Source organism: Chitinophagales bacterium, assembly GCA_040877935.1.
In the GTDB taxonomy this organism is placed as follows: Bacteria; Bacteroidota; Bacteroidia; order Chitinophagales; family CAIOSU01; genus JBBDNB01.
In genome coordinates, this window is record JBBDNB010000018.1 from 57,672 (window position 1) to 115,342 (window position 57,671).

Below are 57,671 nucleotides of genomic sequence, written 5' to 3' on the forward strand. Positions count from 1 at the left end.
TTGTGGATTTCACCTTGGTACTTACTTTACCAATTTTTTGAGCTTTACCCTCGGCAGATATAAAAAGAAAAAGAGCCAATAAAAATACGGATGCTGATGTTTTCATCTTTTTTGCATTATTTGTACTAATTAACCTATACAACGCTCAATTATTGTAATCAACAAAACCTAAAAGTAAATCCTTAAAAAAAGATGATTGTTTTGATGCACAATTATTCGTACGGCATTTTGCCCAATTGTTATAGAATGTTAAAAAACAAATAAGATCAATATAGCCTAAACTTTTTCTTTTCTCATTAGTTGTACTAACATTAATTGTAACAACATTAAAAACCAACAGAATTATGAAAACTTCAATTATTGCAGTATTAAGTTTTGCAATGAGTATGCTCATTGCTTCCCCCATTTTAGCTCAGGAAAATTTCAAGGTTGACACCAAAGCATCCACATTAGAGTGGATAGGTAAAAAAGTAACGGGCAAACACAATGGAACCATTCAGGTTAAATCAGGAAATGTAAGTTTTACGAAAGGAAAGTTGAGCGGAAATTTCACCATAGACATGACAACTATTGAAAACAATGACCTTGAGGGTGAATACAAAACAAAACTTGAAAATCACTTGAAAAGCGATGACTTTTTCTCTGTAGAAAAATTTCCTACATCAACATTTAAGATCACAAAAGCAGTAGATGAAGGAAATGGCAAGTATGAAATCACAGGGGATTTGACCATTAAAGGAATTACCAATCCAGTAACATTCCCTGCTACAATATCTGTTATTGACGGTGAGTTAAGAGCTGATGCAAACATCACTTTTGACCGTAGCAAATGGAAAGTAAAATACGGATCGGGCAGCTTTTTCGATGACCTTGGCGACAAAATGATCTATGATGATGTGTATTTATCATTAAGCCTGGTGGGTAAGTAATTTTAAACCACAAAGTGATAATATAGAGAGCAATCCCATAGATCGGGTTGCTCTTTTTTTGTTAATAATTTTGAAATATTAGGAATGAGTATAAGTTTCTGACATTGATTCTTTATATTCAAAACTCTATATTTTCTCAATTAAAAAGCTATTCAAATGATCTTAAAGTTGCACAATGAAAATCCCGATAGAAGAAAAATTGAAATGGCCGTTGAATGCCTAAAAAAAGGCGGAGTCATTATTTACCCTACAGATACTATATATACATTTGGCTGTGAACTGGGCAATAAAAAAGCTATGGAACGCATAGCTCAGATCAAGGGCAAAAACCTGAAACAATCGCATTTTTCCATTATTTGCCACGATTTAAGCCATATTTCAGAATATACCAATAACCTGAACAACGCTACTTTTAAGTTGATGAAGCAATACCTGCCCGGGCCATATACTTTTATTCTGAATGCCAGCAAGAAAGTACCCAAGCTCTATGATTTCAAAAAGAAAACTATAGGCATCAGGGTTCCCGACAACAACATTGCCAGAGCCCTGGTTCTCGCTTTGGGGTCTCCACTGATTGCTACATCTGTGCACCATGAGGATGACGATATTCTTGATTATATCACCGAACCCGAGGACATCTACGAAAAATATAAAAACCAGGTTGATATCATGTTAGATGGTGGAATTGGCGACAATACAGCCTCTACTATTATTGACGCAACAAATTCCGAGCCTTTTGTAGTAAGGGAAGGGAAAGGGGTTTTATAGGGCTTCTTAAATCAAAGCTTTACTATTATTTATAATCAAAAGGATCGTGAAAATTGCCGATTTCAATGCCTTTTGCTGCGAGGTATTTTTTTCTCCAGAAGAAATATCCCACAATTGCTATGCTAACTATAATATAAACCACCATAATAATCCAGGCTTCATAAAAAAGAAAAAGTACAAATGCCAGTGAACTTAGCACAGAAACACTGGCGAAAACATAAAGCAACCAGGGAGGCATTCTAAAATATGCAGCCGCATATTGCGCTTTATATTTTTGATTTAAAAACAAGGAAGAAAAGCTGGCGAAAACGGTAAGCAGCATAATGCCACATACAGTCATAATTCCATAAAAATCAATGGGGTTTCCTCCAAAGTATTTTTCTATCCACCCAACATTATCTGCTGTGTATCCGAAAAGCAACAATACTATTACCAATGAGAAGAATGCAATAATTGCATTAATAGGTGTTTCGGTTTTTGAATTGATTTTACCTAGAAATGCAGGCAAAGTTTTATCGCGAGCCTGGGCGAAAAGTTCTCTTGGCAAAGCAATAGCACCGGCATTGAAAGAAGTCAAACCTGCACTAACGGCTCCCAATCCAAGAAAATAAACCATCCATACGGGTAATTTACCCTCAGCACTTGTAATCAGGGGTGAATTGTTCTCGTGAAAATAAGCATCCAATATTGCAATATCAGAACCGATAGTTCCAACATAAACTACAGAGAGTCCAACATAAATCAAAAAAACAAAAAATGCACCGAGTAAAAGCGCCAGGGGTATGTTTTTGTGTGGTTCTTTCATCTCCTCTCCCATTTCGGTAATGATCTGAAATCCAAAACAGACATTAAACGCCAGCAATACGCCCATTGCAAAGCCATCTGGCATATCGAGACTCATTTGGGGTTGCACATCCTGAAAAAACCACATCCCCAGTACATAAAATACCAGTGCCAGAATCATCTGAATGCTGAGAACAATCTGTAAACCCAGTTGCAATCGTAAACCAAAGAGGTATAAAAAAAAGAAGGATCCGATCAGCAACATGGCCAACAAATGCACGGATATTTCAAATGGCAGAAAACCCTGCAAATAATCTGCAAGCCCAACAGAAACTACACAAACAGAGGAACTTCCGCCAAACAATGCAAAATTAGAGACCAAAGTACCCACCAGCGGATGCAGCAATCGACTGCACCAATTGTAGCCACCACCGGCTACCGGAAGCGCACTTGAGAGTTGTATCAATGGTATGACACCGATAATTGAGACACTCATTGCTATTAATATAGCCAGCCAGGTTGCACTGCCCGCTTTTCCTGCTATTGACGGTATCATAATATAAACACCCAAACCTATTACTCCGCCCATTACCAAACCTATTCCTCCGGGCAATCCTATCTTGCTGTTTAACTTCACATCCATATTTTGCCAATTAATATGGCGTGAAGATAAAGGGAATTTTAAAACAATGGGTTTTGATGATTAGACTACTTTGATAGGACTTCTCTCAAAATCCACACTTGAATATTCTTCCCCGATTGTTTATATTTAACATGTTTTAGCGCTTTTACACATTGCCAGTTAACAAACTACTTTTACAGTGTTTTCAATCACTTAAGATGAACCAATCGGCTTTAAAGACTTACCTGACCTTTATTTTATTATTTTATACGCTTATTTCATATTCACAGAATTATACGGTTTTGGGCGATGCCGTTCAACTTAGCGGATGTGATTGTTACCGCTTTACTCAAAATGCCAACAACCAGGGCGGGGCTATTTATCAAGTTCAAACCATCAACTTAAATAATTCTTTTGACTTTACTTTTTCTGTCTTTTTAGGTTGTAATAATGGCAGTGGTGCAGACGGATTGGTGTTTGTACTAACCAGCAACCCAAATGGACTCGGACAAAGAGGCGGAGGACTTGGTTATGCCGGAGGAAATCAGCCATTTTCACTGGGTGTGGAATTTGATACTTATTACAATTCACAAAATTCAGATCTGCAGCAACACCATATTGGCATAAACTCAGGAGGAAACATCAATCACAATGTAGCCGGACCGGTTCCCGCTGTTGCAGGTGGTGCTAATATAGATGATTGTCAAAATCATACTGTTCGAATAGTCTGGGATGTTAACACCAACACATACTCTATTTATTTTGACGGCAACCTAATGCTCACACAGGTATTTCCTAATCTGGTTGACGACTATTTTGATGGCAATCCAATTGTAAACTGGGGATGGTCGGGAGCTACAGGAGGGAGCACAAATGAACAAAGAGTTTGTGTGGAAAGCACTTCCAATTGGGTAGCCGGGGTCAACTACCAGTCCTGCTCACCAAGTATTCAGTTTACTGATGTTTCTACAAGTAATGTTGGAAACATCCAATCCTGGGCATGGGATTTTGGTGATGGCAACACTTCTACACAACAAAACCCAACACATACTTATTCCGGAAACGGTACATACAATGTAAACCTTACCATTACAAATATAAATGGTTGTGCCAATGATTTCAGTCATCCTGTAGTAATTGAGGACTCTATTGTACTCAGTGCAGTAATGAACGAACCTCCCTGTAACGGAGGCAGCAATGGAAGCATTGAAATTACTCCAAGTCAAGGTTTTGGTCCCTCGGCAGGATATGGTGGATATAGTTATGATTGGAGTAACGGATCCAGCCAAGGTAACAATATTGGTATTACTGCAGGAACTTATACCGTAACCGTAACTGATGGTGTCTGTAACACTGTGGGGCAATATACACTGGACCAACCTACTCCGCTTACTGCAAATACAAATGCAACAGACGCCAGTTGCGGAGCAAATGACGGATCTGTTTCAATAACAATTTCCGGAGGAACACCGCCCTATCAAAATATCTCTTGGGCTGGAGTTCCCGGAGCTACACGAACTGGACTTGGTCCCGGAATGTACATTGCTGATTTTGAAGATGCCAACGGTTGTTCTGCTCTATTGCAATATACCGCAACAGTTGGCGATCTTCCTTGTGGAATCAATACAAATATTAGCTCTACTGATGTAAGTTGCTTGGGCGGTAGTGATGGGACAATATCCATAAGCGTAACCGGAGGATCACCACCTGCAACTATGAGCTGGAATCATGGGCCTAATGGATTCAATATTAATGGTTTAGCTGCCGGTACTTACACCTATAATTACAGTGATGATGCAAGTCCAGCCAACGATTTTAGTGGTTCTGTAACCATTTCCGAACCTCCTGTAGCGCTACAAGGCAACTTAACAACTATAAATACTTCTTGTGAGGGAATAAATGACGGATCGGCAGTAGCTTCAGTTACATCCGGAGGAAACCCGCCCTATACCTATAATTGGAGCGGAGGATTGCCCAACAACCCTGTAGTCAATAACCTCTCTCCCGGTCCTGTTTCTGTAACTATTATTGACAACCTTGACTGTGAAGTTACATTAGATGACAGTATCACCGGACCTTCTGAGCTTTTGCTTGCAATTGATGCTGTAGATGATTCCTGTTATCAGGCAGGAACAGGCAGTGCAAATGCAAATGTCAGCGGTGGAAATCCACCTTATACCTACTTTTGGAACAATGTTTCTTCTGCACAAAATAACTTAGAACTCAGTGCCGGAACCTATACAGTAACAGTAACGGATAACAAAGGCTGTACTATTATAGACAGTACAGTGATTGGCGAGCCGGCAGATTTTAGTTACAATCTCGATATTGAAAATGTAACTTGTTCCGGTGATTCCAACGGAAGTATAGAGATCGCAAACCTTATTGGTGGAACAGCACCATATACTTATGCATGGACACCACCACAACTTTCAGGAAATAACCCAACAGGTCTTGGAGCTGGAACTTATAGCTTCACTGTAAATGATGCAAATAGCTGCAACTTCTCTGACAGCGTAGAAATTACTGAGCCAGATTCCGCTTTATTTGTAAGCCACACACATACCGATGTCTCTTGTTTTGGGGCAGATGACGGAAGCATTACACTTTATATAAGTGGTGGAACAGCACCCTATTCTTATATGAGCAACCTTATTCCAAATGACAGCATCACAATTGATAATCTTCCTCCCGGCTTCTTTTCTGGAAATATTGAAGATGCAAATGGCTGTACTTTTTTTGTGAGCCAGACTATTTCTGAACCAGCCCACATAGCCATTACAGAAACACATATAGATGCAAGCTGTTTTGGTATAAGCGATGGATCCATTGATATCACTGTATTTGGTGGTATTTCACCTTATAGTTTTGAATGGAGTGATACCGTATATACGGAAGACAGAAACAATCTTTCGGCAGGAACTTACAATCTCACTATTATTGATTCAAACTCATGTGAGGATTCTATAAGTATAGCAATAGATGAACCTGCTGAAGTACCACTCACAATTGATGTTACAGATGCAGATTGTTTTGGCGATTTAGGGAGTGCTACAGCCATACCATCTGAAGGTTCGGGGCCATACGATTTTCAATGGGACAATTCATCGGAGAATAGTGCTACAGTTGCATTGATAAATGGCAATCACAATGTTACAGCCACTTCTTCTGAAGGTTGTGAACAAACTGCAACTTTCACTATTAATTCTCAGCCACAAATCATTTTACAGGCAAGTACTTACAATCCAGATTGCTACGGAGACACAAGCGGAGCAATTACTTTGAATGTATCAGGGGGAGTTGGAGGATTTTCATACAACTGGACCCCGCCTGTAAGCAATGCTGAAAATGCTTCAAATCTCCCTGCAGGTGAATATCAGATTCAAATTACAGATCAAAACAACTGTAGTGAAGACACAACAATACACATAATAGCACCCGAAGAACTTGATGTTGTTTCTACAGCCGAAAATGAAACTTGTTTTGATGCGAATGACGGCAGCATTAACATAAACTCTAATGGCGGCACAGCTCCCTATACCTACAATTGGAATGACGGTACAAGTGAAACAATCCGCGAAAATTTAGCTCCGGGGGTTTATTCATTAACTATTACAGATGCCAGTGGCTGCAGCACAGTTATAATTGATTCCATTGAAGCTGCACTGCCTATATGGGTACGCACAGACAGCTCGGTATATACCATATATGAAGGACAACAAATTGAAATCAACAGCGAAAGTTTTACAGATGGGAAAAATATACTTGCTTATGATTGGCAACCCATTACGGGCTTAGATTGCCCCGACTGTGAGAGTGTTACAGCAGCACCTGTTGAAAGTGAAACTTACACATTGAGTATTGTTGATGAAGCAGGTTGTACTGCTGATACTACATTTGAAATCATAGTGCTCAATGAACAGGTATTTTATGCTCCTTCTGTTTTTACGCCCAATGGAGATGGGATAAATGATGGCTATGGAATTAAAGCGGAAGGTGTCATCAACTTTAAATTTCAAATATTCGACCGCTGGGGCACCTTGATTTTTGAAACCAATGACATCAATGAAGAATGGGACGGCACTTATAAAGGAAAATTGCTCCCTCCTGATGTATTTGTCTATAAAGCCTATGCAGATTTTCTAGATAAAAGCAGCCTGAGGAAAGAAGGCAGTTTGACCTTGATTCGGTAATAAACTTCCTTTCTTTTAACCTGATTTCGATAATTATTTAAGAGCTCAGGTTTTTATTATTGGCTCAGGAAGCCAAAGCCATTTCCCCTTCTTCTGTCAATCTCGCTTTACCTATTTCATCCAGGCTTTCCACACGCTTGTTCATTATCTTAAACCACAAAGGGGGAATCAGCGCCAACAAAATCGCTCCGGGATATCCGGTAGGCAATTGCGGTGCATCATCCATATGGCGCAGTACTTGGTATTTTCTACTGGCCAGGTAATGATGGTCGGAATGTCGGGTTAAGTCATATAGAAAAATGCGGCCCAGCGTATGGTTGGAATTCCAGGAATGCCAGGGCATTGTCTTTTCAAATCTGCCCGGTGAAAGTTCTTTTCTTCTCAATCCGTAATGCTCAATATAATTGACCGATTCCAATAGCAAATAACCTCCCAGTGCCACTGCAAGAAAAGCTACTCCCGCTTTTACACCCAGAAAAAGAAATATTCCAGTTACCAACCCACCTTCCCAGATATGATACCTTATCATTTCATTGCGAAGCGTAAATATTGACTTCCCGAGTTTTCTCAATCTTTCATTCTCAAGCTTGCAGGCATGCAAATAGCTGCCAATAATTGATCGGAAATAAAAAGTGTATATAGGTTCATTTTTCTTTGATGAAGCCGGATCCAAATCAGTAGATACATTGCGGTGATGCCCCCTGTTGTGCTCAATAAAGAAGTGCATATACAGAGAACTCAATAAAAGTATCTTAGCCATCCACTGTTCTGATTTTTTTCTTCTGTGCCCCAACTCATGTGCTACATTTATACCCAATACCCCACAACAAATTCCAACGGACAGAATCATTCCGGCAAATTCTAAATTGCTCAATGGAGTATAGGCTACACGATATAGAAAAAATGCTATAATTCCCCATTGTAGTGGAACATTTAGATATACTAAATAATCAAAAAACTTTTCTTTGCGCTTACGCTGCTCTATTTCTTTAGGGAAATTATAAGTGGTGCCTTTAGCAAACAACTCAAAAAAAGGCAAGAGTACAAAGGCAATAATAAAAGTGAGCGGTGACCAATATCCTCCAAAATAAATTGCCAGAAATGCCGATATTGGAACCAAATAGGACACAAAATATTTAAGGTCTTTCATAAGCTGCGTATTTTTGATAGTTATGAATTTAAGCATTTTTTTAGAAAAAATAAACTATAATCAAAAATATAGTTTAGCATGAAGCAATTTACAGAATGGGAAGAAAACCGATAAAGAAAGAGAGAATAGATGCACCTGAACTCAAAAAGGAATGGGTTAGAATTTTAACCCCTATTTATATGAGGAAAGGATTGCGCAGTATGAATATGCAGGTGGTTGCTAAAACAATAGGCGTTAGCAAGGCTACTTTGTACAAATATTTTTCTTCCCGTGAAGAGATTATAGAATATGCCCTGGAAACAAAACTGGAAGAAATAGGTGCTTTTAAGAACCAGCTTTTTGACAATTCACTTTCGTTTCAGGATCGCTATTTTCATGCAATTTTTGTCTTCTTCAATGGGATAGCAGGTGTTTCTAATGAGTTTTTGCGCGACCTTAAAAACATGTACCCCAATGTGTGGAAGAAAGTAGAATTTTTCAGGGAATATACAGTAAGCATGCTTCAGTTGTTTTATGAAAATGCCATTGAAGCCGGTATTTTTAAAGCAGTGAATCCACATATTTTGGTAATGAACGATAAGCAATTTTTCGATCTGATCTCCGACCCTGATTTTCTAAACGAACAAAACATTTCAATTCAGGAAGCTTTTAAAGATTATTTCACACTGCGCATTTCTGGTTTGTTCAATAGAAGTAGTGATTTTGACATTAATCTGGAAGAAAAAATAAAAGAACTGACATTAAACATCAGGATTTGAGTATTTTCACATGCATATGTTAATACAATATAAAATTTGTGCATAAGTATTATTTGAAGATTATATTTAACTTATTCTGTGTGTTGTTTTGCGCCATAAACAGTTTTGCCCAAACCGAGACAATTCGCTTCAAACACATCGGCATAGATAAAGGCTTGTCTCAAAATGCCGTGATGGACATTGCCCAGGACAAGAATGGTTTTTTATGGATAGCTACAAGTGATGGGCTGAACCGCTACAATGGCCATGAAATTAAAGTTTACCGCAGCGATTATCAGGATACAAGCAGTCTGATATCCAATATTTTGAAAAGGCTTTTTGTTGACAGCAAAGACCGGCTTTGGATTACATCAGAGAGAGGCGGCCTGGGTCTATTCCAGAAAAAAAGTGATGATTTTCGCTTTTTCCAAAATCATGAAAATGAAAGTGTCTATACAATCAGCACAAATATTGTTGAGGACAAAAACGGTATGCTTTGGTTTGCGATCGATCGTAGTGGATTGGTTCAATTTAATCCCAATGATTATTCTTTTAAGGTATTTCCTCTGAACAATCTTGAATTATCTCACTGTGTTTTCAATTCGGTGAATATTTATGAAGGGAATATCTGGGTAAGTTTAAGAGATCATGGTATTGCCTTTTTTGACATTTCCAGGCAAAAATTTTTAGAAGAAAATACCCCTGACATTAGTTCACTTGATCAGCACACCAGGAAAATCTGCATCAGCGACAACAATATATTTGTTGGTACTAAAAATGGAATATACTATTACCGGAAAGAATTGAATGATTTTAAATTCCTGGAAATAGAAGGTTTCAATAAATCTATTTCAGAAGTAAATTCCATTGTGTGTTCCGATTCAGTGCTATGGTTCAATTCACAAGACAGGGGGTTGTTTAAATATGATTTAAAAAGTAAAATCCTTAATATATATAAAGACAACAACAACTCTAAATTTGCCTTAAGCTACCCATCTGTGGTCTCTTTGTTAATCGACAGGCAAAACATATTGTGGATTGGGACATACGGTGGCGGGCTGAATAAAATGAGTTCAACTTTGCCTTTTAAACTTTGCACCTATGACAAATACGATCCTTACAGCCTGGCACATAACAGCAGCAGGGAAATACTAAAAGACCACTCTAACAGACTTATTGTTGCCTCTTACAATGGGGTCAGTATATTTGATGAGGATAAAAGAAACAGGTTTGATTTACCTTATGACGCTAAGTACGACAACACAAAAATACCTGTCGGAAAACACTTGTTATCAAAGGCAGTTTACTCTATTGAATTAGATGGAGAAGATAAACTATGGATAGGTCATGAAGGCTCTGGAATTCAATGCTACAACTTTAAAAGCAAAGAATTTAAAAATTATTGGATGACCAGCGAACAATCCATTTCAATAAAGTTGAATTTTATAAGTTCCATTAAAAAAGACCATGAAGGAAATATTTTAGCAGGAACAATGGAAGGATTATTTATTAAAAAGCCCACTAAAGATAAGTTTGAACCTTTTCCCTTATATGATTCCAATAATAATGAAAATCCTGAAATTCACGATATATTCCTAGATCCAGATAGTGCTGTTTTCCTGGCATCTGACAATGGATTGTATTTTTTGAAAAATGACAAATTAAAATTTATCAATTGTCTGGATTATGTGTCAGACACCGTTGCTTTTTGCAAGGTTCAGAATAAAATGAAGAGCATCTCTTCCATTAATGACAGCACATTATTAATTTCTACTTCTGGAAGCGGTATTTTAAAATTTGTGTATAAAATTGAAGATTCAAAGCTTATAGTTAAGGAATTTAGTCCTGTTAATAACAGCATTATCAAAACTCAAACTGTTTACGGGATTCTATGCGAAAATGACTCCACAATTTGGTTCAGTACCAATACTGGAATTTATCGTTACAATTTATATAGTAATTTGATATATCATTTCACATATTCAGATGGTCTACAGGGAAATGAATTCAACTCAACATCCTTTTATAAGGACAAAAAGGGCATAATGTATTTTGGCGGAATCAATGGGATTAATGCATTTAACCCCGGAAAAATTGACCTAAAGAAACAAGAAACAAAGCTGTTTTTTGAAAGTATTCAGTTTGGAGACAGCAGCATTACCAATCTGTTTAACCAAAATATATCAAAGGTCAATATCAATTACGGGGAAAATCCTGTTTCAATAAAGTATTTAGGCTTAAACTTAGATCGGCCAGACAATATCAACTACTTTGTTCAGCTTGTTGGAGTAGATCCAGAACCAAAATTCATGGGCAAACAAAGAGAAGTCAATTATTTTAATCTTTCCCCGGAAACTTATGAATTGCGTATTTGGGCAGGCAATTTAAACGCTATCAATCTATCGGAAAATTATGAATCCCTTAATATCAGTATCATTCCACCATTCTATTTATCCAATTGGTTTAAAGTCATTATGTTCCTTTTATTTGGCAACATTGTATATCTGATTATAAGACGCAGAACAAAGGATCTGCGCAGGGAAAAAGAGCGGCTGGAAAAACAGGTGCAATTGCGTCAAAAAGAAATTGAAAATCAAAAACTGGAAAATGAAATTGCCACCTCTAAGGCTGTCATTAAAGGACAAAATATTGAACAGAAAAGAATTTCAGAAGAATTACACGATGGTTTGGGGCATATTCTTACCTCTGTATCGCTGAATATATCAGCCATTCAAAACTATGTTCAAAAAGGACTTTGGGGTAACCTTCCAAATGAACTAAAAACACTCAAAGAATTGCAAAACCAAGCCATTACGGAAGTTCGAAATATCTCACACAATCTTATGCCCAATTTAATAATTGAAGAAGGCTTAGAAGAAGCCATCAATGAATTTTGTATAAGAATTGAACGCAATTGCAAAGTTGAAATAAATTTTATTTGCCAAAATTTACCGGATAATCCTGATAATGAAATTGTAATCGCTATTTATAGAATGACACAGGAAATAGTAAATAATAGTATTAAACATGCTGTGCCCAATCATATTGAAATTGCGCTGTACTGTGAAAACCAAATGATCCATCTGAATATAAAAGACAACGGCATTGGTTTCGATCAAAAATCGCTGAAAAACAAAAAAGGGCAGGGACTTAAAAACCTGCAAGCCCGAACTGAACTGAATCGCGGTGAGTTTCACATTTCGAGCAAAAAAGGTCAAGGAACTGAAATTCACATTAGTATTCCGCTTTGATAAAAGCTTCAAACCACATTTAAACGCCCGATCAATTCATTGCGGTAGGACTTGCCAATTGGAATCATTTTTCCATTGACTACACAGAATTCTTTGTCGAAATTGTCGAGTTTGCTAATATTTATGATATAAGATCTGTGCACTCTAACAAATTTGCTTAGCGGCAAATGCTGCTCTATTAATTTCATTGTAGAATGTATCATATGTGTATTATCATCACAAATAATACTTACGTAATCTCCTGAAGCTTCTATCCACTTAATTTTATCAAATAAAACTTTCATGTAAATGCCTTCCTTTTTTACAAAAAGGGCATTTGTCAACTTACACTTGTCTCTATTATTATCTAATAATACATTTACTTTTTTTATTGACAGTAAAAAACGGGAATAATCAATAGGTTTTATCAAATAATCAGCAATATCATACTCAAAGGCTTGTGCTGCATATTCAGATTTAGAAGTTGTAAGTACTACTTCATTTAAATTGTCCTTACAATGCTCCAAAAACTGAAACCCTGTCATTTCGGGCATTTCAATATCCAAAAAAATCAAATCAATATTATTGTCATCGATTATAGGCAAAGCATCTATAGCGCTATTGAATTCACCGCTAAGAAGAATACCTGAAGTTCGTTCAATAAAGGATTTAAGTACCTGTCTCGATACTTCATCATCATCTATAATTATAGATCTTACCATTAATTCGTTTTAAGCTTATTTAATTCTTCAGAAAGCTCATTTTTAATATGCATATGCAATTTTTGCAAGCTATGTATATACTGTGCTATAGCCTTTTCATTAATATGCAACAAATCCAGTTGATTAATTTCATTTATGAGCAAAGTAGCATCTGCCGCACCTATTATCGAAAAATTGGCTTTTATTTTATGGCAATAAAAGGCAACCCCATTACTATCTCTGCTTTTGAGTTTGCCTTGCAGCTCACTTATATAAACTGGTTCATTCTTTAAATAAGACTCAATGACTTCCTTTAAAAATGAAGGGTTACCGCCTGAATTGTTTTTAAGATAATTAAGGTCTAACTTAATTTCTTGCTTTTGCTCTCCTTTCACCATCATTCCTAAATTTAACGCTAAACAAAAACAATAAGTTTAATATTTAGGTCGCAAAAAAGTTAAAACCTGACAAAAGTCCTTACTTAAAATTTAAGAAGCAACATTTTTTATCCATTAAATGTGCACAAATTTTGCGGCAATTATTCATAAACAGATTTGATAATTATTTGCTGCTCAGATTGCTGCGATCATAATCACTTGATTGATTTCAGCCCATTTTTATATTCTTGATACACAAGATGTATTAACCCATCAGATACACCAAACTTGGGCACATAAACCAATTTTATATTTGCCCAGTCACTGAGTTGAAGAAAAATTTCTACAGCGGGGATAATCACATCTGCACGATCAGGACGTAGCCCCATGCTTTTTACACGCTCGTAAAAAGTGCTTCCAGTTAAATCTTCCAACGCACATATTAATTCTTCTTTTCTTATAAAACCGTTTTTGGTATCTCCATAAAGTTTATAGAGTTTATTGATGTTTCCTCCGGAACCAATTCCACTTATATTTTTGTGTTTTTTTAAAAAAGGGCTGAGCCAATTATTCATTTCTTCCCAATGTGCATCCTCTACCTGATTGTTCAATATTTTCAGCGTACCAATTGGAAAGGAACAAGAGTCGATCAATCGTTTTTTGTGAAATAGAGACAGTTCTGTACTGCCTCCACCAACGTCTATATATAGATAATTCTTCTCAGGATCCAAATATTCTACAATATTATTACCGTAGATAATTTCCGCTTCTTCTTTTCCGGTAACAATTTCTATGTCAATTTCAGCTTCTTCTTTTACGCGCTCAATCAGTTCATGTCCATTTTCAGCCTCGCGCATAGCAGCAGTGGCACAAGCTTTAAAATGTTTTACATCGTGTACGTCCATCAGAATACGAAAAGCCTTCATGGTATCAATAAATTTGGCAGATTTTTTTGGTGAAATTTTCTTGTCCAGAAAGGATTCTTCCCCAAGCCTCAATGCAACACGATACAATGCATCCTTTCGATACACTGGACCTTCATCACTTTCAAAAACATTCATTAACAAAAGTCTTATGGCATTAGAGCCTATATCTATTGCTGCAAATTTCAAAACTATTGATCTTTAGGTGAACTGTACTTATCTTTTATATAGGTATAAATTTCTTCTTGAGCACGAATTTTCTTTTGACCATCTGAGGAAACATATCTGTTGCTCAATTTACTGTCAATTATCCTTGCGCGTACATTGTCGCTAAACTGAATATTCAGGATATCAATTATTTCATGCTTTAATTTATCTTCAAAAATCGGGCAGGCCACTTCTATGCGATAATCTAGGTTTCGGATCATCAAATCTGCTGAAGAAATATAGAGCTCTTCATCTCCATCATTTTCAAAATAATAAATCCTGGAATGCTCCAAATATTTATCCACTATGCTAATGACTTCAATATTTTCACTCAAGCCCTTTATGCCCGGTTTCAGGCAGCAAATACTCCGGCAAATCAGGCGCACCTTCACTCCTGCCTGGCTGGCAATATACAACTCGTCAATTATACTTTGATCGGCCAGCCCATTGATTTTCAACATGATTCCGCTTGTTTTGCCGGCCTTTACATTTTCTATTTCCCTGCGAATCTTGCCAATGATCATTGTTCGTGTATCAAAAGGAGAAACCATCAGGTAATCAAAAGACACACGACTTAAAGGGTTTTCTATCAAATTAAACAACTTATTGACTTCATTGGTCAATCTTGTATCAGTAGTAAACAAACTTTCATCTGTATAAAGTGTAGCAGTAGCTTCATTGTAATTGCCCGTTCCAATATTCAGGTATTCTACGATCTCGCCTTTTTCTTTTCGTCCTATTATGCAAAGCTTGCTGTGAACTTTATAGCCTTTCACACCATAAATGATATTAGCCCCCTCACGATGCAGTCTCTTTGCCCAATATATATTGTGTTCTTCATCAAATCGCGCCTGAATTTCCACTACTACAGTAACACGTTTTCCATTACGGATTGCATTCATCAAAGCATTGATCACAGCCGACTGATCGGCTACGCGATACAGCGTCATTTTAATACTTGTTACTTTAGGATCGATAGCAGCTTCCCGCAAAAAATCAATAAAATGATGAAAGGAGTGATAGGGAAAATGAAGCATAAAATCCCCTTTTTTCATGGCTGCAAAAACACTTTTATTTTCACGCAAAACAGGATGTAAAAGTGGCGGCTGACTTCTGTAAACAATGGTTTTTCTCCCCAGGTCGGGGAAGTGCATAAATTCGCGATGATTGTGGTAACGCCCTCCAGGTTGTATATTATCACTCTGAGATAGATTGAGTTTACTGATCAAAAACTGATAGAGGTCATCGGGCATGTTTTCATCATAAACAAAACGTACTGGATTGGCCTTTGCACGTTTTTTCAAGCTTTTGCGCAATTGCTCTAGAAAGCTTTGTGCCACATCATTGTCAATATTCAATTCTGCATCTTTTGTCACCTTTATTACATAGGCTTCAATTTTGCTGTAATTAAATATGTAGAAAATATCATCTAGGTTGTGGCGAATTATATCGTCTAACTGAATGATATAGCGATCTTTACCCTGCTGTGGTAAAATCAAAAAACGATCTATCATATGTGTGGGAACAACTATAAGAAAATAGCGCACCTTTTTCGATTTTTTGGGAAATAGCTTTACTGCCAGATAAACCCTGCGTTCGTCCAGATTTGGAAATTCTGATACGCTGTCAATCATAAGAGGTGTAAGTGTAGGTCGTACTTTCTCCTGGAAATAAGACCTTACAAATTCACTTTGCTTTTCGTCAAGCTCTTTTTCATTGATCAGGTGTATGTTTTCTTTTTCCAGCTCATCCAGCAACTGATTATATACATTTTCAAACTTATCCCTTTGCTCAAATGCTATTTGTTTAATTTGCTTGAGAATCATTTCAGGCGTGCCGCCCAGCACTGATTTAATCTTGAATTTTGAATCCACTATACGCTTAATAGTAGCAAAACGCACTCTGAAAAATTCATCAAGATTATTGGAGAAAATACCGAGAAACTTCACTCTTTCCAATAAAGGATTGCTGGGATCCTTTGCCTCCTGCAATACGCGTTCGTTGAAAGACAGCCAACTGATCTCCCTGTTTACATAATGTCTTTTCGCCATAAATTTTAATAAGAAATTATCTGAAAAGCTAAAAATAAGAAGCAGAAGCAAGTTGCTGAAATTATTCGTGTTAAGCTTTAAAATGAAATAAAAACTTACTTAGCAGGAATAAATAAGTGATTATTCATACTTTTTCAATCTTTGGAGTAATTCTTTGTTTGAGATATCATCCTGTTCGCCTTTGTTGTATATTGAAAGTAGGATGACAGTAGTTTTGGTAACTTTAACAAAGGAAATTATCCTTGCTCCACCCGATTTACCTTTCCCTTTAGAAGCTACGGAAACTCTGATTTTATAGCAGGATTTACCAATTGGCGTTCCTTTTGTGGGATTACTTTCTAATTCTGTGAAGAGTCCTTTCAATTCCTGCTTTAATGAAGCATATTTTTTACTGAGTCTTTTTGCTTCCTTTTTAAAGTTTGGAGAAAGTTCAACTTTATAATTCATCCAGGAAATCTTTAGCCGGTGTAGTTTTCAATTTGTTCTCATTATACAATTTCATTTCTTTAAAACCTTGTTCTACATTTTTGATAACATCAGCTTTAGTATCTCCTTCAATGTCTTCTATTTGAACAAAATTCAATTTTTCAATTAAATTCATGAAAAATTTGAATTCACTATTCTTAATATTTAATACGACTCTTTTCATCTTCCGGTTTTTATAGATATTGACTTAACAGAAAACCACAAATATTTAGTTCACTCAAATTTATTGCATTTAGCTGACATTTATAAATATCAGCTTTATAAGTACCCATCATCCCAGTACAGATTTATAGGTTTTCAGTGCTCTAGCTCTTGCCATTTTATGCTCTACAATCGGACTTACATAATCACCCTCCCAAATCTCTGGCACCCATTTTTTAATGTATTTGCTCTGTGGGTCAAATTTTTTGGCTTGCGAACTGGGATTGAAAACCCTAAAATAGGGTGCCGCATCACAACCCGTTCCTGCAGCCCATTGCCACCCCCCATTATTCGATGACAATTCAAAATCCAAGAGTTTGTCAGCAAAATACTGTTCTCCCCAGCGCCAGTCAATCAGCAAGTGCTTGCACAAAAAACTCGCAGTCACCATGCGTACCCTATTGTGCATAAACCCAGTTTCGTTCAATTCGCGCATTCCCGCATCTACCAAAGGATAGCCAGTCTCTCCTTTTTGCCAGGCTTCAAATTCTTTTTCATTATTGCGCCAGGGAATCGCATCGTATTTTGGTCGAAAAGCACTCTTCACCACATGGGGGTTGTACCACAGAATCATCATGTAAAAGTCGCGCCAAATGAGTTCGTTCAGCCATTTTTCGTTCAACTCCAATCCCTTTTTTGCCAACTGACGAATACTTACTATTCCAAATCGCAAATGCACGCTCATTCTTGTTGTGCCTTGCTCTGCTGGCAAATCACGGGTATTGTGGTAATTTTCAATGATTTTTTTCGGTAAATCAGCATCGGGAATATGATCGCTTTTTTCCTCAAATCCCATTTCTTCCAAGGAAATTTCCGGTAAAACTTTGCTTTTCAAATAATGCCCAAAATATTTTTCATTGGGATAAGGCTTGAGGTCAGAATCCTGAAGTAAATCTTTCCAAACACGGGAATAGGGCGTAAACACCGAATACCAACCCCCATCTTTTTTTAGCACTTCATCTTTTTCGAAAATGCACTGATCCTTGAAAGAATGAAAAGCAATGCCCTTCTCTTTTAGGAGTTTTTCAATTTCCGAATCGCGCTGCCGTGCATAGGGTTCATAATCCCTATTGGTGTAAACCGCCTCAATATTGTATGAATTTAGCAATTGCTCAAAAGCCTTTTCGGGGCTGGAATAAAAGATTTTCAAAGAACTGTCCATCTCTTCCAATTCCTTTTTAATCCTACTTATTTCGCGATGAATAAAAGTCACCCTGCGATCAGCTTTTTCGGGCAATTGATCCAAAATGTTTTTATCGAAAATGAATATTGGTAGTACCCTTTCATGGTTTTTCAGCGCATGATACGCAGCCGCATTATCCTTTAGGCGCAAATCCCTTCTGTGCCATACAATGGCAATTGATTCTGACATCATGAATTTTTGAATTTAACAGAGCAATATAGAAATGGTTTTGGTTTTCATCTAAATTAAACAAGCAATATTTATATTTACCAAATGAAGCACTTTATTAAAATACTCATGGGAATTGCCCTGATCTTGCTTTTGCTGGTTCTAGGGATTCAATTAACTGGAAATGGCTATCTACTCAAAGCCGCGCGGGGCACATATTTGCACGGCAATAATTCCGCCACCATTGACGATGCACGATTTTTTGACACCAATACCGTAGGTACCGGTTCTGATAATTGGGAATGGCCGCTGCACCAAAATTACAACGAAACAGCATTGACAGATCGCCTAGAATCTACACTTCAGGAGACCAATAGCATCGCTTTTCTTGCTATAAAAAATGACAGCATCATCTTGGAACAATACTGGAATGGCTATTCTGATAGTTCGCGTACCAATTCCTTTTCCATGGCTAAAACCATCACTACTTTTTTGGCGCAAATTGCCATACAAAAGGGCATTTTCAAAAGTTGGGAACAAAAGGTAAAGGATTTCCTACCAGAGCTAAAAGGCCCCTACTCAGATGAATTGGAGCTGTGGCACCTTTCCACCATGTCTTCTGGGCTTCATTGGGATGAACACTACAAAAATCCGTTTAGCATTACAGCCAAAGCCTATTATGGATCAGATATCAAAGAATTGTTGCTTTCGCTGCCCATAGATGAGGAACCGGGTAAAAAATACAATTACCAAAGTGGTTCTCCCCAGTTGTTGGGATTGGCTTTAATTGAAGCCACGGGAAAATCTTTGAGTGAATTGACTAGCGAATGGCTGTGGAAACCTTTAAGTGCCAAACACAAAGCCACTTGGCATACCGATGACAATGGCATCGAAATGGCCTTTTGCTGCTTCAACTCCAATGCGAGGGACTTTGCCCGGTTTGGCAAATTGATGATCCACCACGGAAACTGGAACGGTCAACAGATCCTTGATTCTACATTTGCGAAAAAAGCTGGAAAATCAGCTCTTTCTCCCTACTACGGATACAGCTTTTGGGTTATAGAATCCAATGGAATTGAAGCGTTTTATCAAAGGGGAATTTTGGGTCAATACATCATCACAATTCCAGCACAGGACTTGGTGATTGTCCGCTTGGGACACAAACGCATGAAAGATCTTCCAGATCAACACACTGAGGATGTGCACATCATTATTGAAGAAGTTCTAAAAATGCAAAATGTTTAATTTCAAGACATTCACTATGAAAAAAAACGTTAAATAATAGGTGAGCGGATTTGAGATTCTTAACTTTGTGAAAACTTTTTAATAATTAAAATTAGAAGAGCTTATGTCTCAAGCAACAAAAGGAAGTAAAGTAAAGGTACATTATACCGGAAAATTAACTGATGAAACAGTATTTGATAGTTCAAGAGAAAGAGCACCTCTCGAATTTACTGTTGGTGCAGGACAAATGATAGAAGGCTTTGATGTCGCTGTTGATGGTATGAAAGTTGGAGAATCAAAAGAAGTAGCCATCCCTGCAGAAAAGGCTTATGGCCCCAGAAATGAAGAAGCCATTATTAATGTTCCTAAAACAAAATTACCTGAAGGCCTCGATGCTGAAGTAGGAATGCAATTGGAAGCCAGTCAACAAGACGGAAAAAAACAACTGCTAGTAATTACGGAAGTAAAAGATGAAGAAGTGGTATTGGATGCCAATCATCCCCTGGCAGGAAAAGACCTTGTTTTTGATATTGAATTAGTGGAGGTCGTTTAAGGCTTGCATTTTCAAATTGTTATTAAAGGCGAACCTAATAAGTTCGTCTTTTTTTATTTCTTTTATGAATCAGACAAGCACAAATCAGTTTTACCTGAGTTTAATAATTATTTCGAATAGTGTTTTTTATGCCTGAGACATATAAACCTATATACCAAACCGTCCTAAAAGATTAATTTTGCAATTAAATTGTTAATTCAAATCCTTGCTCGGCAAAATCTTCCATACCTTATTCACACGCAGTGCCACGCTGATCTTTAATTTTCTGATTGTAATCGGAATATCGCGTGTGCTTGGTGCTCAGGGAAAAGGCGAAAGCACACTGATTATTACCAGTATTTACCTGGTTGTGTTTCTTGCAAATATGAGCGGTGGTAAAACACTGATATATCTCAGCCCCCGTTTTTCAGCATTGCAACTTTTGCTTCAAAACTACAGCGGAGCGTTAATCAGCTCATTGCTTGCCGCTATTGTGCTTTTTACATTTCAGCTTGTTCCGCAACAATGGACCTATGCCATTCTTATACTTGCTTTTTTGGCAGCAATATTAGAGGCCAATGCTTCGCTTTTGGCAGGAAAGGGCGCAATAAAGAAGCACAATATTCTTCAGGGTATGCAGGTATTTCTTACTCTACTTGGGCTAAGCCTGGGGTTTTACCTGTTCCAGAGCAAAACCCTCGACAGCTATATTTATGCCTTGTATTTTTCCTACAGTACCACTCTTCTGCTATCCTTTTTATGGCTTTTGCCAAAGCTCAGCATTATTAATTTTGAATTTTCAATTGATGCCCTAAAAAGAAGCTTGAGCAAAAGTTTTGAATTCCAAATAGCAGATATGCTCCTGCTTTTAGTCTATCGCATCAATTTCTACTTAATGCTTTATTTTCACGGAGCAGCTTCCCTGGGACTTTTTTCTGTAGGTGTTTCAATTCTGGAAGTGGCCTGGTTGACAGGTCGTTCAATTTCATTCATTCAGTTCAGCCAGGTTTCAAATACTCCTGAACAAAAAATCGCAGCCAATCTCAGCCTCAGCCTTATAAAAGCAAGCCTGATCAGCAGCGGTATTTTTCTTGTATTGGTACTACTGATTCCCGGCAGTGTTTATGCAGCAATTTTCGGTTATGCCTTTGAACCCATTACGCTTTACATGAAATGGCTGGTCCCCGGTATCTGGCTGCACAATATCTACCTGATCACTTCCCATTATTTTGCAGGGCGAGGAGAAAACCGCATCAATATCTATATCTCGCTTAGCGGATTAATATGTACCTTTGCGCTGGGTTTGATCCTGATTCCAAACTACGCTATTAGCGGTGCTGGATTAGCTGGTACAACTGGATTCGGGTTGATGGCCATTTTTGCAGTTGCAAAATTTTTAAGAGAAAATAAATTGAATTACAAGGATTTAATACCCGGTGAAAAAGATAAAACTTTACTCCTGGAAAAAATCAGAAGTTTCATTTCAAAAAAGTAATCTATGTCAACAATTAAGGTCGATCTCAACGTAGCCAAGGAATTGGGATTAATTGAAGAAGAATATGAAAAAATCAAAAGCATAATGGGGCGCACTCCCAATTTTACCGAGCTCAGTATTTTTTCGGTAATGTGGTCGGAGCACTGTTCCTATAAAAACTCCATCAATTGGTTAAAAACACTGCCCAAAAAAGGCGATAAATTATTGGCGGAAGCCGGGGAAGAAAATGCCGGATTGATTGATATTGGAGATGGACTGGCCTGTGCTTTTAAAATTGAATCGCACAATCACCCTTCAGCTATTGAACCCTACCAGGGAGCTGCTACGGGTGTTGGTGGTATTCACCGTGATATTTTTACTATGGGCGCCCGGCCTGTTGCAGCATTGAATTCATTGCGGTTTGGCAAACTCACAAGTCCTAAAACACAACACTTACTAAGGGGAGTAGTGAAAGGTATTGGAGATTACGGCAATTCATTTGGCGTTCCCACTGTTGGCGGGGAGGTTTATTTTGACAATTGTTATGAAGTCAATCCCTTGGTCAATGCCATGTCAGTAGGAATTATGAAAGTTGGCAAAACCATTTCAGCTATTTCATTCGGAAAGGGCAACCCCGTGTATATTGTTGGTTCCGCTACCGGAAAAGACGGCATTCACGGTGCCACATTTGCTTCAGAGGATATTTCTGAAGATTCATCTGAAAAATTACCGGCAGTACAAGTAGGTGACCCATTTCAGGAAAAATTATTGTTGGAAGCCTCTCTTGAACTGGCCGAAACCGATGCTATAGTTGGTATGCAGGATATGGGAGCAGCAGGCATTACCTGTTCCACGTCTGAAATGTCGGCCAAAGGCAAACACGGTATGCGCATTGATTTAGATAAAGTACCTACAAGGCAAGACAATATGCTGCCATTTGAAATTCTGCTTTCAGAATCGCAGGAACGCATGTTGATTGTGGTGAAAAAAGGCAGGGAAAAAGAAGTTGAAGCCATTTTTGACAAATGGGATTTGAATTGTGCCGTAATAGGTGAAGTAACCGAAGGCAATACGCTGGAATATTATATGCACGGTAAAAAAGTAGCCGAAGTGCCTGCTGATGATCTTGTACTGGGTGGCGGAGCCCCGGTTTATGAAAGAGAATATTCTGAACCAGCTTATTACAAAGCCTACAAAAAATTCGATATTGAGCAAGTAAAAGAACCTGAAGATTATATGAAAGTATGCTCTATGCTGGCTTCTGAATGCAACATTGCATCTAAAAAATGGGTTTCAGAGCAATACGACTCAATGGTGGGTATCAATAATTTAACAACCAATGCTCCTGCTGATGCTGCTTTGATCAGAATTAAAGATAGCAATAAAGCCCTGGCCATGAGTGTTGATTGCAATGCGCGCTATGTAAAAGCTGATCCGTACAAAGGTGCTGCAATAGCCGTGTCAGAAGCTGCAAGAAATATTGTTTGTTCTGGTGGGCAGCCTGCTGCCATTACCAATTGTCTGAATTTTGGAAACCCATACAATCCTGAGGTTTACTGGCAGTTTGTAAATGCAATAAAAGGCATGGGCGATGCTTGTAAGAAATTCAAAACCCCTGTTACAGGTGGGAATGTTAGTTTTTACAACCAGTCCAATGATGGAGGTGCAGTATTTCCTACTCCTGTGATTGGAATGTTGGGAATTGTAGAAGATCGCAATCAGTGTATGAGCTTGGATTTTAAAACAGAAGATGATTTGATTTACCTTCTTGGTGCTCCAAAAAATGAAATCAATTCTTCCGAGTATTTAGTTCGCTATCATGAAATCAATGAAAGTACTACGCCACATTTTGATCTGGATGAAGAATTTCAATTGCAGAAAAATATTCAACAATTGATCAAAAAGCAATTGATCAATAGTGCGCATGATGTGTCCGAAGGCGGCATTTGGATCACTTTGTTGGAAAGTGCCATGTCGGGTGACAAAGGTTTTCAGATTCAATGCAGCGATAAAGTGAGAAAAGATGCTTTTCTTTTTTCTGAAAGTCAAAGTCGTGTAGTGGTAAGTGTTACGCCTTCACTAAAAGAGGAGTTTGAGGATTTTCTGAGAAATAACGCTCAGGGTTTTGAGCAAATTGGTTTGGTTACCGAAAATACAGTGATCATTGATTTAGAGCCTTATGGCTATACTAAAGACTGGAAATTGCTCTATGAAACAGCTATTCCTAGTCATTTGGGTGAAAGCTCTGCATTGGTGGAATAATACGAATATGGAGCCGGAAAATCTGAAAGAGGAAAGCAAATTAAATCCACTGCAAAAGGCCTGGGATTCATTCAGAAATTTTACTCAAACACATGTTGAAGATCACTGGTCAGTAAAACTTCTAAAACTCTTTTTACAGATAGTGGGAATTGCTATACTCATCATTCTATCTCCGGTAATTATTCTTGTATTGCTATTTGCTTTTTTACTTTCACTTTAATATGAAGGGCATTGGCAACATATTGTTCTGGATTTTTCTGATCTCCTTTACTGCCCATCAGGTAGGCCAAAAGCTAATGGGCATAGAATTGCCTATGCTCGATCGTTATGTCGATCCATTGCTTGGGATGCCGCTATTGCTATATGCCTTTTTGATGGAAAGGCGTTACCTCTGGAATCTGGGTGCTGACTATACGCTTTCAGTAATGGAAATTGTTATTGCCACTACAATTGTTTCTGTTATTAGCGAATTTCTTTTTCCGGCTTTATCAAGTGATTTCACTTTTGATCCATACGATTTCCCCGCATTTGGAATGGGTGCTGTACTTTTTTACTTTACCATGAACAAAAAACAGTAATTTTTAAAAGCGCAATTCATTTCAGTTGCTCAATATTTTAACCCAATGAAATTTCAAGACTACAAGATATCCGACACTTTAAAACAAAACCTTGAATCTATGGGCATTAAACGGCCTACAGATATTCAGTTTAAGTGTATTCCACCGATATTGAAAGGCGAAGATGTGTTGGCCATTGCCCAAACAGGAACTGGGAAAACCCTGGCTTTTGCCCTTCCACTGATTGATACAATTCACAAATCAAAAAAAAACAAAGCTGCTTCTGATATTCAAGCTGTTGTACTGGTTCCCACCCGAGAATTGGCTTTGCAAATCACAAGTGTTTTTAATCAATTGGAAAAACACACCCGCTGCAAAAGTCTTTGCATTTTTGGTGGTGTAGAACAGGACAAACAAATCAAAAGCCTGCTGAAAGGCAATGATATTTTAATCGCAACGCCAGGTCGCCTATTTGACTTAAATGCACAAGGATATGTTTCTCTAAAAAACACAAAAACGCTGGTGCTTGATGAGGCCGATCATATGCTGGATTTGGGATTTATTGACGACATCCGAGATTTGAGTGCTCGATTGCCCGCAAAGCGACAGACCTTGTTTTTTTCTGCTACGATCAACCCAAAAATAAAAAAACTGGCTTATTCACTGATTTCAAAAAATGCCATTCGCATTCAAATTTCTCCTGATAACCCGGTGAATAAAAATGTAAGTCATGCCCTTTGTTTCATTGGTATTGACGATAAGCGCTTTTTTCTAGAGCGCTTCATAAATGAAAATCCGGAAAGTAAAATTCTCGTATTTGTAAGAACGCGAGTTCGAGCAGAACGGGTTAAAAATGCAATGGAACGTGTAAATATCGCTTGTGAAACCCTGCACGGTGCAAAAGACCAAAAAGAGCGCATCAAAATCTTAGATGCTTTTAAAGAAAATGAGATCAATGTATTGATTGCTACTGATGTGAGTGCAAGAGGAATAGATGTGAGTAATGTAGAATTTGTAATCAATTACGATATGCCCGAAAAAGCAGAAAATTATGTACACCGAATAGGAAGAACAGGACGGGGCAATAAAAAAGGGCAGGCCCTCTCTTTTTGCAGCACTGAAGAAAAAGAATTACTGAAGGAAATTGAGGAATTGCTGGGCAAAAAAATAAAGGTTTTACCTGTCCATAAAAAAGATTATGAAGACACGATTGCTCTTAGTGATCAAATGCAGGAAGATTCAGGCGATAATTGGAAAGCATTAATTGAAGATGAAATGAATAACAAGCGAAAGAAAAGAAAGTAAGTTTGCTATAAAAACAGAGGGATGGAAAAATTTCTTCTTCCACCCCTCATTGACTATAGGCAACAGTCAATTATAGTTAGTAATAAAACAACCCTTATTTACTTCAGAACAGACACTTTTCGCATGCTTCTACTATTTTTACCGGCAATTTCCAGTAAATATATTCCCGCAGGCAAATTTTGTGTGTCCAATGTAGTTTTCAGCTCTCCGCTGATATTGTTTTGTGAAATTATCTTTCCGGTACTGTCAAAAAGTTTAATAGTTTCCAGGTCATTGTTTTCATGCCATTCAACTATTAACTGCCCTCTTGTAGGATTTGGATATACTTCAAGTCCAAATTGCCCTTCAAAATTTGGAGCAATACCTACAGATTTATTTTGAACAAACAATGAGTCACCGGCAGAACTAATATTCAATTCTGATTCATCGGCAGCAATAGCCACTACATTATCAAAGTTTAAGTTTAATGTAGCTGCTAAATCATTTTTACCATCTATATTGTCCTGAAGTACAAAACTCACAATAGCAAGTGCTCCATATCCTGTTTTGTTATTGTGGTCTATTCTGGCAATACCCATATCAACTTTAGAGGCACTGTAAATATCCTTATACAAGAAAACACTGCTGTCAATTGGAGCCAGCCACGAATTACTAAAATCAACTTGAAATGAATTGCTATCTATTATACTGGCATCATAAGCAATAGAAAAAGCAATACCATATATATCATCAATAGGATTGGACATTGTTCCAAGTTGAATTGTACCCTGAACTGTTTCTCCAAGCTGAAAGCTGTCTTTTTGAAAATTTAGAAACAAGTCAGGGTTCAACGCTTGTTGAGGTGAACCACTAGACTTAGCATGCGTAAGTCCATAATTCATTCCAATGGGTTGAACATCAAACAGGTCAATAATTCCATTGCCATCACAATCTGCATGTTTGTAATTCACACCAATTGAAAATGTGTCTGCCCAGTCTGAAGAAGCCTGACCTACCCAGTTGCTTGAAGCATTTGCACGAACAAGGCCGGCTGTATTGTACCCAACTGCAATCGGTAATATATCATAGACATTGGCAACTCCATCATCATTCGCGTCTCCTGGCCAAACCAAGTCTTGCGCTACTACACCAGTATCAGGTGAAAGTTTTACTACCCAATAGTCTCTCAAGCCTCTTTTAGCTTCAGATTTATCACCTGAAATTAGGGACTGGGAAGTGCCTGCTAAAAAATACCCCCCATCATTTGTTAAGCTTACTGAACTAAGATTATCCCAACTATTTCCGCCAATAACGCTTTGCCAAACAATATTTCCTGAAGTATCCAATTTTACAAGCCAGTAGTCATTGGAACCTTTTGTATTCATTGTTTTGCTACCTGACACCGGAGACCTGGATTTCCCCCCAATCAAAACATCACTGTTGTCACATTCATTGACAGTTGTTAAAGCATCAAAATCACTTCCTCCAATAGTTTTTTGCCATTGTATATTTCCTGAAATATCAAGTTTCACAACCCAATAATCAAATTGCCCTATATGGGCTTCTGTTTTATCTCCTGATATACCAGACTTGGAAGATCCCGCTATTATATATTCACCATTATTAGAAGATTCTTCTATAGCATGAATTCTATCAGATTGCGCTCCGCCAATGGTTTTTTGCCATTGTATATTTCCATTATTATCCAGTTTAATCACCCAATAATCAAATTCACCTTTAGAATTTTCTGTCTTATCTCCTGATATATCTGAATTTGAAGAACAACCTAAAAGGTAACCAGCATCACTTGTTTGAATTATAGGCGCACCACCTAAAGTATCTCCTTTGTCAGAATGTAAAATCTGATAAAAGGATTCATTACCAGTTCCTCCAATAGTCTTTTGCCATTGTATATTGCCCGAAATATCAAGTTTTAGAATCCATAAATCTATTCCCCCTTTTGAACTTTCAGTCTTATCTCCTGAAATTCCTGATTCAGACCAACCATTTACTATATACCCACCATCTATAGTTTGTGATATAGAATACAACCTTTCATCAGCATTTCCTCCATAGGTTTTTTGCCATTGTATATTACCAGTACTATCAGTTTTTAAAATCCAGTAGTCTAAGCCCCCTTTTGAAGTATCTGTTTTATCACCTGAAATGTCTGAGTTGGAAGTCCCTCCAAGTATATACCCTCCATCTGATGTTATATTTATCTGGTTAAGATCATCCCATCCAAGTCCTCCATAGGATTTTTGCCATAAAATCCCTCCCAATGAATTTACATTTATAACCCAAAAATCAAGATCACCTTTATGGGGTACTGTTTTATCTCCACTGATGCCTGAATTAGACCAGCCTCCCATTGTATATGTACCGTTAGGAAGTTGAATGGCATTTCTCAATTGTTGATGAGAATTACCTCCCAATGTCTTATCCCACTCAACAACAGGTTGTGCAAAAATACTAATGTTAAAAAATGAAGCGACTATTACAATTAGAGTTTTCATGATCATTGATTTTGGTGATATTATTATCATCGATTACAAAAATGCCTTTCATTCTACTCAAAAAAAAGGACATTTTATACAGATTGTTCATTCATAATTTAACATAAAAAATTTAAGGCTCAGTAATATCAGTAATTTACAATTTTAAGTGTTCATTTAAATGCGTACATTTACTGAAATCAAAACATTATTAAATTAAGCAATAAATATGTCAGATTCCAAACTTTATTTATTATTCAAAAGCCTTGACAAAACAGAGCTCAAGGATTTTAATAAATTTATTCAATCTCCCTATTTTAATACCAATGAAAAATTATCCACGCTTTTTCAATATTTAGTAAGTGAAAATGCAGCATTTAAAAACGGAAAACCGGACAAAAAAAATATTTATCAATATCTATTTCCAAATAAGCCATACAAAGACCTACACTGCCGCCAATACTTAACTACGCTATCTTCCATGATAGAAAAATTTCTTGAAACCGAACATTTACAAAAGGAAAAGCATCTACTGGATCATTCATTACTTGAAGAATTGATTGAACGAAATTCGGAAAAACTATTCAACCAAACTTACCAAAAAACAAATCCTGATACATCCATAAAAAACGGACAATTTTATCTCAATCAATTTAAGCGGGAAGACATACGAAACCGTTTTCTGACACATTTTGCACAACGCAAAAACCGTTTTATTGCACAGCCGGATTATACACAAACCATACAAGAACTCGATACATTTTATCTTATTTACAAACTGAAATACTGCTGTGAGTTGCTCAATTACAAAACTATTGGTGCAGTGGAGCAGGAAACCATTTTGCTGGACGAGATCCTTGAGTTGCTCAGCAAAAAAAATTATTCCGAGATTCCTGCAATAAATATATACTACAAGATACTTCTGACATTGACTCAGCCTGAAAATGAAAGCAATTTTCACGAATTAATGTCAGCACTTAAAGTAAGTGACCATAATTTTCCTCAACCCGAAACAAGGGAAATGTATATTTATGCCCAAAATTTCTGTATCCGGCAAATCAACAAAGGAAAAACAGCCTATCTCAATGAGCTCTTAAATATTTACAAAATATTGCTGGAGAGAAAAATCATACTCAAAAATGAAGAATTGTCGCCCTGGGATTATAAAAACATAGTTGTTACTGCATTGCGCAGCAAAGATTTTAACTGGGCCAATTCCTTTATAAACACATACAAAGCATATTTGCCTACAAAGGAAAGAGAAAATGCCTATTCCTATAATCTGGCGAAATATCATTTTTATTTAAATAATTACGACAGCGTATTGGATTTATTACAAAAAGTGGAATACAAAGATGTATTCTACAGTCTCGACTCCAAAGCTATGTTGATGAAAACCTATTATGAATTGAGGGAATTAGAATTGTTGTATGCCTTGATGGAAAGTTTCAAGACCTATCTCAACAGAAAGAAAAATCTTTCGGAGCACCACGTGAAAACGTACAAAAACCTGATCAAGATTACTAAAAAATTGACGAAACTGACAAATGGAGACAAAAAGAAAGCCGCACTTATAATTGAGCAAATCAACTCCACAAAGCCACTGGCAGACGCTGGATGGCTAAAAGAAAAAGCGAAAACATTTCTTGCTGTCAGTATTTCTGAATAAGGCAGGTACTAATTTTTATAAGAAAAAAAGTTTTTGGCATAAAAAAACCGGGCAAAGCCCGGTCTTGAATCCATTGTACTTCTATAAATGCCTGATGAACTTAAGCCAGTTTAACATTTACGGCATTCAATCCTTTTCGACCTTCTTGAAGTTCGAAACTCACTTCGTCATTTTCTTTGACCTCATCGATCAAACCTGATACATGTACAAAATACTCTTTGTCTTCTTCTACGTCTTTAATAAAGCCGTAGCCTTTTGATTCATTGAAGAACTTTACAATTCCGTTTCTCATTGTGTTAATTATAATTAAAAAATATGATCAAAGATAACAGAATTTTTTAGAAATAGTAGATCTGAATATATTTTTTTCTAAAAGGCAATCAAAAAGGCAAATTTTAAGCTCAATTGATTTGCTGAATTTTATAAGACATAAGACCAAAGCTGCTTTTATAAATAGCTTTGATCTAACTCTCCTGTTTCGTTTTCTTCAAAAACAATTCCTTTTTCTTCCAAGCCTCTTAATACAGGCTTATAAATTTCTTCCAATACGGGCAATTGCACTCCTTTGGATTCCACTGCATTACTCAAAAGCAATTTTGCAGCAAGTCCCAATGGCAAACCCACGCATTTGGCCATTGCAGTATTTCTTTGATTTTCACCAATACATACCATACTGGAATGCAATTCATGCATAGTATCCTTTAATTTATAAATAAACTTGTGCCACATCACTATCATATCTTTTTCATCCTCTTTTAAAGTCCACCTGTCCTCAAGAATTTTTTGCAGTATTTGAGCCGGGGTTCCTTTTTCAAGTCCCACTTTTTTATTTGAAAAAATACCGAGCCAGCGCAATTTGTACATCACTTCCGAATCGAGGTCAAGATTCAGGTAATGCGCCAGTTTTAATTCTACAGAATCTTTGGGACGGAAATACAAAAAGGAATTGATAAAATCTTTGTAGCTCATATTCTTGCAATCGATTTGATACGAATCGTCTGTTGCTCCCAGTTGAACAAAAACATTCCAAGTGCGACTAAAACCAGGTCTGCGTAAAGTTCCGCGATAAATGGTTCTTGCATTTTCCAATCCGTAAATACTTTGATATTTCAGCGAATCTCTGTTGGCATAGCCACCAAAATAGCCATAGGGCGGAATATGTATGATTTCTGTTCGATGAAATAAGCGGTGATAAGGAATATACTTCAGTTTGCCCTCGTGTAAAAATTTGGACACCCCCTGCCCTGCCAGCACCACATTGCGTGGATTCCATGTGAATTTATACTGCCAGGGGTTGTCTGCTTCGCTTTCTGGAGCAAGCAAGCCTCCAGTAAAACTCTCAAAGGTATCAATAGAAGCACCTTGCTTTTTAAGCCGGTGAATCAACTGCATGGCCGACATATGATCAATTCCTGGATCCAGCCCCATTTCATTCAGCAGTAAAACGTCCGCTTTTTTCGCAGCTTCATCCAAAGCCCGCATTTCATCAGATACATAAGATGCTGTAATCATGTTTTTGCCGAGCTTTATGCAAGCTTCAGCTACCGGCACATGCATATGAGCCGGTAATAAGGAAATAACAAGCGTTTGTGTTTCTATTGTTGCTTCCAACTGATCTTGCTTGCGAATATCCAATGCTGAAATTTTCAACCTGTCGTGTGTCGTAAATTTTTTCTTTACGGTTTCAGGGTCAATATCAACTATGTTAATCATCCAATCGTTTTCAGATGCTTCTGTCAATAAATAGTCCACCAATACATTGCTGGATTTCCCTGCTCCTATTAATAAAATATTTTTCATTAGTTTTAGCTTGCTTTTTATGACAAATAAGATAGAATTTAAAACTACTGTAAAAGTTTATGAAAGCCTAAATCAATTGAGCAAGGCCGATCAAATACTTTTAAAAAAAGCAGAAGAAGCTTCCGCACTCTCCTATTCGCCTTATTCAAAATTTCCCGTAGGAACAGCCTTCCAATTGGATGATGGCACTTATATTCTGGGCAGCAACCAGGAAGATGCCGCTTTCCCCGCAGGAATTTGTGCGGAACGCGTGGGCCTGTCTAATTTGGCTATGCAAAAACCAGGGACGCCTATATACACCATAGCAATAGTAGTGCCTTCCGATGCTCCTGCTGCACCATGTGGCATTTGCAGGCAATCACTTTTTCAACAGGAATTTCGGCAAAATCAAAACATACGGCTTTTACTGAAAGGAAAAAGCGAAGAAATTTATCTGTTGCCCTCTGTCAAGTCTTTGCTTCCACTGCCTTTTACTTTTTGACAAAATGAGTGCTCTATCAGCATCAAATTTTCAAAGCAAATCGGCAAACAATTTACACGGTCATTTCATTAGCTAAGTGAACAATTATCTCTTACTTTTGAAGCAAAATGAAATAATGAAAGATCAGAAATACTATATAGAGCTTGAGAAACGCTATGGAGCCCACAACTACCATCCGCTGCCGGTAGTATTGGAAAAAGGTTCAGGGGTTTTTGTCTGGGATACAGACGGCAAACGCTATTATGATTTTTTAGCAGCATATTCTGCCGTTAATCAAGGACACTGTCACCCAAAAATTTTAGAAACACTCAGAAAGCAATCAGAAAAACTCACCATTACTTCACGTGCATTCCACAACAATATACTGGGGGAATACGAAGAATACATCACTAAATATTTTGGCTACGATAAAATATTGCCAATGAATACCGGTGTAGAAGGCGGTGAAACTGCCAATAAGCTTGCGCGTAAATGGGGCTATACCAAAAAGGGCATTCCAGAAAACAAAGCCCGGATAATATTTGTGAATGGCAATTTCTGGGGAAGGACGCTTGCTGCCATCTCTACATCTGATGACCCCAGCAGCTATGAAGGTTTTGGTCCATACATGCCAGGATATGATGTGATTCCGTACAACGATCTTGAAGCACTTGAAAAGGAATTGCAGGATCCCAATGTCGCAGCATTTATGGTGGAGCCCATTCAAGGCGAAGCCGGTGTAGTTGTACCGGATGAAGGTTATCTTGCTGGTGTGCGCAAACTGTGTACAAAATACAATGTGCTTTTTATAGCCGATGAAGTGCAGACTGGTATTGGCCGGACAGGGAAAAGGCTGGCCTGTGATTATGAGGAGGCACATCCTGATATTCTGATCCTGGGAAAAGCCCTTTCGGGAGGCGTTTTGCCTGTGTCGGCAGCCTTGGCAAATGACGAGGTTATGCTTTGTATAAAACCGGGAGAACACGGTTCTACTTTTGGAGGCAATCCACTGGCATGTGCGGTAGCTAAAACCTCATTGGAGGTTGTGAAAGAAGAAAAAATGGCGAAAAATGCTTTTCGCCTGGGAAAAATATTCCGCAAAGAAATGGAGCAACTGGTAAATGAACTGGACATTCTCAAACTGGTCAGAGGCAAAGGACTGCTGAATGCAATTGTGATTAATGATAAGGAAAAAAGCAATACTGCATGGGACATTTGCATGGAGCTGAAAAACAGGGGATTATTGGCCAAGCCCACCCAAGGCAATAAAATCCGCTTTACTCCGCCTTTAATTATTACTGAAGAGCAATTGATGGATTGCTTGGAAATTATTAAAGGGACTTTGAGGGATTTTGATAAGAAATAGTTTTTAAATCAGAAAGCCGGTTTTTAGCCGGCTTTTTTATTGGCATTTAGAGCTCTATCTCAAAATGTATTTTTGATAAAAGTTTATCTTGTGAGTTCTTGGTAATACTAAATACTCAAAAAAGTAAGATGGATAATTTTGTTTTTGACACTTTCATTTCAGGAATTAAAGAATTTTCAGAAAATACATATAAAATACTAACTAAAAGTGAAGAATATAAAAAAGAAGCACAGCTATATCACTATACATCTCTTGAAGCTTTTCAATCAATGGTACAAAATGAATCGCTAAGAGCTACTATTAACCTGACGGTATTTGACCGATATTTTCATGCGGCATAGCTTATTTCCTCGTGCTGAAAATATTTCCTTACCCTGCCGTTATTGTATTTAAGCATGTTCATGTGTCCTTCCACGTTGTCCCTGAGCTGATCCTGGCTCCTTGGCGAGGGCTTTTCCGACATGCCGTACTTCAGGTCGCAGTTCAGGTACTCATCGGGGTTTTTCTCCGGGGAGTAGGATGGCAGGTAGAATACCTCTATGGCCTTGCGGTTTTCCCCGAGCCATTGCTTTACCTTTTTGCTGTGGTGTACCCGCAGGTTGTCCAGTATGAGGAAGGTCTTTTTCCCCTTGCCCTTGATCAACTGTCGCATGAACTCGATCAGCCTGTCTGAGTGCATGCTGCCCGAGTAGATCATGAACTCTACCTTTCCCCGGTTGGTCACGGTGGATATCATGTTTACCGAGAAGCGCTTTGACATACTTTTCTTCACGGGCGTCCTGCCCCGTGGCGCATAGGAGCGCCCATGCTGGCAGTTGTTCTGCACGCCCGTTTCATCGCCCCAGTGTATCTCGGCATCTTCCTCGGTTGCGCGCTCCCTGATGGCGGGGTATTCCTCGTCAAGCCATTTGCGCACCTTTTCCGGGCATTGCTCGTAGGCCTTCTTCTTTGGCTTCTGGGGAGTGTACCCCCATGACCTGAGGTAGTCGCCCACCGTGTTCACGGCAAGGGTTACCCCCAGCTTGAGCTCCACCAGCTCCTTTACGGCCCCCCTTGTCCACAGGGCGTAGGGCAGCTTCAGTTGGTCCGGCATGGTGTCCAGTATCATCCGCTGGACCTGTTTTTCCTGTTCTTTGTCCAGCAGCTTCATGTTCTCGGACTTTGCGCCACGGGCGTTGTCCCACAGCCCTTTTTCGCCCCCTGCCCTATAGGCCTTCTTCCAGTCGCTTACGGTATTCTCCCTGACACCGAAGGTTTTCGCCACTTCCTTTTGTTTTTTGCCCTCTTGCAACAACTTGACCGCGCGCAGCCGGAAGGCGAAACGCTGCTCGCTGCTTAGTTTCCTGAAATCTGTCTTTTCCATCGCCCTAAGATACGGAAAATTTATCTAATTATATCGGTATATTACCGTTAAGTTAATAATATGGAATATGATCACCAAAAAAATAGCCTATCAACCTCCACGCGAATACCTTTTTCTTGACCAAAAAAGAAAGCTGGGCTTAGTCAAGCGAATTAAAAAACAAATTGATAAATTTGACGTTAGTCAGAATCCTTTTAAAAACTAGAGAAGGGAATTCTATATCCTTCAAACTTTGCAGATCTTGGGAAATTAGTTGTTTTTCAAGTGACCAATTATGAGGTATGTTATAAATAGGCTCACAATACGTCTATAAATTGTTTAGGTTTGATAAGGTATTGTTATTCATGTGTTTTAAAGTTAAAATATATTAAGGCGCAAATGAAGGATATCTGTTTTTTTAAAGTTGCTTTATATGCATGTATATTTGTTTCTTTTTCTTGTCGGGGACAAGAAAAAGAAATTACTTATGTCGATACAGAATCATTGTCTCCCATACAAGCCACAGGATTGCCCATTCGGATTCCAAATGATTCTATGTTATTGCCAGAGCTTAGTGACCCGAAACTTCAAAAAAGACTGGAAGATGAAATTAATAAAGTTTCTAAATGGAAAAGCCTGGTAGCCAATAAAAAAATGGCTATTGGTATTGTCGATTTGACTGATGTAAACAACATTCGATTTGCTCATATAAACGGCAATCACATGATGTATGCTGCCAGTTTGCCTAAAATTGCAGTACTCTTAGCTGCTACTGATGCTATTGAAAACGGTGAACTTGAGGAAACTGCAGAAGTAAAAGCAGATATGAAAATAATGATCAGTAAATCTAACAACGCAGCAACAACACGTATGATAGACAGAGTGGGCTTTCAAAAAATAGAATCGATTTTAACCTGTGATAGATACTGTTTGTACGATGTAGAATTTGGCGGAGGTTTATGGGTTGGCAAACGTTACGGAGGTGGCGGAGCGACAAATCGTGAGCCGATCAGAAATTTAAGTCATGCTGCTACAGTCACTCAAGTATGTCGGTTTTATTATCTGTTGGCTCAGGGGAAATTAGTAAATCAAGAACGATCTGAACAAATGCTTGAGATAATGGAGGATCCTGCTTTGCATCATAAATTTGTAAATACATTAGACATAATTGCACCTGATGCGCGGTTGTTTCGCAAATCCGGTTCATGGAAAACCTATCATTCAGATTCTGTATTGGTTTGGGGAAAAGATCCAAACAGAAGATACATTTTAGTAGCACTTGTAGATGACAGTAGTGGAGAACAAATTATAAGAGACTTAGTCATGCCTGTAGAAAGGGCTTTAAAGAAGTGATTTGTGTCATTTTACAGAGGCCTAAGGTTATTAGTGCTTAGGCCTCCTTTAAAGTACAAGAAATAAAATATTTAGAACCCTTAAAACTGCATGGTACAAACCTTCATAAAGAAATTATTCGACATTAGGGATGGAGAGTTGAAAGTAGCCTTACTGATGCAGGGATATGTTTTTTTTATCATTGCCACTCTACTGATCATCAAACCTTTAGTTAATTCAATATTTATTTCTGAGTTAGGTGCAGAAAATCTTCCTTTTGGATTTTTATTAGTAGCCATTACTGCTGTCATAAGCTCTTACTTTTATTCACGATCCACTGAGCAATTTTCGTTATTACATATTATTCGATTTACCATTGTTTTTAGTATTGTATCCCTAATTATTTTAGGAGCATTATTGCATTTAGGTCTCATCAAAGGATGGATTTTATACATGTTTTATACAGGTGTCGCTATATATGCAGTTTTGGCTACATCACAATTTTGGGTGTTAGCAAATCTCGCTTTTAATGTAAGAGAAGCCAAGCGGTTATTCGGTTTTATTGGTGCTGGCGCCATTACAGGTGGTATTTTTGGAGGCTATCTCACCACTATTTTAGCACCCTTTATAGGCAATGAAAATCTTGTATTTGTTGCAGCTTTCTTTTTAGCCCCCTGTTTCCCATTACTCTCTAAGATTTGGAAAATAAAAGTAAGTGCTCTTAATACTTTTAAAAAGAAAAAAAGAACTGCCACTTCAAATGAAAATCCTTTTAAACTCATTAAAGGCTCAAAGCACCTCACTTATCTTGCAATTATTATTGGAGTTGGTGTAATTACAGCGAAGTTAGTAGATTACGAATTTAGCTATATCGCAGCACAACACTACACAGATAGTGATGAGTTAACTTCTTTCTTTGGGTTCTGGTTGTCTTCATTTAACGTAGCTTCTTTGTTGCTTCAACTTTTCCTAACCCGAAGAATTGTTGGTGTTTGGGGTGTTGGCTTTTCATTAATATTATTACCCGTTTTGATATTTTTAGGGGGCTTGTTATTTTTAGTCTTTCCGGAACTTTGGGTAGTCATACTCCTCAAAGCCACAGATGCTAGTTTAAAACAATCTGTAAATAAATCTGCCATTGAATTGATTGCATTGCCATTGCCTTTACAACTTAAAAAGAAAACAAAATCTTTTATTGATGTTGTAGTTGATAGTATTGCAACGGGAATTGCAGGTTGTATTCTTATCTTTTTAATAAAAGGCCTGGATGTGCCCCCTTCATACATCATGGTGCTTATTGTAATACTCACCTTCACATGGGCATATTTTGTTTTCAAAGTACGTAAAGAATACTTTCTTTCCTTTAGAAAAAATCTTGAAGTTATTGTACCTGTTCCTATAAAAAAGAGAAAAACAGAAACACCCAAGGAGTCTTTTATAGAGGGAATGCGGAATGTTTTTGAAAATGGTCAAGATCGAGAAATACTATATATGTTAAGTAAAGCACAGGAGGTAAATGATAAGCGTTTAGTTGGACCAATTTCTGAACTCTTAAGCCATCCTTCGCATAAAATCAAGGCTGAAGCCTTACGTAATCTATATTTCTTAAATGCAGATAGCATCTATACGGAAGTGATATCCTTTTTAAACACAAAAGATGATGAACTTGTTATGGCAACGCTAGAGTATTTACTTTTACACTCAAACACAGACGAAAGTATTGTATTTGATAGCTATTTAGATCATCCTGATGAATATATTTCAGGCGCTGCACTTTTATGTTTAGCCAAAGAATCTCAGGATAATATTGTACTCAAAGAAAAGTACAACCTATTTGACCGTATTGAAAAAAAGAAATTAGAAATCGCCTTACTGCCAGAAGAACTTCAACTCAAAGAACAAATTGAACTTTTACAAATTATAGGTGATGCTGACTATAAAAAAGGTTACGATACTATTCTTGATGCTTTAAATAGTAAAGAAAATGATGTATTACAACAACAAGCTATCATAGCTGCTGGAAATACGCTCAATGACTTATTTGTTAATCCTTTATTGGAAAAGTTAGTCATTAAAAGCCAAAGGGAAATAGCGATAAAGGCACTTACAAATTATGGGAAAGCTATGCTTAATGTACTTTTCAAAAAACTTATGGCTGACGAAATTCAGGAGTCTGTCAAGAAGTTTATTCCCAAAACTATGGCTGCTTTTAACACCCAAGCAGCTGTGGAAATCATTTTTGAAAGCTTTAAGCATGCTGTAGACTTATCCGTTCGTTTGGAGTGTGTGACTCAACTTTGTATTCTAAAAGAAAAAAATAAAAGTTTAGAATTTAACGAAAGACAAGTGGCCAAGCTTATTCTTGAAGAATGCAAGCTTTATGACAACACAATTAATGCAATGCATACCCAAATCATTGTTCATTATTTAAGGCGTAAGCGGCTAAAAATGAATTTGCCAGATGAAGAAATGAAAGCAAGAGAAAGCTTAATGGAATTGCTGGAAAGGAGATTAGAAAATGGATTACAACGCATTTTTAAACTGTTGGAATTGCGCTACTCTCAAAAAGATGTGCGCATGGCCTACCAAGGCATTCTTAGTGAAGAGCAAGAAAAGAGAACAAATGCTATTGAGTTTTTAGATATTTTGCTTAATCCAGATTTAAAAAATGCGCTTATCCCTATAGTTGAAGCCAGCATACTAGATATTACTTCAGTTGAGGTAATAGAAGCGATAAGCAAAAACAAAACAACTGAATTTGAATGTTTTCAAAATATCCTCAATGGGAAAGATGGACGTCTAAAATTAGCTGTCCTTTACCTCATTAATAAAATGGGAGACCCAAAATATACTAGCCTTGTTGTTCCCTTTCTACATCATAAAGATGAAGGAATAAGAGATTTTGCAGTAAAGGCTATGCAGTCTATTTCAAAATCAGCTTAAAAAAGTGAGGCATCAAACATCTCCTACATATTTGAAATAATAATTACCCCCTAACAGCCTTATCGATCTTACTGGCAAGCATTAAGTGATCACTTGCAGAGTTCTTGTTCAATACGTTGGTCATAACACATACCATATATTTTGAACCATCCGTATGTTCTACAATGGCTACTGAATTCATATAGTTAAACACATTACCTTTGTATTTACCGCATTCTTCGCCTTTGCTTATATCGCATTTATACAAACTTCCAGATTTAAAATAGACAGCGGCATCCCTCAATTCAGGTGCTTGTGCATAGCGAATTCTTCGATCGGTCATGTACATTAATCGCTTGATTTCTAAGCTTGATTTTTCATCTACAATATTACCTTGTTCAAGTTGTAGCATCCATTTCATGAGTCCTAGTGGCGAGCCAATACTCCCACCTTTACTACCCACATAAGGATTTACACCTCTGGTAAAAAAAGTTCCTAAACGCCATTCATCTTCTGTAATACCCAATTGTCGTAAAGGATCGTTAACTATGGAAACAGCTAGGTCTGTGATACTATTTTTAGGCCCTTCTTTAAAATAAGCATCGGCATCTTCTTGGGTCATCGTTGGGTACTTATCTCCAAAAGCACACATGAGTAAGGCCTCTCGCCACACAACACTCGCTGCACCATTATTGCTGACAGACAAGGCATGATCTGCCCATTCAAACAAAGAAAATACATCGCTTGCCTGTGCTTGGCGCTTTACCAATTTATTGGTTTCTATATTAAACACCGGAATGGTATGTTCATCAGTTAGCACCCAATTCCCTCCTTTTACCATTTTGTTTTTTAAGAGTTCAACACGCTTGTTGTAATCATCAGGATAAATTTTAGCTAGCTGATCGAATAGTGCAGTAACCACTATTAGCTTACCCACACTTCCTGGCTGGTAACCACGAGTTTCATTTTGTTGTGCATACCTCAAACTATCTGGTTTTGAAATATCAAGAACAGTTACAGAGTAGCTTTTATCTAACCTAGGAAATAAAGCGTCTATCTTTTTTTGAAGCAATGCATCTTGAACCAAAATCTCCTTTGGCGTATTTTGCTTTCGCGAGAGCAAGTTAAGTTTAATATCATTTATGCTTTTGTAGGCTCCTGCTGGTAGTTTAATAGCGGGTAAATCGCCTGAAAGTGACAATTCTAAGCCTCTCAAGCGTTTTATACCTGAGTATTGGTAGCCATCAATTGGATAATCCGTATAATTTGCAGGTACAATAAAAGCCATACAGGCAAAAGCCAAAAGACTTATTTTAAGTGTTTTGATCATGGGGCTATAAGGGTTTGCTTAATAAAATTTGTTTTTGTGTATTTACGTCAGGTGTGATTGATTGAAGATACTCTGAACCTAAGGCATTTTTATTTTCAACAAAAGGTCTAACCTGAAACAACCATAGCTTATTATCCTTAAACCCAAGCTCTACGTCATAAGCTCCTTTATAATCTGAATTTGTTTTTTTGGCTAAAGTTTTTCTGATGGTGCTTGCCAATTCGTTTATTTCTGCAATGTTCTGCGCATTTAAAATGGGGTTTTCAAAGGTCGTTACTTGTTTTCCTGTGCCACCTGTAACAGGTAGGATTGTATAATAAGCTTCTCTTGCCGGAGATAACAATTTTACTTTTCCTTCTGAAGTAATGTTGTATGTTTCAGCAAATTGCCCATCTACTGCGCCACCAGCACCACGACTAAAGGCAAGGGTTAAATCATTTTCATCTCCTGAAGAAATACCTTTTGTAACCAAAACTCCGGAGTAATCTACATCTACCGAAGGAATGACCAGGATCGAGGGAAATACATTCTCTGGATTTAATAAATATTTTTGTCTCCACTTAAAGCTGCGTTCTGTATAAGGTGATGCCCATACATCTTTAATGCCTTGTATTATTTTCTGCTTTTCTACAGCATTAAAAATAGTTAAGTTAAGGCCTGCACCTGAAAAATCCTTCAAGTCTTCCATGTTAGTGTCACTCCTTAAAAACACGGGGACACTGCCTATAGGTTTTTCAAAAATAGTTTGAAATGATGATGAAATTTCAGCTAAAAACTCAGACTTTAAGGGCATTATTTTTATCGCAGCCCTTAAAATTTCCAATTGTCTTAATTGAAAATTCTCTACCTCAACTTTAGAAATTCCTTGTTCTCTTTTGGCATCGGCTTCTGTAAACATTGCGTTTAAAAACTCCCAGTAACTTTTGCCTTGATTTGGCATTTGCTGATCCATGTGTTTTTTGAAAATCCCAAAAGGAATGACAAACCCTTCTACAACTTGTTCGGGAAACATAGACTTGAGTTGACCAAGATTAGCAGCCTTAGGACCGCACAGTTTGCCGGAGTTACTCGCATCAACCTCACGTAGATTTAATATAGATGTTTGGCCTAAGCGAATCTCTTCAACGGGTACAGCAATTCTATCTTCCTTACGGACCTTTTTAGTAAACAGCACTTTTTCTTCTGCCGTCATTTTAGCCGCCTCTTTTAAAATTACTGTCCCTTTATTGGAAACCGCATAAAACACTTTTTCACCGTGAAATGGCATTAAATCTTGCAGATTTTCATCGGACAAGGCTGCATTTGGAACACCTAAATTTCTTGCTAACAATTGAACATGAGAAACCAAGTTCCCTTCAGCAACAGTAGCTATTCCTGCTATCGGTTTTAAGTCGGCAGGAGCACGTTCAAATATATATATCTTATCACTTGAGACTTCAATATCATCAGGGTTACCGTTTATCACGACCAGTTCCCCAAATGCATAACCTGGATTTAAACCACGGACGCTACTCTGGTTTTTGAGATTCATGACTTTATTAGACAACGAAGATTCTTGAGCAATGAAATCCCCTAAATCTCCCACAGTTTTTCCCAATTGTAAGGCAACAGAGGAACGAATGCGGTCATCAATAAAACTATAGGCTTTTGGCTCAAAAGCAGTATATGTGTTGACCACATCTTGATAATTTGCCTTTACCATTGCCGAGCTCCATTCTACCACACCACGAGCAGTTTCATGCATCTTGATTAAATTGCCCAAACTTATACTCTTTCCAGCAACGGGTTGAAGTGTAGCCTGTACGCTTTCCCACTCCCAAAGTTCTATCGCTCCTGTTCCAGCTATAGCCATGGCTAAGGCATATACTTTTTCCTGTTGCTCTCCAAGGGTTACAGGATCCCACTCTGCTGACTTTTTAAAGACAATAGTTTCAAGTTTATTCGCAATATCTAAAAGTTGAAGACGCTGAGCGCCCCCTTTTTCTTTGGTGATATTTTTTCTTATGTTTAGAAGCATTTTAGCCGTTTCTTTAGTGAATAGCGAAGGATTTACGGTAGTGCTATTGGCTTGGATAAAATTTTGCAACTTTGTTTTTAAAGCACTTTCACTTTTAAGGGAATTCACCTGTGTTGAAATAGCGGAAAGGCTTGCAGGTTTATGGAACTTCTGCATGGTCACTAAGAGCTCCTCTAACTTTTTAAGCAGATCAGAAGTTAGCAATGATGAATTTTTGTTTTTAAATTCCACTACTTTTTCAATATCCAGAGGCTCAGGATTGCTATGTATTTTTACACGCAGGTCCATAAATTTTGAATATTGATCAGAAATAACTTTAGACTGTGCGCGCATCAATTGAGAGACATCGTCATCGCCTTTATGAGGGATATCCTTTAGAGATTGCAAAATAAGGTAATAGTTTTTGACCAATACATCATCTTTGGTCAATAGCCATTTGTAAAAATCAACACCCCATTTTTCTTCATCTTCTACTTGTATGGCACCACGGTAATACTGTCCTTTTCTATTTACCCAACCCTCGTCAATACGGGCTAGATATTTACCAAGTTGGTATTGTTTTAAGCGAGAATGGTTATGCACTTCATCCCAAAACTCAGTCTTATCAGTATAAGCCAATATCTGTCCTAAAAATATATGATCGCTTTTTCCAAGAGCAATGACTTCATCTTTATAAGTGGCGTGTTGGATGCCCCCAATATCTTTGGGACATGGATCTTTAGGTGGACGGATACTACCATCATCACAAAACCATTGAATGCTTTTGTATGGCCCACGGATATCATTTTTGTAAGTTTCAATTTGACTTTTTACTTTTTCGTTACTAAGCTGTTGAGCGTTTACTGATAACACCGCTAGAAAGGCAAAAATCAATAAAAATGGGTGTTTTTGGTATTTCATTTTAATATGTGGTTACAATAGTTAGACGCCTAAAAATCAAATAGGCCATTAAAGAGTTGGCTTAGACCCTACTTAACTAATAGGGAATAAATACTTCTTAGGGAGAGTCCAATATACGAAACAAAACTCAAATCAATAGATAAATTATTTTTGAAAAAAAACTTTATGAATAGTCTCTGTCATAATCTGAAACTTATAAATGGCTTAAAAAAAGCTGATCATCATTTTAGTCCAGCCCCAGCCATCTTGTGCGTTTTCAAATTTCATTATGAAAGCGAGGCCCCTGAGTGTCCCGACCTACATTACGGGGCAAGCTAGTCGAAATGCCAGATATAAAATTCAGAAATTATAATTCCCTTTACATTATTAAAGGAGATTCAACCGGATATCTGAATACAGAAAACTTAAATTACAGGACAATAACGGGTAATGCTGCTGGTTAAAACTAGCGCATTGCTAGCTGAATTCTAGCCAAAGAGTATAGCCTGCTTGCGCCTCTCTAAAAAACATCGCAAAACCCAAACCACTCATGGTCTATGCCCAGTATCAAATCCTGGTCTTATAAAAGCCCTTGCTTTTGGGAAACATTTTTCAGCATTACGCCTGAGTTGCTCCAGCAACACCAAAAAATCAAGAATCTCATCAGCCTGTGTGGGCATTTGCTCGTAGAGTTTTCCCCATGCAGCAATCGAACGATCTATTGCCAACAAAGCCACTTTTGCCGAGCCATCCGCATCGCTCGGAAATTCATCTCCCAAATCCATGTCCTCAAATAAATCATCATGGCTGGTCAAAGCGCGCATCAACTTGGTATAGATCAAGTGCTGATACCACCTGATTACGGATATCGCGTCTTCTATCATTATAGCCGCACCTTGTGTTTCTGATGTTTTGATTCCAAGTTTTAAATTATTGTTGAGCTCCTGTTCCAATTCTAATAAAACTGGTTCAGCAGCAATAAACCATTTATGAACCTTCTTGGTGTATTGCATAGAAGTTCTTGACAATTCATGATCTTCTGCTTTTTCCTTGCTTTCTTTTTCTTTTTGTTCAAATTCCGGATCCGGTTCTATTTTATCCAGATCAATCCCTTGTTCGTAGGCAATGTATTCTATCATTTCCCTGGTTTGACGAAAACTTTCCTGCACACTCTCCCAAAACATTTGTTTTTCATCGCTGCCAGCATTTTTGGATAGAATTTCTTCAGACATCTCATAATTCAAACAACGAGCAGTAAAGGGACAGCGCTCGCACCATCGATCGCAATAGTTAAAAATGCCTGGAATGTGTCTCGGATTATGTGGACGATCTAAAAATTCCGGTTTTTTCATAAACAAATAAGTTTGGGTCTAATTTACAAAAGAGAAAGATTATCCCATATTGCCTCTCAGTCATACGATGACTTTGGTTGATTGGCTACTGACAATCCTTCAAGGCTTTGAAAACCTTGAAGGATTTGACAGGTGTATTTTGGCTTTTCCCTTTGGCGAAACACCTCTCTATTAATCTATCAACATACGCTTCACGGAACTGCCTTGTTCGGTTTGTAATTCCACAAAGTAAATGCCCGTAGATAATCCTGAGTTATTGATAAAGAAACTTTGAGTGCCAGAACTAACGCTCAATTGTCTGTGATCAATTACTTCACCCAAAATATTGGTAATCTTAAACTGAACTACGCCACTTGTCTCGGCCTGTAGTTCAAGGTTAAAACTTCCCTGGTTGGGATTGGGATAGATTTCCCAATTGCCTTCATTAGACAGTTCCCCGATTCCTACATGAATGTATTCTGTACAAGCGGTATCACTGCAATTATATTGGTCAGTAACAACCACACAATACCTGCCTGTTTTAGGAGTGCTGAAATATTGGTTGTTTGCGCCAAAAATCAAATTCCATGGGCTCTGCTCATACCATTGGTAACTCATTCCGGCAGGTGCAGCCAACATTGTAGAACCAGAAATGCTGATACTTGCATTTGGTCTTTCCACTACATTTATTGAATCTATGCATTCCGTTGCATTTCCATCGCTGGTGGTTAAAGTCATAATAACAGGGTATGTGCCTGGCGTATTATAAGTTATGCTATGCATTCCTGGACCTGTAGCAGAAGAAGGACTGCCACTAGGGAAACTCCAATTTATAAACAACCCGGTCGTAACTCCAGCATAATTGAACAATGCGACTTCCCCTTCACAAACATTTGGCTTAAAGGTCCATTCGCAAGGCAAAGGATGTTCCTTGCAGTGAATAGGGAAACAAATGGTAGTATCCTTACAAACCACTTGGTTTTCATCTACCGTAAATGTAAGGCAGAGCTCCTCATCCTGACTGCTTCCAATATAGCTGCCGCTCACGGTATTCAATCCATTTATTAAAGTGTAAGGATTGTTTACGTTTAAAATTCCGGTATTGCCGCTGCTAATATTCAAACTGCCACATCCATCTATCAATAAATCAAAATAATATTTAGGTCCTGCTGAGGTCTGTTCGCACCATATTGTATCACTAATAAATTCAAATCTGCAACAAGAGGTATCACAAGGTGGCAATACTACACAGGCGGGTTCTGAAAAACAGCACAGGGTATAATCGCCCAAGGAATCCAATCCTTCCAAATGTGTTCTGAAACAGATCGTGTCACCTGCACTTCCATTGTAAATAGTGGTAGAAAGAGAAGTAGAACTATCCCCTGGAAGTATTTCCTCTCCCACTACAGAAGGGCCAAACAATAATCCCAAATGCGGGCTCAATACCCCGAGATTAACCCTGTCAACGGTATCTGAGCTATTATTGATCACATAATATTGCATTTCATAATTTCCATCACTATTGCAGAAAATAGTATCAATGATAAATTCAGCGCACAAAGAATCCTGAGGGCCACAATCTTCCAGGTTCAATTCCAATTCCCCTGTAGTATCGGTACAACCAAAACTATTCGTTACTTCCAATGCATATAAACCACTCAAATTTGCGGTATAATCTTTAGAGTTGGCTCCAGAAATAGGACTTCCATTCAACATCCACTGATAAGAGGTGCCACCTACTGGACCGATAATGGTATATGGCGCGCAAGTATCAAAGCATCCTACATAATAGGAACACAGCTCGGGAAGTGGGTTGATAGTAGCGCAATATGTTGTGCTGCTGCTACAGCCATTGGTATCCGTTGCAATCAATTGATAACAGCCATTTTCCGTAACCGAAATAGTATCTGAAATTGCACCTGTACTCCACTGTAAATTCACGGATGCATCTGGATGATCGCCCACCAATGTAATTGTTTCTCCATAGCAAACCACACTTGCCCCAACAGGCGTAATAGTTGGATCCGCTGGATTGTCCAATGCCTCCATAATAAAAGGCATAGAAGTATCAGAGCAACCCAAATCATTGTCCGTTACAACCAATTCGTAAGTAAATATTCCGGGAGATGATGGCATAAAGAAAATGGAGCTATTGGTACTGCCATTGTTGGTGCCATCGTCCGTAAACCACTGGTAACTCCAATTGCTATTGAAATTTCCATTCAAGGAATAAGCCTGCCCCAAGCAAATGGTATTGGAACCACTATTATTAATCACGGCTGCAGGTGCAGTATTTACAATTATTCTGATAAAAGTGCTGTAAGTACAACCGCTTCCATCATCCATTTCCAAAGTATAAATTCCGGTACTATTTACCGTTATGGAATCATTGGTAGAGCCATTGCTCCACAGATAATCGCAGGAAGCACAGGCAGGAGCTACCAATACAACATCTTCGCCTTGGCAAACAATGGTATCGGGATAAGCCGAAATATCACCGTAATTCACAGGGCTTACAATTTCTACCGTATCGCTAATGGAGTCAACACAGCCGTAAATATCGGATACAAATAAATCTACCGTGTAATCTCCTGCTGCAAAATAGGCAACAGTAGGATTTTGATTGAGGGAAGTAGCACCATTGCCAAATTCCCAAGACCAATAATTAACTGCTCCAGTAGAAGCATCCGTAAATGGAACGGGCGTTGCCACACAGCTAGGGCTAGGAAAGGTAAAGGCTGCCGAAGGTGATGGGTCAATTTCTACTGTATCCCTATGTGTTACAATACATGCGGCATTGGAAATGGTCAATTCCACATAATAAGTTCCGGGAGAAGCATAGGTATGACAAGGATTTTGAAGTGTTGAAAAATTTCCATCTCCAAAATCCCAATCCCAATTGACAATAGAACTTCCTGCCGTTGTAGCACTTTTATCCGTAAAGCATACTGCATCTCCATTACAACCCGATTCCAAATCAAAATTAGCATATAAGGGAATTTCTACCAGCATGGTATCAACAACCCTACATGTTTTATTGCCTGCAATATTTGGAATATCGCCACTCAATTCCACCAAATAAAATCCGGCATCATCGTAGGTATGCGTGGGATTGGTAAGTGTTGAGGAGTTTCCATCTCCAAAAAGCCATACGTAATTGCTGGCATTTACCGAACTATTGGTAAAAATCACAGGATTGCAATCCGTGTATGAGAAATCGATAAAACCATCAGGTGTACAGGTATCTGGCGTACAATTGTTTTCCACAACACTCAATGGATCCGAAACAGCGGTACAGCCATTGGAAATGTCCGTTACCGTTACATTAAATGTTCCGGGGCTGCTTGTTGTAATGCATTGGGTTGTAGCGGCATTGGACCACACATAAGTATAATCCGGATTGCCCAAAGCGCAAATATTTACCGTATAAGTGCTTCCCGTGCAATATCTCAGCAAATCTGGTGAGCTGATGCTGGCATTGGGCGGTGAAACATAGCTCACATTTATTTGACCAATCCCTGTACATCCATCCGCATCCGTTACAGTAACTTGATAGAGGCCATCTTCAGAAATATTCGTAGGATTTGAAGTAGAAGTATATCCCGAAGGACCGCTCCAATTATAGCTCACAAATGCACCTCCGCCAGCGCTCAAATCAGTTGAGCCATTTTCGCACAATGGAGCCAATTGGGAAACAACTGGTTCTGGAATTTTCTTTAAAGTAACATTAACAGAGTCTGCATACACCTCGCCACAAACTTCTACGAACAATGCCACCCAAACATTTCCGGGCGCATTATTGCCCCATTCTACGCTTGTACTTGGGCTTCCCTGTGAAAGCACTGTTCCGTCAATATTTGAGTTTACGGTCCAGGTAAAAATGGCACCAGAAGGATATGTCGTTGGTGTGGAAAAAACATCCGTAGCATTGGCACAAGAAACACTTGGTCCATTGATAACAGGTGTCGTTCCGCTTCCGGCAGAAATATTTAAAGTGCTCGTATCAGAATCGCAATACGGAAATTCAGCAGAAGATTCATAGGCCTGAACCAAATAAGGCCCGATGGCATCCCAGTTGACCGTTACGCAATTGTTGGTAGCAGTAGCCGGAGATCCTCCGGTAATGATCCAATTGACATTGAGACTACTTCCTGGCGCACAATATGCAGTGGTAGAATTAGGGCAAATTATGGTATCCCCTACTATTTGCGGATCTGCCGGTGGATCAATTACATCCACTACATATCTGGCAGAATCCTGGCAGGTTTCTGTAGGGTCAACAGGTAGCGCAGTAACTACATAAGTACCCGTATTTCCAACCCAATCGATATTCACAAAATTGCTTGGGCTACCACTTAAAATTGGTCCGGAAGGTGAAACCGTCCAATTACAACTAATGGAAGTACTAAAACCTGATGAGGCATTGGAACAAGCCGTATTCATTCCGAAAATCTGGAATTTTGGTCTTAGGTCAATAATGTATTGAGCAGATCCACCGCAATTCAAGAATGAATCATAGTAGCTCACATTCAAGGTATCGGTACAAGCAGAGGCAAATTCCGACCAGCAAATTTTGACTTTATTGCAAGAGGTCGTATCCTGCAATTCCCCGCAACCGCCATTTAAACTCCAACTATAAGTTGCACCGCTAAAATGAGGCAGGGTATAAAATGCACAATCGCCCGGACAAACTTCCGATGGTCCACTGATTGTCCCTTCATCGGGTACTATTGGCACATTGATAAAAGTAGTATCCACACAAACTCCTGTGCAACCGGATAAATACAAACCAATGGTGCCCATTTGCCCTGGTCCCCATGCAATATTTACACTTGGCTCACCTTGTCCTGATACAATATTACCTCCAATGGCAAACCAATTGAAAGTACAGGAAGTATCTGCATTGGCAGTATATTCCATAGTATCGTTGGCGCAAATGGTGGATGGGCAAGAAATTTCAGGCCCTGCAACGGAATCCACAGTAATTGTATTTTGAATTGTATCGGTGCAAAAACATTCATTTTCAGCAATTAAGGTAATGGTGTATATTCCGCCACTGCTGTAATTGTGATTGGGCTCAAAAGCAGTGGAAGTATTCCCATCGCCAAAATCCCAGAAATAGGAAGTGGCACCCGTGGAATTGTTCTCTAGCCAAACATTGCTGAATTTACATACCGATGCTTGATTGTTAAATGCAGCTACTGGCAAATCAACTTTTTCTATACAAAGCTTGGTGGAATCGGTACAGCCAAAAGAATTTGTTTCTACCAAAAACAAAGTGCCGTAATCTGAATTGTCCCAAGTAACGCTCACGCTATTTGTACTGGCTCCACTGATGGAGCTCTCCCCAATAGCAGACCAAGCATAAGTGCTTCCCGTACTAAGCGACACGCTATATTCCACCGTAGCACCTTTGCACACTTTCTCGCATACAATCAGCTCATCATCCGGGAAACCTATGCCCTGTCCCCTACTGGTATCGGGCGGACAAGAAGGATAAGGCTCACTTGCAATTACAGGGCTTGGACTTGGGTTGATATTTACATTGAGCGTATGGAAAATTGGCGGTCCACTGGGGGGAACTACTTCCACCACTATGGTTCCCGTTCCTGCGCCATTCCAGTGGATGTCCACATTATCAGTATAGGGCGATCCACTGACAAAACCACCCGTTACGCTCCAAGCGTAAGTAGCTCCTGAAACGATCGGGACAGAATAATTTGCCTGATCGCCAGCGCAAACTGGGTTATCTCCTGAAACTTGAGGAAAGGCAGATTTTAAAATCAAAAAGGTAAAGACGAGCAGTAGGTGAAGATTTTTCATGATGTATTATTTTTTATTAAAAAAGTATATCGCTAGGACGACAACTGAAACATTATTAGAAATGTTAATTTCGTAAATTTAAATAATATAAAGGTAAAGCCCACAATTATTTTTTAACATTTTTTCAAAAAAATCAAAAAAACAGGTTTGTGGTAGGGTGAATTCGAAAAAGAAATAAATACGAACTATTTCCTCAGAATTCGAGCTAAATCCACCCCCCTATTATTAGCACCCTCGCTACTTGTTAATGCATTCTGCTTATAAATCATTGAACTACACTGTGCAAAAACTTTCGCACCGGCTCAGCAGCTTTGTGTTTTTCCATTATTACATCCGTCAAAGCAGGGTTTAGGACTTCATCCGGGGACAATTCTGAAAAATAGTAAAAACTTTTATTGTAAATAAGCGGCTGCTTTTCACCTGTTTTTTGAAATTCCTTTGGAATGCGTTTGTTTTGCTCCCCTTTGATTCCTCCAAACACACTTTTGAATCCAGGATCATTAATTACTTTTTCAAATTGGGTCAATTCATTGGCAATTTTCTTCCGAATGGCATAAAGTAGGTCTTTATCCGGCATATACAATCCTCCGTAAACCCGGATATGCTCCGGTCCTACTTCAATATACATGCCCGGGTTGTGCATACCTTTTCTGCCGTCTTTCGCTATAATAGCCGAATTGCTTGTCTTGTAGGGTGTTTTGTCCTTGCTAAAGCGAATATCGCGGTGAATTCTGAAGATGGCCTGTTGTGGTTTGATTTTTACAGTGGGATCCAACTTGTTGACGCGAAGGATCAAGTCTTCCACAAATTTTTTAAAGGGCTCCTTTACAGATTTTTCATAGCGCTTTTTGTTTTCATGAAACCACTCCCGGTTGTTGTTGGCAGCCAGTTCTTTGAGAAAAGCATTGTATTCGGTAGTAAAATAACTTTTAGACATTGCTTAAATGATTTGGTGAAAAGGATAATGTTGAATTTAAAGACAAAAATTGAGAATTACAGCTTTATTGCTTTCACAAACATGGATTTTAGATTAAAAATTAAATTTATTGGTGTAGTCAACATAAGCGAGGAAATACCGTATCTTAACAGCTCTTATGCAAAAAATCATTTCCTTTCTTACAAAAATAATGGGCAGGGGAAATGCCTTTAAGTTCCTGTTCAATATCTCTCCTATGTACCGAAGCACCGGAGGACGGCTTATTGAGGTTGATGATGACCTTCATTATGTAAAGATTAAACTATCGCTCAACTACAAAACCAAAAACTACGTAGGCACCCTTTATGGCGGACACATGTACAGTTGCGTAGATGGCATTTTTATGGTGCAGCTCATCAATATTTTGAAAGACGATTATGTAGTGTGGGACAAATCTGCCAGTATTCGATTCAAACGGCCAGGCAACCAAACTTTATATGCGGAATTTCAGATCAGTGATGCTTTTATTGAACAGATCAAAACTGAAATTGCGGAACAAAATGAAAAAGACTATACCCTGCAAGTTGATCTGAAAGACAAAGAAGGAAAGCTATACGCAGAAGTGGAAAAGGTGATTTACATAGCTTCCAAAGCGTATTACAAACAAAAAAGACGCAACAAAAAACGTTCGTGAGATAGCATTAAAACCTACACCCCTCTCCTATCAGTTGCGCCCTCGCTACGGGTTAAACAGCTCTTTTCAACTGGATAATTCCAGCCCAATGCATTAGGCGCATTGTCTGATAAGTCAAATCCAATTCCCATACCTTGCGTGCAAAGTTGGCATTGGCAGGCTCTCCGTGGTGATTGTTGTGCAGATTTTCACCTAACATCGGAATGGGAAGATTTACGGAAGTGTCCTTGGTCTTGTAATTTCTATATCCTTTTCGGTGCGCAAACCAATTGATGATCAATCCGTGAACCGGCCCCATCATAAAATGAATGGGCAGCAATAAAAACAGCACCCAGGATTGTGCAAAGAAAATATAAAACAACACATACGAGCTGCCCCAAATCAAACGGGATGGAAGTGACTGTCCCCACAAATCAAACTTGGGATAGTAGGGCAGGTTTTTCTTAAAAGTTTCAGGTACCACAATATTCCTTTCGGTAACAACATTCACTTTGAACTTTTCAAATCCTTTGTCAATCCTATCGTATATCCTTGCTGTTTCTGCCATCATCCAAACAAAGCCAAACCACTTTGCCATAGGCTTCTGTTCTTCTATTACGTGTTTGGGGGAATGTACATCTTTATCGGTATCGGCATTGGCGTGGTGCATACGGTGCAAAATACCATAGGCTCGGGGACTCAAATAAGAGCTTCCCTGAAATATATAAGAGAGGAACATAAATACTTTCTCCCAGGCTTTGCTCATTGTAAACATGTTGTGCGCTGCATATCTGTGGTGAATCAGGGTTTGAAAAAATAACGACAAATACCAATGCGCTACAAAAAATAAAAGTATAATCATATAAAATTTATAGTAATTTAATGTTTTGATAAAATCTCTTTCAGATGCTGAAGGAAGATAAATGAAAGAGTAGTACTTACATAAGCGTATTAAACGAAGATATGTTTCCTAAGAATGCAGATATTAATACATCATATTTAAATAATTTTGCTTGCAATTTTGTGTTCAAGTAGAAAGAGCGACATTAATTATCAAATGAACAACTCCCAATTAATTGTAGATTCTAATAAAATAATTCTCTCTCAGCTTTTCATTTATTCGATTATTATACAAACTTTAATAAACTCTCTGCATCTATTGCAGTGTGAGATGCAGAATAAACAACTTTTCCACCCTTAAGTAAGATCAACTGTGGTGATTGGTGTTCAATACTTGTTTTATCTGCTACGGCATTGGAAACATCCCTATGGGCAATCAAATCCAGATAATACATATTGATTTCGTTCAACTTATCATCCCACTTTCGTTCTAGTCTGTTGAGCACTGTGGAAGATAAGCTGCAACGAGTGCTGTGTTTAAAAATACAAACAGACTGTGTTTTACTCTCCTTTATGAGTTGATCTATTTGTTCAATATCTGTCAACGAATGCCATTGTATGGCCGTTTTAGTTTCTTTTTTCTTTTTGCTCCAGAACATTTTAATCCTTTCTAAATTTGGTACTCATGAAAAATGTTTTTTAACTCAAAATGTTTACTGGTTTCATAAAAAGTATCCTGCAAAATCCACAGACTTCGAACAAAGAATCAATTTAAAAGCAAAACTATGCTGCTGCCTTGTTAATTTTGTTGACGATATACTAATTTTATTGGGCAGGGGATTTTTAACAAAGTTAAATTAATGCACTTAAATGGAATTCATAGATTACTATAAAATTCTGGGAATAGATAAAAAGGCGAATGAAAAGGAAATAAAACAAGCCTTCCGAAAATTGGCCAGAAAATATCATCCCGACCTAAATCCGGGTGATAAGGCTGCAGAAGATAAATTTAAAAAAATAAATGAAGCCTACGAGGTTTTAAAAAATACTGAAAACCGCAAGAAATACGACAAATACGGCAAAGATTGGAAACACGCTGATGTATATGAAAAGGCCAATCAAGGACAAGGTTCTGGGCAAAGGCAGAGTCAACAGCGATATCAGGATTTTTCTGGAGGCGGTGATTTTCAGGGCGGTGATTTTTCAGATTTTTTTGAATCCATGTTTGGCAATGCAGGTGCAGCATCTGGAAGGCGTAGAAGCACTAAGTTTAAAGGACAGGATTTGAATGCAGAACTTCAGCTGAATCTTAGAGATGTCTATAAAACCCACAAACAGTTACTGACAATCAATGGCCAAAAAATCAGACTGACCATTCACGCTGGAATTGAAGATGGTCAAATAATTAAAATAACTGGCAAAGGAGGGAAAGGTGTAAATGGAGGGCCGAATGGAGATTTATACATTAAATTCTCCATAGTCAATAACACCCCCTTCAAAAGAGACGGTAGTAATTTATACAAAACAGTAGATTTAGATTTATTTACCGCTATTCTGGGCGGTAACATCACAGTAGATACTTTTGATGGAAAAGTAAAATTAAAAGTGGCTCCCGAAACACAAAACGGTACGAAAGTCAAATTAAGCGGTAAGGGATTCCCTGTTTATAAAAAAGAAGGCCAGTTTGGTGATTTATACATTACTTACAATATAAAAATCCCAAAAAATATTAGCAGTAAGGAAAAAGCCCTTTTTGAAGAGCTTCAAAAATTAAGCACAGATGGAAAAAAATAAACTCATACCAATTGAAAAAATCTGTACTCATTTCGAAATAGAATTTTCCTTTTTCGATCAACTGAATAGAATGAATCTAATTGAAATAAGGACAATAGAGCAACGTCATTTTATTCATCAGGACTATATCAATGATCTGGAAAAGATGATTCGCCTGCATCATGAATTAGATATTAATCTGGAAGGCATTGATGTTGTTTTCAACCTTTTGCAAAAAATAGATGCATTGCAAGATGAGTTAGATACTGTTAAAAACAGATTAAAGCAGTATGAAGATGATTATTAACCTGAGTTCGGAAATTATTTATTGCTCAGCTCTTAAATAATTATCAAACTAAGGTTATTAGGCCGCATTATGCGTACTGCTTTTTTTGTGGAGTGTATTGGATTCGAACCAATGACCCCCGCCCTGTCAAGGCGATGCTCTAAACCAACTGAGCTAACACTCCAGTTATTCATTCAAAGTCATTCCTGCCTCTATACCTGTTCCTGATTCCTGATAAAAAGAAAAACCACTTAAAAATTATCACCTGAGTTCGGCAACAAAGGTAAAAGCTTTCAGGAATATTCAGGTATTCTATCTATTCGAAATGACTTAATAACCTGTAAAGGGCTTAATCAGGCAACTGTAATATTTAGAATAATAAAAAAGAAATAAATACCCAGCCAAAGTATGCCTATAAAATGCCAGTACATTGAAAGCAACTTGAATTTGTGAAAACGATCAGGATTTGTAGAAAAAATAAGTTCTTTAACAATATCCGTATTTGCACTGTAGGCATTAAAGGCCATTATAGCAAGTGGCACACAGCCTCCAAATATATGCAGCAAATGCAAGCCTGAAATAAGATAAAGATATGCCCCTGATGGACTTTCCTGCATGGTAACACCACTTTGGAACAACTCCATCCAGCCTATTATTTGAAAGAAAATGAAAATTATTCCAAGAGTAAAAGTTGCAAAAAGACTGAAAGCATATTCCTTATATTCTTCCTTTTGCAGAAAGGCAGCACCTACTTTCAAGAGTAAACTGCTCGATAAAATAATAACTGTATTGGCGTGAAAAATATTAGGAACCCGAATTTCGGTCAAATCCATTTGAACTGATGCATATACATAGGCAATAATCAACCCCGTGAATAAAAGACCGATTGCGGCCAGTGCGAAATACATAAACAATTCAGCTAGCGGAATATTAAAAGGGTTTTTCTCTTTGCTATCCTGCTTTTCCGTACCTGCCCTTCTGTTACTGATGTCACTCATTTCTGTCCATTTAAAATAGTATCTCTAAAATAGCTTTTTGTCCATTAGAAAATCAAATTCTCACAGCAATTTTTTCCTTTGTGAAATACAATACAAATCCTTTTGAAATAGAATCCGGGAAACTGTGGAAAAGTCATTATCCCTTCTACAATACTAATCACTTTATACTGTGGAAATAATCTGATTTTTGATGAAATAATTAATTATATTTGCCACCAATTTTTAATTGATTAAAATAACGTAATGCAAGCCAAAGGACTGATTAAATTTTTCGTTGCAGCTTTAATTCTTGTTTGTCTGTATCAGTTGCTTTTTACCTATGTGTCTGTTCGTCAAGAAAATAAGATGGGACAGATTGCATTGGAAAGAACAACCAATGGACAGGAAATCGAGCAATTTGTACCAGTAGATGCCGAAAATCGTGCTGAAATTATTGATTCTATCAATAAGGAATGGACTCAAAACAAAGCGCGCCTGCTGGACTCTCTCTCCAGCGAAATTGTACTTGATATGTATTTTGCAGAATACAGCTATCAGGATGTAAAAGAAAGACAACTCAGCCTGGGTCTTGATTTACAAGGTGGAATGAGTGTGGTTTTACAAATTTCCCTTGAAGAACTCATTCGAGCAATGGCCAATGAAAGCGAAGACCCTGCTTTTAACAAAGCGTTGGAATTGGCAGTAGAGCGCCAAAAAAACTCCCAGGACAACCTGGTAAGTTTATTTGGAAAAGCATACAAAGAAGTTGCTCCGGAAGGTAAATTGGCAAGAATTTTTGCTACTCCTGAATACAAAGATGTAATCACATTTAACTCTACAAACGAAGAAGTACTGAGTGTTATTTCTGAGGAAGCTCAAGGCGCTATTGGAAGAACATTTAATATTCTTAGAAGTAGAATTGACCAGTTTGGTGTTACACAACCAAGTATTTCTTTACAGGAATCTTCGGGCAGGATTATTATAGAATTGCCTGGTGTTAAAAATCCCGAAAGAGCCCGACAATTATTACAGGCCACTGCAAAATTAGAATTCTGGGAAACCTGGGACAACAGGGATATTTTTAATCCGCTGATGGAAAGCAATGATGTATTGCTCGATATCCTTGGCCTAAACGAAAAAGAAGATTCAGTAGAAACCGATACACTTCTAAATGATTTGCTTGGCGATTCAGAAAGTACTGATGAAGAAGAAGCTGAAACAGCAGAAGGAGACACTTTATCAGCCGAAGAAGACTCAGATGACCTTTTAGACCTGCTGGGTGAAGAAAGTGAAGCAGACACTTCAGATGACAATGAATTGCTTTCGGCTGAAGAAGCCCGCAAAAAATTCCCGCTTTTTTCCAATGGTTCTATCTTAATGCCAGCTACCGGGCAGGAT

At 38.0% G+C, this 57,671-nt stretch carries 44 protein-coding genes and 1 tRNA gene (2 of these 45 cut by a window edge); 22 read left to right on the forward strand and 23 right to left on the reverse strand.

Translation table 11 applies throughout. From position 1 onward, the window contains the following. On the reverse strand, nucleotides 1–106 hold the beginning of the coding sequence (locus tag WD048_04150; protein ID MEX0811386.1) for a hypothetical protein. It extends 719 nt beyond the left edge of the window; 106 of the gene's 825 nt are visible here — the first part of the coding sequence; its start codon is at nucleotides 104–106; the stop codon falls past the left edge of the window. A 238-nt stretch (nucleotides 107–344) separates the two neighbouring features. Here WD048_04150 and WD048_04155 point away from each other — a divergent pair, with 238 nt between their 5' ends. Continuing rightward, nucleotides 345–929: a YceI family protein gene (locus WD048_04155; GenBank protein ID MEX0811387.1), complete on the forward strand. Its 585-nt coding sequence runs from the start codon at nucleotides 345–347 to the stop codon at nucleotides 927–929. 156 nt (nucleotides 930–1,085) lie between these two features. Then, the gene (locus tag WD048_04160) at nucleotides 1,086–1,697 is read left to right on the forward strand and encodes an L-threonylcarbamoyladenylate synthase (protein ID MEX0811388.1); all 612 of its coding nucleotides are present in this window, start codon (nucleotides 1,086–1,088) and stop codon (nucleotides 1,695–1,697) included. Between the two features lie 25 nt (nucleotides 1,698–1,722). Here WD048_04160 and WD048_04165 read toward each other — a convergent pair whose 3' ends face one another. Further along, the gene (locus WD048_04165; GenBank protein ID MEX0811389.1) at nucleotides 1,723–3,123 is read right to left on the reverse strand and encodes an APC family permease; all 1,401 of its coding nucleotides are present in this window, start codon (nucleotides 3,121–3,123) and stop codon (nucleotides 1,723–1,725) included. A gap of 197 nt (nucleotides 3,124–3,320) precedes the next feature. Between WD048_04165 and WD048_04170 the strand changes: the two genes are divergently transcribed. Then, the gene (locus tag WD048_04170; GenBank protein MEX0811390.1) at nucleotides 3,321–7,295 is read left to right on the forward strand and encodes a PKD domain-containing protein; all 3,975 of its coding nucleotides are present in this window, start codon (nucleotides 3,321–3,323) and stop codon (nucleotides 7,293–7,295) included. Nucleotides 7,296–7,359: 64 nt separating this feature from the next. On the opposite strand, the gene WD048_04175 is transcribed toward WD048_04170, so the two are convergent. Beyond that, a complete protein-coding gene (locus WD048_04175; GenBank protein MEX0811391.1) occupies nucleotides 7,360–8,445 on the reverse strand; it encodes an alkane 1-monooxygenase in 1,086 nt (361 codons plus the stop codon). Nucleotides 8,446–8,540: 95 nt separating this feature from the next. Here WD048_04175 and WD048_04180 point away from each other — a divergent pair, with 95 nt between their 5' ends. Together WD048_04180 and WD048_04185 are read left to right on the forward strand one after the other, a co-directional pair. Further along, nucleotides 8,541–9,203 (forward strand): TetR/AcrR family transcriptional regulator, encoded by a 663-nt coding sequence (locus tag WD048_04180; protein MEX0811392.1) that lies wholly within the window; start codon nucleotides 8,541–8,543, stop codon nucleotides 9,201–9,203. Between the two features lie 38 nt (nucleotides 9,204–9,241). Then, complete coding sequence (locus WD048_04185; GenBank protein ID MEX0811393.1) at nucleotides 9,242–12,433, forward strand: two-component regulator propeller domain-containing protein; 3,192 nt, start codon at nucleotides 9,242–9,244, stop codon at nucleotides 12,431–12,433. 8 nt (nucleotides 12,434–12,441) lie between these two features. Here the strand turns inward: WD048_04185 and WD048_04190 are convergent, their stop codons facing one another. The 7 genes from WD048_04190 to WD048_04220 form a co-directional block, all read right to left on the reverse strand. Beyond that, nucleotides 12,442–13,134: a LytTR family DNA-binding domain-containing protein gene (locus WD048_04190; protein ID MEX0811394.1), complete on the reverse strand. Its 693-nt coding sequence runs from the start codon at nucleotides 13,132–13,134 to the stop codon at nucleotides 12,442–12,444. Then, nucleotides 13,134–13,514, reverse strand: a complete 381-nt coding sequence (locus WD048_04195; protein MEX0811395.1) for a hypothetical protein — start codon at nucleotides 13,512–13,514, stop codon at nucleotides 13,134–13,136. The genes WD048_04190 and WD048_04195 overlap by 1 nt, the downstream gene beginning before the upstream one ends. 191 nt (nucleotides 13,515–13,705) lie before the next feature. Next, complete coding sequence (locus tag WD048_04200) at nucleotides 13,706–14,602, reverse strand: exopolyphosphatase (protein MEX0811396.1); 897 nt, start codon at nucleotides 14,600–14,602, stop codon at nucleotides 13,706–13,708. 2 nt (nucleotides 14,603–14,604) lie between these two features. Further along, on the reverse strand, nucleotides 14,605–16,671 hold the full coding sequence (gene ppk1 / locus WD048_04205; protein ID MEX0811397.1) for a polyphosphate kinase 1: 2,067 nt from the start codon (nucleotides 16,669–16,671) through the stop codon (nucleotides 14,605–14,607). A gap of 120 nt (nucleotides 16,672–16,791) precedes the next feature. Further along, nucleotides 16,792–17,118 (reverse strand): type II toxin-antitoxin system RelE/ParE family toxin, encoded by a 327-nt coding sequence (locus WD048_04210; GenBank protein MEX0811398.1) that lies wholly within the window; start codon nucleotides 17,116–17,118, stop codon nucleotides 16,792–16,794. Then, on the reverse strand, nucleotides 17,108–17,320 hold the full coding sequence (locus WD048_04215) for a hypothetical protein (GenBank protein MEX0811399.1): 213 nt from the start codon (nucleotides 17,318–17,320) through the stop codon (nucleotides 17,108–17,110). Before WD048_04215 ends, WD048_04210 begins: the two co-directional genes overlap by 11 nt. 108 nt (nucleotides 17,321–17,428) lie before the next feature. Next, nucleotides 17,429–18,733 carry a deoxyribodipyrimidine photo-lyase gene (locus WD048_04220; GenBank protein MEX0811400.1) on the reverse strand — a complete coding sequence of 435 codons (1,305 nt, stop codon included), beginning with the start codon at nucleotides 18,731–18,733 and terminating at the stop codon, nucleotides 17,429–17,431. A gap of 81 nt (nucleotides 18,734–18,814) precedes the next feature. Between WD048_04220 and WD048_04225 the strand changes: the two genes are divergently transcribed. From WD048_04225 to WD048_04255, 7 genes are all read left to right on the forward strand, one after another. Further along, a complete protein-coding gene (locus tag WD048_04225; GenBank protein MEX0811401.1) occupies nucleotides 18,815–19,954 on the forward strand; it encodes a serine hydrolase in 1,140 nt (379 codons plus the stop codon). 103 nt (nucleotides 19,955–20,057) lie between these two features. Then, nucleotides 20,058–20,486, forward strand: coding sequence for a peptidylprolyl isomerase (locus tag WD048_04230; GenBank protein ID MEX0811402.1), 429 nt, complete (start codon nucleotides 20,058–20,060; stop codon nucleotides 20,484–20,486). A gap of 205 nt (nucleotides 20,487–20,691) precedes the next feature. Then, a complete protein-coding gene (locus WD048_04235) occupies nucleotides 20,692–21,960 on the forward strand; it encodes a polysaccharide biosynthesis C-terminal domain-containing protein (GenBank protein MEX0811403.1) in 1,269 nt (422 codons plus the stop codon). Between the two features lie 3 nt (nucleotides 21,961–21,963). Continuing rightward, on the forward strand, nucleotides 21,964–24,201 hold the full coding sequence (gene purL / locus WD048_04240) for a phosphoribosylformylglycinamidine synthase subunit PurL (GenBank protein ID MEX0811404.1): 2,238 nt from the start codon (nucleotides 21,964–21,966) through the stop codon (nucleotides 24,199–24,201). Between the two features lie 7 nt (nucleotides 24,202–24,208). Continuing rightward, nucleotides 24,209–24,421 (forward strand): hypothetical protein, encoded by a 213-nt coding sequence (locus WD048_04245; protein ID MEX0811405.1) that lies wholly within the window; start codon nucleotides 24,209–24,211, stop codon nucleotides 24,419–24,421. 1 nt (nucleotide 24,422) lies between these two features. Then, nucleotides 24,423–24,779 (forward strand): hypothetical protein, encoded by a 357-nt coding sequence (locus WD048_04250; protein MEX0811406.1) that lies wholly within the window; start codon nucleotides 24,423–24,425, stop codon nucleotides 24,777–24,779. 45 nt (nucleotides 24,780–24,824) lie between these two features. After that, a complete protein-coding gene (locus tag WD048_04255; GenBank protein ID MEX0811407.1) occupies nucleotides 24,825–26,063 on the forward strand; it encodes a DEAD/DEAH box helicase in 1,239 nt (412 codons plus the stop codon). Between the two features lie 98 nt (nucleotides 26,064–26,161). Here the strand turns inward: WD048_04255 and WD048_04260 are convergent, their stop codons facing one another. Continuing rightward, nucleotides 26,162–28,558, reverse strand: a complete 2,397-nt coding sequence (locus WD048_04260) for a T9SS type A sorting domain-containing protein (GenBank protein ID MEX0811408.1) — start codon at nucleotides 28,556–28,558, stop codon at nucleotides 26,162–26,164. Nucleotides 28,559–28,766: 208 nt separating this feature from the next. On the opposite strand from WD048_04260, the gene WD048_04265 reads away from it, so the two are divergent. Next, nucleotides 28,767–30,206: a hypothetical protein gene (locus tag WD048_04265; protein ID MEX0811409.1), complete on the forward strand. Its 1,440-nt coding sequence runs from the start codon at nucleotides 28,767–28,769 to the stop codon at nucleotides 30,204–30,206. 100 nt (nucleotides 30,207–30,306) lie between these two features. Here the strand turns inward: WD048_04265 and WD048_04270 are convergent, their stop codons facing one another. Both WD048_04270 and WD048_04275 read right to left on the reverse strand, forming a co-directional pair. Then, nucleotides 30,307–30,498: a cold shock domain-containing protein gene (locus WD048_04270; GenBank protein ID MEX0811410.1), complete on the reverse strand. Its 192-nt coding sequence runs from the start codon at nucleotides 30,496–30,498 to the stop codon at nucleotides 30,307–30,309. A gap of 155 nt (nucleotides 30,499–30,653) precedes the next feature. After that, entirely contained in the window at nucleotides 30,654–32,006 is a 1,353-nt protein-coding gene (locus WD048_04275) for a saccharopine dehydrogenase C-terminal domain-containing protein (GenBank protein MEX0811411.1), read from the reverse strand. 19 nt (nucleotides 32,007–32,025) lie between these two features. On the opposite strand from WD048_04275, the gene WD048_04280 reads away from it, so the two are divergent. The 3 genes from WD048_04280 to WD048_04290 all read left to right on the forward strand — a co-directional run bounded on the left by WD048_04280 (nucleotide 32,026) and on the right by WD048_04290 (nucleotide 34,173). Beyond that, nucleotides 32,026–32,487, forward strand: a complete 462-nt coding sequence (locus tag WD048_04280; protein ID MEX0811412.1) for a cytidine deaminase — start codon at nucleotides 32,026–32,028, stop codon at nucleotides 32,485–32,487. Between the two features lie 115 nt (nucleotides 32,488–32,602). After that, nucleotides 32,603–33,832, forward strand: coding sequence for an ornithine--oxo-acid transaminase (gene rocD, locus WD048_04285; GenBank protein ID MEX0811413.1), 1,230 nt, complete (start codon nucleotides 32,603–32,605; stop codon nucleotides 33,830–33,832). Nucleotides 33,833–33,960: 128 nt separating this feature from the next. Further along, complete coding sequence (locus WD048_04290) at nucleotides 33,961–34,173, forward strand: hypothetical protein (protein ID MEX0811414.1); 213 nt, start codon at nucleotides 33,961–33,963, stop codon at nucleotides 34,171–34,173. Here WD048_04290 and WD048_04295 read toward each other — a convergent pair. Further along, a complete protein-coding gene (locus WD048_04295; protein ID MEX0811415.1) occupies nucleotides 34,161–35,195 on the reverse strand; it encodes an IS630 family transposase in 1,035 nt (344 codons plus the stop codon). The two genes, WD048_04290 and WD048_04295, sit on opposite strands and share 13 nt — an antisense overlap. A gap of 378 nt (nucleotides 35,196–35,573) precedes the next feature. Here WD048_04295 and WD048_04300 point away from each other — a divergent pair, with 378 nt between their 5' ends. Then, on the forward strand, nucleotides 35,574–36,527 hold the full coding sequence (locus WD048_04300; protein ID MEX0811416.1) for a serine hydrolase: 954 nt from the start codon (nucleotides 35,574–35,576) through the stop codon (nucleotides 36,525–36,527). 90 nt (nucleotides 36,528–36,617) lie between these two features. Further along, nucleotides 36,618–39,449: an Npt1/Npt2 family nucleotide transporter gene (locus tag WD048_04305; GenBank protein MEX0811417.1), complete on the forward strand. Its 2,832-nt coding sequence runs from the start codon at nucleotides 36,618–36,620 to the stop codon at nucleotides 39,447–39,449. A 43-nt stretch (nucleotides 39,450–39,492) separates the two neighbouring features. On the opposite strand, the gene WD048_04310 is transcribed toward WD048_04305, so the two are convergent. From WD048_04310 to WD048_04330, 5 genes are all read right to left on the reverse strand, one after another. Further along, on the reverse strand, nucleotides 39,493–40,758 hold the full coding sequence (locus tag WD048_04310; protein MEX0811418.1) for a hypothetical protein: 1,266 nt from the start codon (nucleotides 40,756–40,758) through the stop codon (nucleotides 39,493–39,495). 4 nt (nucleotides 40,759–40,762) lie between these two features. Beyond that, complete coding sequence (locus WD048_04315; protein ID MEX0811419.1) at nucleotides 40,763–43,675, reverse strand: PEP/pyruvate-binding domain-containing protein; 2,913 nt, start codon at nucleotides 43,673–43,675, stop codon at nucleotides 40,763–40,765. Nucleotides 43,676–44,202: 527 nt separating this feature from the next. Then, entirely contained in the window at nucleotides 44,203–45,006 is an 804-nt protein-coding gene (locus tag WD048_04320; GenBank protein MEX0811420.1) for a hypothetical protein, read from the reverse strand. A 171-nt stretch (nucleotides 45,007–45,177) separates the two neighbouring features. Further along, nucleotides 45,178–50,808 (reverse strand): PKD domain-containing protein, encoded by a 5,631-nt coding sequence (locus tag WD048_04325; GenBank protein MEX0811421.1) that lies wholly within the window; start codon nucleotides 50,806–50,808, stop codon nucleotides 45,178–45,180. Between the two features lie 265 nt (nucleotides 50,809–51,073). After that, complete coding sequence (locus WD048_04330) at nucleotides 51,074–51,745, reverse strand: DUF2461 domain-containing protein (GenBank protein MEX0811422.1); 672 nt, start codon at nucleotides 51,743–51,745, stop codon at nucleotides 51,074–51,076. Between the two features lie 157 nt (nucleotides 51,746–51,902). Between WD048_04330 and WD048_04335 the strand changes: the two genes are divergently transcribed. Then, complete coding sequence (locus WD048_04335; GenBank protein ID MEX0811423.1) at nucleotides 51,903–52,418, forward strand: DUF4442 domain-containing protein; 516 nt, start codon at nucleotides 51,903–51,905, stop codon at nucleotides 52,416–52,418. Between the two features lie 52 nt (nucleotides 52,419–52,470). On the opposite strand, the gene WD048_04340 is transcribed toward WD048_04335, so the two are convergent. After that, entirely contained in the window at nucleotides 52,471–53,259 is a 789-nt protein-coding gene (locus WD048_04340; GenBank protein MEX0811424.1) for an acyl-CoA desaturase, read from the reverse strand. Nucleotides 53,260–53,524: 265 nt separating this feature from the next. Further along, a complete protein-coding gene (ytxJ, locus tag WD048_04345; GenBank protein MEX0811425.1) occupies nucleotides 53,525–53,896 on the reverse strand; it encodes a bacillithiol system redox-active protein YtxJ in 372 nt (123 codons plus the stop codon). A 211-nt stretch (nucleotides 53,897–54,107) separates the two neighbouring features. On the opposite strand from ytxJ, the gene WD048_04350 reads away from it, so the two are divergent. Both WD048_04350 and WD048_04355 read left to right on the forward strand, forming a co-directional pair. Continuing rightward, nucleotides 54,108–55,031: a J domain-containing protein gene (locus WD048_04350; GenBank protein ID MEX0811426.1), complete on the forward strand. Its 924-nt coding sequence runs from the start codon at nucleotides 54,108–54,110 to the stop codon at nucleotides 55,029–55,031. Next, the gene (locus WD048_04355) at nucleotides 55,018–55,317 is read left to right on the forward strand and encodes a chaperone modulator CbpM (GenBank protein ID MEX0811427.1); all 300 of its coding nucleotides are present in this window, start codon (nucleotides 55,018–55,020) and stop codon (nucleotides 55,315–55,317) included. The genes WD048_04350 and WD048_04355 overlap by 14 nt, the downstream gene beginning before the upstream one ends. 88 nt (nucleotides 55,318–55,405) lie before the next feature. Here WD048_04355 and WD048_04360 read toward each other — a convergent pair. Further along, nucleotides 55,406–55,480: transfer RNA gene (locus WD048_04360), tRNA-Val, on the reverse strand. A 169-nt stretch (nucleotides 55,481–55,649) separates the two neighbouring features. Beyond that, nucleotides 55,650–56,294 carry a cytochrome c oxidase subunit 3 gene (locus WD048_04365; protein MEX0811428.1) on the reverse strand — a complete coding sequence of 215 codons (645 nt, stop codon included), beginning with the start codon at nucleotides 56,292–56,294 and terminating at the stop codon, nucleotides 55,650–55,652. A gap of 243 nt (nucleotides 56,295–56,537) precedes the next feature. Between WD048_04365 and secDF the strand changes: the two genes are divergently transcribed. After that, nucleotides 56,538–57,671, forward strand: partial view of a protein translocase subunit SecDF gene (gene secDF, locus WD048_04370; protein MEX0811429.1) — the beginning only. Its footprint extends 1,998 nt past the window's final position; only the first 1,134 of its 3,132 coding nucleotides appear in the window; the start codon lies at nucleotides 56,538–56,540; the stop codon falls past the right edge of the window.

What these genes read in the sequence shown, in the direction of transcription:
- ppk1 (MEX0811397.1), bottom strand. Translation starts at nt 16,671, where the DNA reads ATGGCGAAAAGACATTATGTAAACAGGGAGATCAGTTGGCTGTCTTTC.
- WD048_04270 (MEX0811410.1), bottom strand. Translation starts at nt 30,498, where the DNA reads ATGAGAAACGGAATTGTAAAGTTCTTCAATGAATCAAAAGGCTACGGC.
- WD048_04355 (MEX0811427.1), top strand. Translation starts at nt 55,018, where the DNA reads ATGGAAAAAAATAAACTCATACCAATTGAAAAAATCTGTACTCATTTC.
- WD048_04280 (MEX0811412.1), top strand. Translation starts at nt 32,026, where the DNA reads ATGACAAATAAGATAGAATTTAAAACTACTGTAAAAGTTTATGAAAGC.
- WD048_04220 (MEX0811400.1), bottom strand. Translation starts at nt 18,733, where the DNA reads ATGATGTCAGAATCAATTGCCATTGTATGGCACAGAAGGGATTTGCGC.
- WD048_04160 (MEX0811388.1), top strand. Translation starts at nt 1,086, where the DNA reads ATGATCTTAAAGTTGCACAATGAAAATCCCGATAGAAGAAAAATTGAA.
- WD048_04305 (MEX0811417.1), top strand. Translation starts at nt 36,618, where the DNA reads ATGGTACAAACCTTCATAAAGAAATTATTCGACATTAGGGATGGAGAG.
- WD048_04175 (MEX0811391.1), bottom strand. Translation starts at nt 8,445, where the DNA reads ATGAAAGACCTTAAATATTTTGTGTCCTATTTGGTTCCAATATCGGCA.
- rocD (MEX0811413.1), top strand. Translation starts at nt 32,603, where the DNA reads ATGAAAGATCAGAAATACTATATAGAGCTTGAGAAACGCTATGGAGCC.
- WD048_04275 (MEX0811411.1), bottom strand. Translation starts at nt 32,006, where the DNA reads ATGAAAAATATTTTATTAATAGGAGCAGGGAAATCCAGCAATGTATTG.
- WD048_04250 (MEX0811406.1), top strand. Translation starts at nt 24,423, where the DNA reads ATGAAGGGCATTGGCAACATATTGTTCTGGATTTTTCTGATCTCCTTT.
- purL (MEX0811404.1), top strand. Translation starts at nt 21,964, where the DNA reads ATGTCAACAATTAAGGTCGATCTCAACGTAGCCAAGGAATTGGGATTA.
- WD048_04335 (MEX0811423.1), top strand. Translation starts at nt 51,903, where the DNA reads ATGCAAAAAATCATTTCCTTTCTTACAAAAATAATGGGCAGGGGAAAT.
- WD048_04170 (MEX0811390.1), top strand. Translation starts at nt 3,321, where the DNA reads ATGAACCAATCGGCTTTAAAGACTTACCTGACCTTTATTTTATTATTT.
- WD048_04260 (MEX0811408.1), bottom strand. Translation starts at nt 28,558, where the DNA reads ATGAAAACTCTAATTGTAATAGTCGCTTCATTTTTTAACATTAGTATT.
- WD048_04295 (MEX0811415.1), bottom strand. Translation starts at nt 35,195, where the DNA reads ATGGAAAAGACAGATTTCAGGAAACTAAGCAGCGAGCAGCGTTTCGCC.
- WD048_04300 (MEX0811416.1), top strand. Translation starts at nt 35,574, where the DNA reads ATGAAGGATATCTGTTTTTTTAAAGTTGCTTTATATGCATGTATATTT.
- WD048_04315 (MEX0811419.1), bottom strand. Translation starts at nt 43,675, where the DNA reads ATGAAATACCAAAAACACCCATTTTTATTGATTTTTGCCTTTCTAGCG.
- ytxJ (MEX0811425.1), bottom strand. Translation starts at nt 53,896, where the DNA reads ATGTTCTGGAGCAAAAAGAAAAAAGAAACTAAAACGGCCATACAATGG.
- WD048_04210 (MEX0811398.1), bottom strand. Translation starts at nt 17,118, where the DNA reads ATGAATTATAAAGTTGAACTTTCTCCAAACTTTAAAAAGGAAGCAAAA.
- WD048_04325 (MEX0811421.1), bottom strand. Translation starts at nt 50,808, where the DNA reads ATGAAAAATCTTCACCTACTGCTCGTCTTTACCTTTTTGATTTTAAAA.
- WD048_04365 (MEX0811428.1), bottom strand. Translation starts at nt 56,294, where the DNA reads ATGAGTGACATCAGTAACAGAAGGGCAGGTACGGAAAAGCAGGATAGC.
- WD048_04165 (MEX0811389.1), bottom strand. Translation starts at nt 3,123, where the DNA reads ATGGATGTGAAGTTAAACAGCAAGATAGGATTGCCCGGAGGAATAGGT.
- WD048_04180 (MEX0811392.1), top strand. Translation starts at nt 8,541, where the DNA reads ATGGGAAGAAAACCGATAAAGAAAGAGAGAATAGATGCACCTGAACTC.
- WD048_04155 (MEX0811387.1), top strand. Translation starts at nt 345, where the DNA reads ATGAAAACTTCAATTATTGCAGTATTAAGTTTTGCAATGAGTATGCTC.
- WD048_04290 (MEX0811414.1), top strand. Translation starts at nt 33,961, where the DNA reads ATGGATAATTTTGTTTTTGACACTTTCATTTCAGGAATTAAAGAATTT.
- WD048_04215 (MEX0811399.1), bottom strand. Translation starts at nt 17,320, where the DNA reads ATGAAAAGAGTCGTATTAAATATTAAGAATAGTGAATTCAAATTTTTC.
- WD048_04320 (MEX0811420.1), bottom strand. Translation starts at nt 45,006, where the DNA reads ATGAAAAAACCGGAATTTTTAGATCGTCCACATAATCCGAGACACATT.
- WD048_04255 (MEX0811407.1), top strand. Translation starts at nt 24,825, where the DNA reads ATGAAATTTCAAGACTACAAGATATCCGACACTTTAAAACAAAACCTT.
- WD048_04195 (MEX0811395.1), bottom strand. Translation starts at nt 13,514, where the DNA reads ATGATGGTGAAAGGAGAGCAAAAGCAAGAAATTAAGTTAGACCTTAAT.
- WD048_04245 (MEX0811405.1), top strand. Translation starts at nt 24,209, where the DNA reads ATGGAGCCGGAAAATCTGAAAGAGGAAAGCAAATTAAATCCACTGCAA.
- WD048_04225 (MEX0811401.1), top strand. Translation starts at nt 18,815, where the DNA reads ATGAAGCACTTTATTAAAATACTCATGGGAATTGCCCTGATCTTGCTT.
- WD048_04330 (MEX0811422.1), bottom strand. Translation starts at nt 51,745, where the DNA reads ATGTCTAAAAGTTATTTTACTACCGAATACAATGCTTTTCTCAAAGAA.
- WD048_04265 (MEX0811409.1), top strand. Translation starts at nt 28,767, where the DNA reads ATGTCAGATTCCAAACTTTATTTATTATTCAAAAGCCTTGACAAAACA.
- WD048_04310 (MEX0811418.1), bottom strand. Translation starts at nt 40,758, where the DNA reads ATGATCAAAACACTTAAAATAAGTCTTTTGGCTTTTGCCTGTATGGCT.
- WD048_04350 (MEX0811426.1), top strand. Translation starts at nt 54,108, where the DNA reads ATGGAATTCATAGATTACTATAAAATTCTGGGAATAGATAAAAAGGCG.
- WD048_04230 (MEX0811402.1), top strand. Translation starts at nt 20,058, where the DNA reads ATGTCTCAAGCAACAAAAGGAAGTAAAGTAAAGGTACATTATACCGGA.
- WD048_04340 (MEX0811424.1), bottom strand. Translation starts at nt 53,259, where the DNA reads ATGATTATACTTTTATTTTTTGTAGCGCATTGGTATTTGTCGTTATTT.
- WD048_04190 (MEX0811394.1), bottom strand. Translation starts at nt 13,134, where the DNA reads ATGGTAAGATCTATAATTATAGATGATGATGAAGTATCGAGACAGGTA.